This is a genomic window from Pectobacterium parvum (assembly GCF_020971565.1).
Taxonomy (GTDB): domain Bacteria; phylum Pseudomonadota; class Gammaproteobacteria; order Enterobacterales; family Enterobacteriaceae; genus Pectobacterium; species Pectobacterium polare.
Window position 1 is genome coordinate 1,499,460 of the sequence record NZ_CP087392.1, and the last position, 57,671, is coordinate 1,557,130.

Here is a 57,671-nt window from a genome sequence, read left to right on the forward strand (position 1 = left end):
AAATGAAACGTTTGCAGGAACTGGCGAAACGTATCAGTGAAGTGCCAGAAGGGATTGAAATCCATCCTCGTGTTGCCAAGGTCTATACCGACCGTGCCGAAATGGCGGCGGGCAACAAACCATTTGACTGGGGCGGGGCAGAAACGCTGGCCTACGCCACGCTGGTCGATGAAGGCATTCCGATTCGCTTGTCTGGTGAGGACAGCGGTCGCGGTACGTTCTTCCATCGCCATGCTGTGGTGCATAACCAGATAAATGGTTCCAGCTACACGCCGCTGAACCATGTGCATAACGGGCAGGGCGAGTTCAATGTTTGGGACTCCGTATTGTCTGAAGAGGCGATTCTGGCGTTTGAATACGGCTATGCGACCGCAGAACCGCGCACCCTGACCATCTGGGAAGCGCAGTTTGGTGACTTCGCCAACGGTGCGCAGGTTGTTATCGACCAGTTCATCAGCTCTGGTGAGCAGAAGTGGGGCCGTATGTGTGGTCTGGTCATGCTGCTGCCGCACGGTTACGAAGGTCAGGGCCCAGAGCACTCGTCTGCTAGACTGGAGCGTTATCTGCAATTGTGCGCTGAGCAAAATATGCAGGTTTGTATTCCGTCAACGCCAGCACAGGTTTATCACATGCTTCGCCGTCAGGCGCTGCGCGGTATGCGCCGTCCGCTGGTGGTCATGTCACCAAAATCTCTGCTGCGCCATCCGCTGGCGATATCTTCACTGGATGAACTGGCAAATGGTTCCTTCCAGCCGGCGATTGGTGAAGTAGAAGAATTAGATCCGGCAGCCGTGAAGCGTGTCGTGCTTTGTTCCGGTAAGGTCTACTATGATTTGCTGGAAAAGCGTCGCAAGAACGAGCAAAAAGATGTCGCGATCGTCCGTATCGAACAGCTTTATCCGTTCCCGCATCAGGCCGTTCACGCTGCGCTGGAATCGTTTGCCCATGTTCACGATTTCGTGTGGTGTCAGGAAGAGCCGCTGAATCAGGGAGCCTGGTATTGCAGTCAGCACCATTTCCGTGAAGTGATTCCGTTTGGGGCTTCTTTACGTTACGCAGGACGCCCGGCGTCTGCATCACCCGCCGTTGGCTATATGTCCGTACACCAGAAACAACAGCAAGATCTGGTCGATGACGCGCTGAACGTTAATTAAATAAAAGGATAGATAATGAGTAGCGTAGATATTCATGTACCCGACCTGCCTGAATCCGTCGCTGACGCCACTGTTGCTACCTGGCATAAAAAACCAGGCGATAGCGTTCAGCGCGATGAAGTACTGGTTGAAATTGAAACTGACAAAGTTGTGCTGGAAGTTCCTGCCACTGAAGCGGGCATCCTGGATGCCATACTGGAAGAGGAAGGTGCTACGGTAACGTCTCGCCAACTGTTGGGCCGCATTCGTCGTGGCGACAGCTCTGGTAAAGAAACCAGCGAGAAGTCACAGAGCAAAGAATCAACACCGTCACAGCGCCATACGGCTGGTCTGGAAGAAGAGAACAGCGATGCGCTCAGCCCGGCGATTCGCCGTCTGATTGCAGAGCACGATCTCGATGCCTCTGCTATCAAAGGCAGCGGCGTAGGCGGTCGAATTACTCGTGAAGACGTGGATAAACATTTGGCTGCCCAGAAGAAAGAGTCTGGTAAAGCGCCTAAGTCCGAAGCGCCTGCTGCTGCTCCGGCACCCGCTCTGGGCGCGCGCAGCGAAAAACGCGTACCGATGACGCGTCTGCGTAAGCGTGTTGCAGAACGTCTGCTGGAAGCGAAAAACAGTACGGCAATGCTGACGACGTTCAACGAAATCAATATGCAGCCAATCATGGATCTGCGTAAGCAGTACGGCGACGCATTTGAGAAGCGTCACGGTGTGCGTCTGGGTTTCATGTCCTTCTACATCAAAGCCGTGGTCGAAGCACTGAAGCGTTATCCAGAAGTGAATGCGTCTATTGATGGCGAAGATGTGGTTTACCACAACTACTTCGATGTCAGCATCGCGGTGTCTACCCCGCGTGGTCTGGTTACGCCAGTGCTGCGTGATGTGGATGCGCTGGGCATGGCCGACATCGAGAAGCGTATCAAAGACCTGGCTGTGAAAGGCCGTGACGGCAAACTGACGGTTGAAGAACTGCTGGGCGGTAACTTCACGATTACCAACGGCGGCGTTTTTGGTTCTCTGATGTCTACCCCGATCATCAACCCGCCGCAGAGTGCGATTCTGGGCATGCACGCCATTAAAGATCGCCCGATGGCGGTTGATGGCCAGGTCGTTATTCTGCCGATGATGTATCTGGCGCTGTCTTACGATCACCGTTTGGTCGACGGCCGTGAGTCCGTTGGCTTCCTGGTGACAGTGAAAGAGATGCTGGAAGATCCAGCGCGTCTGCTGTTAGACGTTTAGTCCGACAGATAGGCTCTCGGGCGGGTAACCCTGACGGTTTCCGCCCGAAATATACCCGTTATACTTCAAGCTGCATGTACGTTGGCTTTCCTCGCTCACCCCAGTCACTTACTTGTGTAAGCTTCTGGGGACTCACTGCGTCGCCGCCTTCCTGCAACTCGAATTATTTAGGGTATATATTAGGCATATGTGCTATGCAGGCCGTTTTTTCTCAACGGCGTTATCCAAATATATCAGAGAGTTAATGGCGCTTTTCTCTACCGAAAGATTCGGTGATGAAAAACCGTCTGCCGACTTATCTCCAAACCTAAATGGATAGAACATCATGAATTTACACGAGTATCAGGCAAAACAACTCTTTGCTCGATATGGTTTACCGGCACCGACCGGCTATGCCTGTACCACACCGCGTGAAGCGGAAGAAGCCGCGTCTAAAATTGGTGCGGGTCCGTGGGTCGTAAAATGTCAGGTTCACGCAGGCGGTCGCGGTAAAGCGGGCGGCGTTAAAGTCGTCAGCAATAAAGAAGATATCCGCGCTTTTGCTGAAAACTGGCTGGGTAAAAAACTCGTTACGTATCAAACTGACGCACAGGGTCAGCCGGTTCATCAGATCCTGGTTGAAGCTGCAACAGATATCGACAAAGAGCTTTATCTGGGCGCGGTGGTTGACCGTGGCACGCGTCGCGTGGTGTTCATGGCGTCCACCGAAGGTGGCGTAGAAATTGAAAAAGTGGCGGAAGAAACGCCGGAGCTGATTCATAAAGCGGCGATCGATCCACTGGTAGGCCCACAGCCTTATCAAGGTCGTGAATTGGCTTTCAAACTGGGCTTAAGCGGTAAGCAAGTTGCTCAGTTCACCAAAATCTTCATGGGTCTGGCGACGCTGTTCCTGGAGCGCGATCTGGCGCTGGTAGAAATCAACCCGCTGGTTATCACCAAGCAGGGCGATCTGATCTGTCTGGATGGCAAACTGGGTGCGGACGGCAATGCCCTGTTCCGTCAGCCTGAACTGCGTGAAATGCGCGACCCAAGCCAGGAAGATTCCCGTGAAGCGCATGCGGCGCAGTGGGAACTGAACTACGTCGCGCTGGACGGCAACATTGGCTGTATGGTCAACGGTGCTGGTCTGGCGATGGGCACGATGGACATCGTGAAGCTGCACGGCGGTGCTCCTGCTAACTTCCTCGATGTAGGCGGTGGCGCGACGAAAGAACGTGTGACTGAAGCGTTCAAAATCATCCTGTCTGACGACAAGGTAAAAGCTGTCTTTGTTAACATCTTTGGCGGCATCGTACGTTGCGATTTGATCGCTGACGGCATCATCGGCGCCGTAGCCGAAGTGGGCGTTAACGTACCGGTTGTTGTACGTCTTGAAGGGAACAATGCGGAACTGGGTGCCAAGAAACTGGCGGATAGCGGCCTGAATATTATTGCCGCGACCAGCCTGACGGGTGCAGCTCAGCAGGTTGTTGCAGCAGTGGGGGATAAATAATGTCCATTCTGATTAATAAAAATACCAAAGTTATCTGTCAGGGTTTTACCGGTAGTCAGGGGACATTCCACTCTGAGCAAGCACTTGCTTACGGTACGCAAATGGTTGGCGGTGTGACGCCGGGTAAAGGCGGCACGGAACATCTGGGTCTGCCCGTATTTAATACGGTACGTGAAGCGGTAGACGCGACGGGCGCAACGGCATCCGTTATCTACGTTCCCGCTCCGTTCTGTAAAGACTCCATTCTGGAAGCGATTGACGCAGGTATCGAGCTGATCATCTGTATCACCGAAGGTATCCCAACGCTGGATATGCTGACAGTGAAAGTGAAACTCGACCAGAGCGGCGCGCGGATGATCGGTCCGAACTGCCCAGGTGTGATCACGCCGGGCGAATGTAAGATCGGTATTATGCCGGGCCATATTCACCTGCCGGGTAAAGTGGGTATCGTTTCTCGTTCTGGTACCCTGACATATGAAGCCGTGAAGCAAACGACCGATGCTGGTCTGGGCCAGTCCAGCTGTGTAGGTATCGGCGGCGACCCGATCCCAGGTTCTAACTTCATCGATATCCTGAAGCTGTTTGAACAGGATCCGCAGACGGAAGCCATCGTGATGATCGGTGAAATCGGCGGTACGGCAGAAGAAGAAGCGGCGGCGTACATTAAAGAGCACGTGACGAAGCCAGTTGTTGGCTACATCGCGGGTGTGACGGCACCGAAAGGTAAACGCATGGGCCATGCTGGCGCCATTATCGCGGGTGGTAAAGGTACCGCTGACGATAAATTCGCAGCGTTAGAAGCGGCGGGTGTTAAAACCGTTCGCAGCCTGGCGGATATCGGCGATGCAGTAAAAGCGATCTTATCGCGTTAATCGATTATTCGATTAAATATTCTAGCCACCTTCGGGTGGCTTTTTTTATTCCAATTTGGCTTCCGAGGTTAATTGACGTAATTGAATTACGCATGACTTCTTCGAGGTTTTATTGGATAATTCGCGCGCCTGAAAAGGCATGATTAGCGATGAACAGAAATGATGATAATTTCATTGGTTCCGTATAAGCAGGGAATGGTTAATTAATTTTCCTTAAGGGGATGTTGTGTGAAAGGAAATATAAAAGCACTAATTTTGGCATTATCCGCATTTACCTGTGTGGCTAACGCACAGTCTATTAATATTGAAGTGCTAAGTGCGACGATTAAAGATAAAAAAATTGATGATGCAACGGTTATTCTACAGAAGAATGGTGCGCAGTCAGTGACCGCACGCTCTGATGCCGCAGGCCGTGCGGCGCTCAACGCGCCATTCGCCGTCGATCAAGACAGTCTACTGATCATTAAAAAAGCGGGCTATTCAGATTTGGTGGTTAAATGTCCGTGTGACGGTATGACCTATGCAGTGAGTCCGGTAATGAAAAGCCTGGATGGCATGCGAATTGTATTAACCTGGGGCGAAAAACCTGCCGATTTAGATTCCCACCTTATTTATCCGGGTAATCATATTTATTTCAGCCACAAAAAGGGACGCGATGCTAATCTTGATGTCGATGACACAGATAGTTTCGGCCCAGAAACGATCACGATTGATAAAAAGCGTTTGGGTGAAAGTTATATTTATGCCGTCCATGATTATTCAAACGGTGATAAGGCTAATTCATTAGCGCTTTCCGCAAGTCGTGCAAAAGTATTTGTCTATGTTGGAAGCTCACAGGTACGGTCATATTCTGTCCCACTGAATAAGACAGGGAACATCTGGACGGTTTTCCGTCTTAACCCTAACGGTGATTTTGAAGATATCAATGCCGTTGGTGAGGCAGATTTCTCAAAAGTGAAGGACAGCGATGTGCTGCCAATGGTGCTTAACCCTGCGCAGACGACAGTTTCCGTTACTGGAAATGCTGCGCTGGCCAAAAACCTCAATCGTGATGGTGAAGCCGCCTATGGACGCGGTGAGTTAGAGCAGGCCACGACACTGTTCCTGTCTGCGATCGATCAGGATAGTGCGTTTGGTCAGGCATATAGCAACCTGGGCCTGACTTATCAAAAGCGGGGCAACATTGCCGAAGCCATTTGGGCTAACCGTAAAGCGATTGCGTTGGCAAATGGTAGCAACGCGGCAACCACACGTGCCAGCTCGTACTACAATATTGCAAAAATCTACGAGAACGCCGGTCAGTTCAGCGATGCACTTCAGCATTATGAGCTGGCAAGAAGCGAGAAAAGTAACACGGTTTACGATAAAGCCATTGAACGGATGAAAGCGAATAAGTAAATCGCAGCATCTTGCTACGTATCACCTAACCTGTAACCACTGCGGAGGCCTTTTGGTCTCCGCTTTGGCATGGCGCGTTACAAACAGGCTGTACATGGGGGAAGGGCAAGGGAATTCACGGCGAAAATACAGCGCGGTTGTCAGCAAGAAAAAATAGAAATTTGACATAAAATAGAAGATAAAAATGCATGTGAATAATCGATAACGGAAAGTAAAAATTATATTGCTGAATTAATTTTAATTAAACCTAAAAGTCACATTGCATTAACAATGAGTGTAATGAGGAAATTAATGCAACGCGATAATCACGAGAAAAGCGTTAAATTGTTTTAGATCAAAAAACTCCTCTGGATATAATTTCTGAAATAGGCTTAAATTGCGCGAGGTCAATTATGGTCTTTCACGCCGTTTAGTGGAAAAGTTGATTTGAAGCCAAAAACCTAGTCTGGGTCACGTAAAAACCTATTTATTGTAGGGGATTACAGGCGTAATATACGGCTACCTCCCTATGGGGTACGCAATTTGTAATACTTGTGATTTATCTTGAACTTGCTGTCGGGGTATTGCGGTGTGACTGCCCTGATGAACGGTATTTCTAGCGTTCATTACAGCGTGTATTAAAGCAATTCTTGTTGTGTTCTTTTGGGTGTAATGGCCGGATTTTTGGCAGCTTGTCAGCGTTTGCAAGCTAATCCCTTCCTGCGAGGAGCAAGGAGTCAAAATGTTTGATGTAGTCGAACTGTCACGTTTACAGTTTGCCTTAACTGCAATGTACCATTTTCTATTCGTACCATTAACGCTGGGGATGGCGTTTTTGCTGGCGATTATGGAAACGGTATATGTGCTGTCTGGCAAACAAATCTATAAAGATATGACCAAGTTCTGGGGCAAGTTATTTGCAATTAACTTCGCTCTTGGGGTCGCTACCGGATTGACCATGGAGTTTCAATTCGGGACCAACTGGTCATACTTCTCTCACTACGTCGGGGATATTTTCGGCGCGCCGCTAGCGATTGAAGGCCTGATGGCATTCTTCCTGGAATCGACCTTTGTTGGCTTGTTCTTCTTCGGCTGGGACCGTTTAGGAAAAGTGCAACATATGGCCGTGACCTGGCTGGTCGCGCTAGGCTCTAACTTCTCCGCACTGTGGATTCTGGTTGCCAATGGCTGGATGCAGAACCCCATCGCATCGGATTTCAACTTCGAAACCATGCGTATGGAAATGGTGAGCTTCGCCGATCTGGTACTGAACCCGGTTGCTCAGGTGAAATTCGTTCACACGGTAGCGGCAGGTTACTGTACGGGCGCAATGTTCATTCTGGGTGTCAGTTCTTACTATCTACTGAAAGGCCGCGACATTGCGTTTGCCAAGCGTTCATTCGCTATCGCAGCAAGTTTCGGTATGGCTGCTGTCCTGTCCGTTATTGTACTGGGTGATGAATCCGGTTATGAAATGGGTGACGTACAGAAAACCAAACTGGCAGCGATTGAAGCCGAATGGGAAACACAGCCTGCTCCAGCATCCTTTACGCTGATCGGCATCCCGAACCAGGATACGATGGAAAATAACTATGCCATCAAGATTCCTTATGCCCTGGGGTTAATTGCCACGCGTTCTACAGACAAAGAAGTTACCGGTCTGAAAGAATTGCTGGTGATGCATGAAGTGCGTATTCGCAATGGTATGAAGGCTTACCAGTTGCTGGAAGAATTACGCGCGGGCAATACTGACCCGGCGGTAAAAGAAGCGTTCGAAAGGTCTAAGCAAGATCTGGGCTATGGCATGTTACTGAAACGCTATACGCCGAAAGTCTCTGATGCGACAGAAACGCAGATTCAACAGGCGGTTAAAGATTCTATCCCACGTGTTGCGCCGCTGTACTTCTCTTTCCGTATCATGGTGGGCTGCGGCATTCTGATGCTGTTGATCATTGGCCTGTCTTTCTGGACTGTTCTGCGCAACAAAATTGGTCAAAAACGTTGGCTGCTCCGTACGGCGTTGTACGGTATTCCGCTGCCGTGGATTGCTATCGAAGCCGGCTGGTTTGTGGCTGAATACGGCCGTCAGCCTTGGGCTATCGGTGAGATTCTGCCGACAGCCGTTGCGACGTCATCACTGACTGCAGGGGATATTCTGTTCTCCATGGGGCTGATCTGTGGTCTGTATACGCTCTTCCTGGTTGCAGAAATGTATCTGATGTTCAAATTCGCACGTCTGGGGCCAAGTAGCCTGAGAACAGGGCGCTACCATTTTGAACAACCTATAGCGGCTGCGCAGGAAGCACGGTAAACAGGAGTCCACTATGTTTGAATATGAAGTCTTACGTTTTATCTGGTGGCTGTTGATCGGTATTTTGCTGATTGGCTTCGCTATCACTGATGGTTTTGACATGGGCGTGGGCATTCTGGTGCGTCTGATGGGACGTGGCGATACCGAGCGTCGCGTCATGATTAACAGTATTGCGCCGCACTGGGACGGTAACCAGGTCTGGCTGATCACCGCCGGTGGTGCGCTGTTTGCTGCCTGGCCGATGGTTTATGCTGCCGCGTTCTCTGGTTTTTATATTGCTATGATTCTGGTGCTGGCCTCATTGTTCTTCCGTCCTGTCGGCTTCGATTACCGTTCAAAAATCGAAGATCCGCGCTGGCGTGGCATGTGGGACTGGGGCATCTTCATCGGTAGCTTTGTTCCACCGGTAGTGATTGGTGTGGCGTTTGGTAACCTGTTGCAGGGTGTACCGTTCCACGTCGATGAATATCTGCGTCTGTACTACACCGGAAACTTCTTCCAACTGCTGAACCCGTTTGGCTTGTTGGCTGGTGTGGTTAGTCTGACGATGATCCTGACTCAAGGTGCAACCTACCTGATGATGCGGACCACGGGCGACCTGCACGAGCGTTCCAAATCCGCTGCGCAGATTGCCGCGCTGGTGATGATGGTGATGTTTGCTCTGGCTGGCGTATGGGTCATTTACGGTATTGATGGCTACGTGGTGACGTCTGCGATTAACACCGCGGCTGAATCTAACCCGCTGCGTAAAGAGGTCGTTCAACAGGCAGGTGCCTGGCTGATCAACTTCAATAACCATCCGGTATTGTGGGCTATCCCTGCTCTGGGCGTAGTGCTGCCGGTGCTGACTACCCTTATGGCGCGCGCAGAGAAAGGAGCATGGGCATTCCTGTTCTCCTCTCTGACTATCGCTTGTGTGATTCTGACCGCAGGGATCGCGATGTTCCCGTTCATCATGCCGTCAGTGACTGTGCCTAACGTCAGCTTGACGGTATGGGATGCAACATCAAGCCTGCTGACACTGAAAGTCATGACAGTGGTTGCGATGATTTTCGTTCCTATCGTGCTGTCTTATACCGCATGGTGTTACTACAAGATGTTCGGTCGCATTACCAAAGAGCAGATTGAGCAAAACACTCACTCTATGTACTAAGTAAGGAGCTTAATTTATGTGGTATTTTGCCTGGATACTCGGAACGCTTCTTGCTTGCTCATTGGGGATCATTACGGCCCTGGCTATTGAGCAGAGTGAGGCAAGCAAAGCGGCTGAAGAAGATAAGCAATGAGTGATCTGGTCGATAAACTCTATCGCCTGATGGATAAGAGCCCGTTAAGGGCTCTTTCCCTTATCATGGCGTTGCTGCTGGCTGGCTGTGTATTCTGGGATCCGACGCGCTTTGCGGCGCGGACCAGTGAACTCGCGGTTTGGCAGGGGCTGCTGTTGATTTGGGCCGTTTGCGCTGGCGTTGTTCATGGCGTTGGTTTTCGTCCACATCGCCTGCTCTGGCGCGCGTTTTTCGCACCACTTCCCGCCTTTGTGATCCTGTGCGCAGGATTGTACTATTTCTTCGGCTAAAATAGCCTCCTATTCCATTTAGTTATGGGTTGCTTGCAGCCCATAATTATTTTCTTTCCGTTGTCACAATCCATTCCAAACCTCATTTCTCTTGCGTATAGTAGCGAGGTTTAATGCATTACTGGGATGTAGAGTGAGTAATTCGTTGTTTCGCTGGCCAGTTCGAGTCTACTTTGAAGACACTGATGCAGGTGGCGTTGTCTATCACGCTCGCTATATTGCCTTTTATGAAAGGGCAAGAACCGAGGCGTTACGTGAGCGCAACTTTCATCAGCAAGCCTTGCTAAGTGAGCATGTCGCGTTTGCTGTTCGTCGGATGACGGTGGAGTATCTTGCTCCTGCGCGCCTCGACGACATGCTGGAAGTGCAAAGTGAGGTTATCTCGCTGCGTGGTGCTTCTATGACTTTCGCCCAGCGTATTCTCAATGCTCATGGCACCCTGCTAAGCCATGCTGAAGTTTTGATCGCATGCATCGATCCACATCAAATGAAGCCAATTGCGCTTCCTAAGTCTATTGTCGCGGAGTTCAAGCAGTGACTGACATGAACGTTTTTGATTTGTTCCTGAAGGCAAGCCTTCTGGTCAAACTAATCATGCTGATTTTAATCTGTTTTTCTATCGCTTCCTGGGCGATCATTATTCAACGTACCCGAATTCTGAACTCGGCGACGCGTGAGGCTGAGGCGTTCGAGGACAAGTTTTGGTCGGGCATCGAACTGTCGCGCCTCTATCAGGAAAGTCAGACTCGTCGCGATAGCCTGACGGGCACTGAACAAATCTTCCATTCAGGTTTCAAAGAATTTGCACGGTTGCATCGTGTCAACAGCCATGCGCCGGAAGCCGTAGTGGAAGGGGCATCCCGTGCAATGCGTATTTCAATGAATCGTGAGTTGGAAACGCTGGAAACGCACATTCCCTTTTTGGGAACCGTGGGTTCTATCAGCCCGTATATCGGCCTGTTCGGTACCGTTTGGGGAATCATGCATGCCTTCATCGCGCTGGGCGCAGTGAAGCAGGCGACCTTACAAATGGTTGCCCCTGGTATTGCCGAAGCCTTGATTGCAACGGCAATCGGCCTGTTTGCGGCGATCCCTGCGGTCATGGCGTATAACCGTCTTAGCCAGCGGGTCGGTAAACTGGAGCAGAACTACGACAACTTTACGGAAGAGTTCATCGCTATCCTGCACCGTCAGGCGTTCTCCAGCGACAACAGCAAGTAATCAGGGGGCATCATGGCACGAGTACGCAGAGGCCGTCGTGAGCTGAAATCCGAGATCAACATTGTCCCGTTACTGGACGTGCTGTTGGTGCTGTTGCTGATTTTTATGGCGACAGCCCCGATTATTACGCAGAGCGTTGAGGTGGACTTGCCTGATGCGACCGACTCAAAAACGGTCTCCAGCAATGACAATCCGCCCGTGATCGTAGAGGTTTCAGGCATAGGGCAATATAGCCTGGTTGTTGAACAAAACCGTATGGAGCAACTTCCGGCAGAACAGGTGGTTGCTGAAGCGCAATCACGGCTGTCAACCAATCCCAAGACGGTCTTTTTGATTGGTGGCGCGAAGGATGTTCCTTATGATGAGATCATTAAAGCGTTGAATTTGTTGCATCAGGCTGGCGTAAAATCCGTTGGTTTGATGACACAACCGATTTAAATGAGCGCATCACGGTAATGATCGTTAAGCCTATTTCTGGCAACACTGTTTTTGGGAATCGCTTGTGCTAAAGGCAAACGAACAAAACGATAAGCTGAAACGCGCCGTTATTATCTCGGCTGTTTTGCACATCATACTGATTGCTTTGCTGCTTTGGAGTTCGTCGACGCAAACGATGGATGCCAGCGGGGGCGGCGGAGGCTCGTCAATTGATGCTGTAATGGTCGATCCGAGCGCGGTGGTGGAGCAGTATAACCGCCAACAGCAGCAGCAGACAGATGCGAAACGTTCTGAACAGCTGCGTCAAAAGCAGGCTGAACAGCAAGCCGAAGAGCTTCAGCAGAAGCAAGCGGCTGAACAGCAGCGGCTGAAAGAGCTGGAAAAAGAGCGTCTGCAAGCGCAGGAAGAGGCGAAAAAACAGGCTCAGGAACAGGCTGAACAGCGTAAGCAGTCTGAAGCGGCGGCTCAGCAGGCAAAAGAACAGCAGAAGCAAGCCGAAGCTGCAGCGGCAAAAGCGAAAGCTGAAGCTGAACAACAGGCGAAAGCGGCGGCAGACGCTAAGAAGAAAGCAGAAGACGAAGCGAAGAAACAAGCTGCTGCGGCCGCTGCTGCTAAGAAACAGGCGGAAGAAGAGGCTAAAGAAAAAGCCGCTGAGGCCGCTAAGCAGAAGGCAGCAGAAACGGCTAAAGCAGAAGCTGCAAAGGCAGCCGCAGACGCTGAGCAAGCTAAACAAAAAGCAGCAGCTGAGGCAGCGAAACAAAAGGCTGAAGCTGAAGCAACGAAGAAAGCAGAAGCAGCTGCAGCGGCTAAGAAAGCCGCTGATGATAAAAAGAAAGCAGCAGCAGAGGCCGCTAAGCAGGAAAACGCCGTCGATGACTTACTGGGCGGGTTGGCCTCATCGAAAAATGCGCCGAAGTCTGGCGGTGGCGCGCCTGCGGGCACAGGTAACAATAAAAAGAGCGGTGCATCAGGTGCGGCGCTTGATAGCTATGGTAGTCAGGTGCGCTCAGCCATTCAGAGCAAGTTTTATGACTGGCAGCTCTATAAAGGGCGTACCTGTACGTTACGAATTAAGCTGGCGCCAGATGGCCTGCTGATTGACGTCACTGCTGAAGGCGGCGATCCCGCGTTATGCCAGGCGGCCATTGCGGCTGCCAAACAGGCAAGAATGCCGAAGCCACCAAGTTCAGAGGTTTATGAGGCTTTCAAAAATGCGCCGATAGACTTTAAACCGCAGTAACCGGGCTGTTTACCCAATAGATTTAAGATTATTACGATGGTAAATAAACCAGGTTATGTTGTTTTGTTGACATTGGTTTGTTTTTGTTAAAATTCTGCTAATTTATCGCAGACTTCGCGTCTGGATAAGGGAGATGAGATGAAGCAAGTACTGAAAGTTGCATTAAGCTTTTTAATGCTGTGGACTGCGGTTGTTCACGCGGAAGTACGTATAGAGATTACCCAAGGGGTAGACTCTGCACGTCCTATCGGCGTGGTTCCGTTCAAATGGGCAGGCTCGGGCGCTGCGCCTGAAGACGTCGGCGGCATCGTCGGTGCTGACTTGCGTAACAGTGGCAAATTCAACCCGATCGACGCAAACCGTATGCCTCAGCAACCTGCAACGGCCTCTGAAGTGACGCCTGCTGCATGGACGGCGTTGGGCATCGATGCGGTTGTTGTTGGTCAGGTTCAGCCGAGTGCTGATGGCAGCTATCTGGTTTCTTACCAGCTCGTCGATACCTCCGGTAACCCAGGCAGCGTATTAGCGCAGAACCAGTTTAAAGTCACAAAACAGTGGTTGCGCTATGCTGCACACACTGCCAGTGACGAAGTGTTTGAAAAACTGAGTGGTATTAAAGGTGCGTTCCGTACCCGTATCGCTTACGTTGTTCAGACCAACGGTGGTCAGTTCCCTTATGAACTGCGCGTTGCGGACTATGACGGTTACAACCAATTTGTGGTTCACCGCTCACCACAGCCGCTGATGTCTCCGGCTTGGTCCGCAGACGGCAGCAAGCTCGCTTATGTTACGTTTGAAAGTGGCCGTTCTGCGTTGGTTATTCAGACGCTGGCAAATGGTGCAATCCGTCAGGTTGCTTCCTTCCCGCGTCACAACGGTGCGCCTGCTTTCTCTCCTGATGGCAGCAAGTTGGCGTTCGCACTGTCTAAGAGCGGTAGCCTGAATCTGTATGTGATGAATCTGGGATCTGGGCAAATCAGCCAAGTAACTGATGGTCGCAGCAATAACACGGAACCAACCTGGTTCCCAGACAGCCAGACCTTGGCCTATACTTCAGACCAGGCTGGTCGTCCGCAGGTTTATAAAGTGAATGCTAACGGCGGCGCGCCACAGCGTGTGACCTGGGAAGGTTCTCAGAATCAGGACTCCGATGTGAGTGCCGACGGGAAATTTTTGGTAACGGTGAGCTCGAATGGTGGAGCTCAGCATATTTCCAAACTGGATCTGGTAACGGGTGCCGTACAAGTATTGACGGACACGTTCCTGGACGAAACGCCAAGTATCGCACCGAATGGCACGATGGTGATCTACAGTTCCAAACAAGGGCTGGGTTCAGTGCTACAGTTGGTTTCGACAGATGGGCGTTTCAAAGCGCGTCTTCCGGCTACTGATGGACAGGTTAAATTCCCTGCCTGGTCGCCGTATCTATAAGTACAGATATGTACAATAAACTCGTCAAAGGACATAAGAAATGCAATTCAATAAAGTGCTGAAAGGCCTGATGTTGGCTCTGCCGGTACTGGCAGTGGCCGCTTGTAGCTCTAACAAGAACGCGGACAATGACCAATCTTCCATGGGTGCTGCTGGTAACAACGGCATGATGGACGGCGGCAACATGTCTTCTTCTGAGCAAGCGCGTTTGCAGATGCAAGAATTACAGCGCAACAACATCGTTTACTTCGGTCTGGACAAGTACGATGTGAGCTCTGAATTCGCTCAGATGCTGGACGCACACGCTGCATTCCTGCGTAGCAACCCGTCTTACAAAGTGACTATCGAAGGTCACGCGGACGAACGCGGTACGCCAGAATACAACATCGCTCTGGGTGAGCGTCGTGCCAACGCGGTACAAATGTACCTGCAAGGTAAAGGCGTTTCTTCCGATCAGATCTCTATCGTTTCTTACGGTAAAGAGAAACCAGCTGTTCTCGGTCATGACGAAGCGGCTTATGCCAAAAACCGTCGTGCCGTTCTGGTATATTAAGAGAATCGCATGAGCAGTAACTTCAGACGTCACCTGTTGGGTCTGTCGTTACTGGTTGGCGTAGCGGTCCCTTGGGCCGCTACTGCCCAAGCGCCAATCAGTAATGTCGGCTCAGGCTCGGTCGAAGACCGCGTCACTCAATTGGAGCGTATTTCTAACGCTCACAGTCAGCTTTTAACTCAACTTCAACAGCAGCTCTCTGATAATCAGCGCGATATTGACAGCCTCCGTGGGCAGATTCAGGAAAGTCAGTATCAGTTGAATCAGGTTGTTGAACGGCAGAAACAGATCTATCAGCAGATTGATGGATTAAGTTCGCAATCATCTTCAACACCGACGACAGAGGGCACACCTGCCGCTGCGGCGGGGACTGATACTGGTGCTGCCAATACGGCGGCACCAGCCAGTACGGGTGATGCGAATAGTGATTACAATGCCGCAGTCGCGCTCGTGCTGGAGAAAAAACAGTACGATCAGGCTATTACCGCATTTCAGGCATTCGTCAAGAAGTACCCCGATTCAACGTACCAACCTAATGCTAACTATTGGCTTGGTCAGTTGAATTACAACAAGGGGAAAAAGGACGATGCGGCGTACTATTTCGCCAACGTTGTTAAAAATTATCCCAAGTCGCCAAAAAGTTCTGAAGCCTTGCTGAAGGTTGGGGTGATCATGCAGGAAAAAGGTCAGGCTGATAAAGCCAAGGCCGTTTACCAGCAGGTTGTAAAAATGTACCCCAATACGGAAAGTGCAAAGCAGGCGCAAAAGCGCTTAGCCGGATCGTAATACCGTATTAATTGGCACAAAAATTGCGCATCATGAGCGGTTTTTGTGCCTAAACGTCTTAAGAGTAAGCAATCAAACAGTTTTTTAAGAAAATAGGTTGCGCCGAAAATTTAAATCAGTAATATGTGCCGCCGTTGCCAAGGCAAATAGCAAAACGCTAAAGCAGCATGAAATTGGGTCGTTAGCTCAGTCGGTAGAGCAGTTGACTTTTAATCAATTGGTCGCAGGTTCGAATCCTGCACGACCCACCAATTTCAAATGCAGTTGTAGTTTTAGTAAGTATCAAGCAGTTCCGCATTGCGGGTCGTTAGCTCAGTCGGTAGAGCAGTTGACTTTTAATCAATTGGTCGCAGGTTCGAATCCTGCACGACCCACCATTTCGGCAGTAAATTTCCTTCCTCGAATAAATTCATATTAAATTACATATCGCACGAGCCGAACAAAGCGAGACAGCAACGCGTTAGCGTTGACCCCAAAGGCCGATTCATCCTGCACGATCCACCACTTCAGCAGTAGCATTCCTTCCTTGCATAAATCGACGTTAAGACAACGATCGTGTACACCGTATCAATGAGATAAAACCCATCATCACTCCCTACTCGGTAAGGCTTTGCGGTATATTAGGTTTTTACCCCTCTCTATGGACTATATAACCCGTCAGGAACTGTTTCTAATCCTATCGAGCAGGGATGGAGTCATTGCCACAGGGAAGCGCGTGTAGCCCTGTTTAGGAAGATATATGATTGGTCCGTTGATTAATGGTGCCGCTATCTTGATTGGTAGTGGTCTGGGCATTGCTTTACGTCGTTTTATCCCTCAGCGTTTGCAAGATGGTCTTCCGCCGGCATTTGCGATGGTGTCGATTGCAATGGGGATCACGCTGATTGTTAAAGTCCAGCAGTTGCCTGCGGTGGCGCTGGCTATTGTGATTGGTGTGGCGTTAGGCGAGCTGCTACGCATGGAGTCCGGTGTGCAGTGGGCTGGCATGATGATTCAGAAAGGATTAAACCGCGTGCTGCCTGCACAGGAGCACCGCTTGCCGCAGGATGTTTACACTCAGAACTTTACCGCGTTAATCGTCCTGTTTTGTGCCAGCGGGACAGGCGTAGTTGGGGCGTTAACGGAAGGGCTAACGGGTGATTATCAACTGCTGATCATCAAATCTGCTTTGGATATTTTCACCGCGCTGATTTTCTCCATCACGCTTGGCCTTGCCGTGATGTCGATTGCGATACCGCAGGTTATTGTTCAGACACTGTTGTTCTTCTCCGCCAAATTGATTATGCCCTTTATGACAGACATCACGATGGGCGATTTTTCTGCCTGTGGCGGGATTATCATGATTGCAGTAGGGCTGAGGATCGCGCAGATCAAATCATTTGCGGTGGTTAACTTCCTACCTGCGTTGGTTCTGGTTATTCCTATTTCTCTTTACTGGCATCGCTTCTTCGCCTAAAGCGCAGCGTCTAATTAGCGGCTGACGATCGAAGGCATGTCGCCGCTAAAGATTTGTGTCACTTCCTGATCGGTAAGCGGCACGTTTTTGCTACAGACATAAATATGCTTTCCTTGCGGGCTGATGCTCTTGGCTAGCTCTATGTAGCTGGCAAACTCGACCTGGCTGTGCCCGCCTTCATTCATCTCCATGGCATGGATGATGACCTTGTGCGAGGCGAACAGATCGATTAATCGTTTGGACGCCACTTTACGTGTGAGTCGAGCCAATAACTTCATCGCCGGGATCATCTGCCCGAGTAGTAAACGCGTGGTGGTAAAAGGCGCGTCTGATTGCTCTGTCACCTCTTGTTTCGTGTCCACGTTTCTGACGATCAGGGTATTGCGATAGATTCTGATATAGAGGCTGGCCATGCCGTTTCTCTCCTTGTCTCTTTTCTACTTTCTACGAGTCATCCCACTTACGCGTTTCACTTCACCATTTTAAGCATATTAAACAAAGTGGCCGGTTTTATGGAAAATACACCGCGACTTTAGGGCGGTTTTTCGGTATTTTGTTTAGGATAAAAAACGTCGGTGCTAGTGATTAATTAGTATCAGGTGTTACAACCCGAGTTGTCATCGTGGAAATTTATAATGAGTATCCTTTTTGATAGCAATAAGACCATCTATCCCTTTCCGCCGAAGCCCAAACCCTTATCGGCTGATGCAAAACAGCACTATCGTAGCAGGATAAAAACGCTGCTGCGGGAAAGAAATGCTGTCATGGTCGCGCACTATTATACCGATCCTGAAATTCAGGCGCTGGCGGAGGAAACTGGCGGCTGCGTGGCAGACTCGCTGGAAATGGCGCGCTTCGGCAGCACCCATTCGGCATCAACGCTGCTGGTTGCGGGTGTCCGCTTTATGGGAGAGACCGCCAAGATACTCAACCCAGAAAAGACGATTCTGATGCCCACGCTGGAAGCAGAATGCTCGCTCGATCTCGGTTGTCCCGTCGATGAGTTCAGCCGTTTTTGCGATGCGCACCCAGACCGAACGGTGGTGGTGTATGCCAATACCTCTGCGGCAGTGAAAGCGCGTGCGGATTGGGTGGTGACATCCAGCATCGCGGTGGAATTGATCGAGCATCTGGATAGCCTAGGGGAAAAGATTATCTGGGCACCGGACCGTCATCTGGGCAGCTATGTGCAAAAGCAGACAGGGGCGGATGTACTGTGCTGGCAGGGCGCGTGCATTGTGCACGACGAATTTAAAACGCAGGCGCTGCAGCGCATGAAGATTCTGTACCCCGACGCGGCAATTTTGGTCCATCCAGAATCGCCGCAGAGTGTGGTAGAGATGGCTGACGCCGTTGGGTCAACCAGCCAACTGATTCAAGCGGCGAAAACGCTGCCACAGCGCGAATTGATTGTGGCAACCGATCGCGGCATTTTCTACAAGATGCAGCAGGCCTGCCCGGAGAAGACATTGCTGGAAGCGCCGACAGCGGGAGAAGGGGCAACCTGCCGTAGCTGCGCCCACTGTCCGTGGATGGCGATGAATGGGCTGGAGGCGATTGCTAACGGTCTGGAACAAGGCGGTGACGCTCATGAGATTCATGTTGATGCAGCCCTGCGAGAAGGCGCGTTAATCCCGCTGAATCGCATGCTGGATTTTGCAGCTTCGCTAAAATTGCGTGTGAAAGGGAATGCCTGACGGAGATCTTGGGCATCTTGATAGGTATTTTTTACAATAATTGAGACAGGGTGGTGAGATGGATTTTTTTAGTACCAGCAATATTTTAATTCATATTCCTTTGGGGGATGGGGGATACGATCTTTCCTGGATTGAAGCGATTGGCACGCTGTTTGGCCTGCTGTGTATCTGGTTCGCGAGTCAGGAAAAAACCATCAACTATCTGTTTGGGTTGATTAACGTCACGTTGTTTGCCGTGATCTTTTTCCAGATTCAGCTTTACGCCAGCCTGTTGCTGCAAATCTTCTTCTTTGCCGCCAATATTTATGGCTGGTATGCCTGGACGCGCAAGACGGATGCGCAGGAAGTGGAGTTACGCATCCGCTGGCTGCCAGTGCAGAAACTGATTGGCTGGTCGGTGGCGAGTATTGTCGCGATTGGCTTGATGACGTTCTACATTGACGCGGTGTTTGCTGTACTGACGCGCATTGCCGTTTCCGGTATGCAGGGGCTCGGGTTGTCAGTGCAGATGCCGAATCTCCAGCCAGATGCGTTCCCATTCTGGGATTCCACCATGATGGTGCTGTCGATCGTGGCGATGATTCTGATGACGCGTAAATATGTCGAGAACTGGCTGCTGTGGGTGGTGATTGATGTGATAAGCGTGGTGATTTTTGCTTATCAAGGCGTGTATGCGATGGCGGTAGAGTACGCCATCCTGACGCTGATTGCCCTGAACGGCTCTTGGCTGTGGATTAAGAGCGCGCAGGAAAATCGCGTCAGCACGGTTTCACACGGCGTGTAATCCAAACTTAATGCTTGTGGTGGTGGCCTTCTGCATCATGGCTTTCATGGTGATGACTTTCCTGATAGTGGAAAGTGCAGTGGTCATCATCACAGCGTTGATATTCCATCTGAACCGTCGCGTGTTCAATCTGGTAATGCTTCAGTAAATATTCCTGAATACGTCTTAACAACGCATCGTGATCGTGAGGTGGAATCACCTGCGCATGCAGCGTCATCATCGGTTTTTCGCCCACCTGCCATAAATGAACATGGTGAATGTTCCTGACTTCGGGAATATTCAGCGTCAGATCTTTCTGTAGAACCTCAACGCTAAGCTGTCCGGGCGTACCTTCCAGCAACTCGTGAAGACTCTCTTTCAATAGCGCCCACGCACTACGCAGCACCAGACACGACACCAAAATAGAGAGAATCGGGTCGATAGGCGTCCAGTTGGTATAAAGAATGATAATGGCAGCGGCAATCGCGCCAACGGATCCGAGCAGATCGCCCAGCACATGCAGAGCCGCCGCGCGGACGTTAATATTTTTCTCTTCGCTGCCATGATGTAACAGCCAAAATGCCACGATATTTGCCACCAAGCCGACAACGGCGACAAGCAGCATAGGCACGCCCGCAACAGGCTGGGGATCATAGAAGCGTTGGATGGCTTCCCAGAAGATGAAGGCGGTAATCAGCATTAGCGTCAGTGCGTTCACAAAGGCGGCGAGGGTCGTGAGCCGCAAATAGCCAAAGGTATGGCGCGTAGTGGGCTTGCGCTGTGCGAAACGTACGGCGACCAGCGCGACGAACAACGCAGCGGCGTCCGTCAACATATGGCCTGCATCCGCAAGCAGGGCGAGGGAGCCGGACAGCAGGCCACCAATCACTTCTGCCACCATAAATGTGGCGGTAATGATAAACGCGGCCAGCAGACGTTTACTGTTGCCGGATTCCGTGTGGCTGTGGTTATGTGCCATAGATCACCCTGAGTTGCGGTTTTATCCCACTTTACTGAAACCCACAGAGAAAACCTATTCTGTGATTCACCCGATCTGTCAGTTGAGCTATTTTCTGATGAAAATAGGACGGATGCGGGATCTAAGAGCATTTGATCGCGTAAATCCCGCTGATTTCAGCGCCCTGACAACACCAGCTTGACATATAATAATCAATCTTCAATATGAAACATCCCGTTTCTCAGGCGACCCGTATAGGCGGGATGGCGCGTATTGGATGGGGCTAACATACCGTTTCGGAACCGATGGATTTATTTATGAATTACCAAAATGATGATTTAAGAATTAAAGAGATTAATGAACTTTTGCCGCCGGTTGCTTTGCTAGAAAAGTTTCCAGCCACGGAGAAGGCAGCGGAAACGGTATCGTTCGCGCGTACTGCCATCCATAAAATTCTTAACGGCAATGACGACCGCCTGCTGGTGGTCATTGGTCCTTGCTCGATCCACGACACGAAAGCAGCAAAAGAGTATGCCGCGCGTCTGCTGACGCTGCGTAATGAGCTGAGCGACGATCTGGAAGTGGTGATGCGGGTTTATTTTGAAAAACCTCGTACCACGATTGGCTGGAAAGGGCTGATCAACGATCCGCACATGGACAACAGCTTCCAGATCAATGACGGCTTGCGCATTGCACGCCAGCTGCTGCTGGAAATTAACGACATCGGTTTACCGGCTGCGGGTGAGTTCCTGGACATGATCACGCCGCAATACATGGCGGACTTGATGAGCTGGGGCGCTATCGGCGCACGTACAACGGAATCTCAGGTACACCGTGAACTGGCATCCGGCCTGTCATGCCCTGTCGGCTTTAAAAATGGCACCGACGGCACCATCAAGGTCGCAATTGATGCGATCAATGCTGCCAGCGCGCCACACTGCTTCCTGTCTGTGACCAAATGGGGTCATTCTGCTATCGTGAATACCAGCGGTAACAACGATTGCCACATCATTCTGCGTGGCGGTAAAACGCCGAACTACAGCGCAGAGCATGTGAAAGACGTGAAGATCGGTCTGGAAAAAGCGGGTCTGACACCGCAGGTCATGATCGATTTCAGCCATGCGAACAGCAGCAAGCAGTTCAAAAAGCAGATGGATGTCTGTACCGACGTCTGTGGGCAGATCGTACAGGGCGAGAAAGCCATTATGGGCGTGATGGTGGAAAGCCATCTGGTTGAAGGCAACCAGAATCTGGAAAGCGGTGAGCCGCTGGTTTATGGCCGCAGTGTGACCGATGCCTGCATTGGCTGGGAAGACACAGAATCCCTGCTGCGCCAGTTAGCGTCTGCTGTACGCGAACGCCGTAACAAGTAATATCGAATAGCGTGCTATAAAAAAACCCGGCGCAGGCCGGGTTTTTCTCATTCAGGGGTAAATTACTTCGCTTTACCCTGATTCGCTACTGCGGCAGCTTTTGCAGCGATTTCGTCTGCGTTGCCTAGGTAGTAACGTTTGATCGGCTTGAAGTTCTCGTCGAACTCATAAACCAACGGCACGCCAGTTGGGATATTCAGTTCCAGAATTTCGTCTTCGCCCAGGTTGTCCAGATATTTCACCAGCGCACGCAGTGAGTTACCGTGAGCCGCAACGATCACACGCTCACCGCTTTTGACGCGTGGCAGGATAGTTTCGTTCCAGTAAGGCACAACACGGTCGATGGTCAGCGCCAGGCTTTCAGTCAGTGGCAGCTCTTTCTCGCTCAGAGAAGCGTAACGCGGATCTTTGCCCGGGAAACGTTCGTCATCTCGCGTCAACTCTGGAGGCGTAATTGCAAAACCACGACGCCATTGTTTAACTTGCTCGTCACCGTATTTCTCAGCGGTTTCGGCTTTGTTCAGGCCCTGCAACGCACCGTAGTGACGCTCATTCAGTTTCCAGCATTTCTCAACTGGCAACCAGGCTTGATCCAGCTCGTCCAGTATATTCCACAGTGTGTGAATGGCACGTTTCAGCACGGAGGTATAAGCGAAATCAAAGGCAAAACCTTCGTCTTTCAGCAGCTGACCTGCGGCTTTGGCTTCTGAACGGCCTTTGTCGGATAGATCGACATCGTACCAGCCTGTGAAGCGGTTTTCGTTGTTCCACTGGCTCTCACCGTGTCTTACCAGTACCAGCTTAGTTACAGCCATAGCTAAACTCCTTCCTATCCTAAGATTTCTGTGATAACTGATTTCATTATAGGGGTGGAGAACGGTTATCGGCAATCGATAGTCGATGGCAAGCGTGATTTATCCGCAGGTTATTTGCGTAAAATCACGCTCTGGCTTTACCGTTTCAGCAAACCGGAATCCCCCTTGTGCAATAACAGATAGACCGCAGGGATCACCAGCATCGACAGCAGAGGGGCACTGACCATCCCACCGATCATCGGCGCGGCAATCCGCTGCATGATTTCGGATCCGCTGCCGCCACCCCACATGATGGGAAGCAGCCCTGCCATAATCGTCGCGACGGTCATCATTTTTGGCCGTACACGCAGAACCGCCCCTTCGTGGATGGCATCCATCAACTGCTGGCGTGACAGTGCCTGACCTGCCACGCGGTGTTTCTCCACCGCATGATTGAGGTACAGCAGCATGATGACGCCGAATTCCGCCGACACGCCCGCCAGTGCAATAAAGCCCACCGCACCAGCTACAGAAAGATTATAGCCAAGGATATAAAGCAGCCAGACGCCGCCAATCAGCGCGAAAGGTAAGGTTGCCATGATCAGCAATGCATCTTTGATGCGGTTGAAGGTGATATACAGCAGCACAAAAATGATCAGCAGCGTAAAGGGCACGACGACTTTCATTTTCTCCGTGGCGCGTTCCAGATACTCAAACTGACCGGACCAGCTCAGTGAAACACCTTCCGGCAGCGTGACCTGTTGGGCAACGGCCTGCTGCATGTCTTCAACGGCAGACTTCAGATCGCGGCCGCGCAGATCGACATAAATCCAGTCCGACAGGCGGCTGTTTTCACTTTTCAGCATCGGTGGCCCTTCGCTGACGCGAATATCAGCCAGCTCTGCCAGCGTCACTCTGCTGCCATTGGCCGTCACGATAGGCAGGTCACGCAACTTTTGCAGCGAATCGCGTAATTCACGCGGGTAGCGGATATTGATGGGATAACGTTGGCGACCTTCAATGGTTTCGCCGATGTTTTGCCCGCCGATGAGTGTGGAAACCACCGACTGAAGTTCCTCGACGGACACGCCGTAGCGCGCAGCGCGTTGACGGTCGATATCAATATCGATATAGCGCCCACCCGCCAGTCGTTCCGCCAGTGCCGATGTCACGCCCGGAACTTGCTTCACCACCTGCTCGATTTGTGCGGCGGTACGTCCGATGTCAGCCAGATTATTGCCGTTAACCTTGATGCCCACTGGGCTTTTGATACCGGTGGCCAGCATGTCTAGCCGGTTGCGAATCGGCGGCACCCACACGTTGGCGATACCCGGCAGGTTGACGGTGCGATCCAACTCGGCCACCAGTTTGTCCATGGTCATACCCTCGCGCCACTGGTCGCGCGGTTTCAGCCTGATTGTGCTTTCCAGCATAGTGAGCGGAGCGGGGTCAGTCGCCGTTTCGGCACGGCCTGCTTTGCCGAAAACTGATTCGACTTCGGGCACGGTTTTAATCAGTCGGTCCGTTTGTTGCAGCAGACGACCCGCTTCACGTGCAGAGATGCCGGGCAGGGTGGAAGGCATATACAGCAGATCGCCTTCATCCAGCGGCGGCATGAATTCGCTTCCCAGACGGCTGAGCGGAAAGAGCGTCAACAGCAACAGCAGGCCGGAGACCAGCAGCGTGGTTTTCGGGTAGCTCAGCACCTTTTGCAGCACTGGGTGATAGGCTGCAATCAGCCAGCGGTTAATCGGGTTCGCCTGTTCGTCCGGTATCTTGCCGCGGACGAAATACCCCATTAATACCGGCACCAGCGTAATCCCTAATCCGGCGGCGACGGCCATGGCATAGGTTTTGGTGAAGGCCAACGGTGAAAACATGCGGCCTTCCTGTGCTTCCAGTGAGAACACGGGGACAAACGACAGCGTAATGATCAGCAGGCTGCAAAACAGCGCGGGCCCAACCTCCACCGCAGCCCGTTCCGCTAACTGCCACCACTCGTTGTTCTGCGGCTGTTTCCCTGGGTTTTCATGCCGCCACTGCTCAATGACTTTATGCATGTTTTCTATCATCACAATCGCGGCATCCACCATCGCGCCGATGGCAATCGCAATGCCGCCTAGCGACATGATATTGGCGTTTACCCCCTGATAACGCATGATGATAAACGCGCCCAGAATCCCCAGCGGCAGGCTAATGATCGCCACCAGCGCCGAGCGGAAGTGGAACAGAAACAAGGCGCAGATGATCGCGACGACGATAAACTCTTCCAGCAGCTTGAAGCTGAGCGTATCGATGGCGTGTTCAATCAACTGCGAACGATCGTAGGTTGGGACAATTTCTACACCCGCAGGCAGGCTTTTCTGTATTTCCTGTAACCGCGCTTTAACGGCATGCAGCGTATTCAGCGCATTCTTGCCATAGCGCAGGACGATGATGCCGCCCGCCACTTCGCCTTCGCCATTCAACTCGGCGATGCCGCGCCGCATTTCCGGCCCTTCTCTGAGCGTAGCCACATCCTGCAACAGCACGGGAATGCCGTTGCGGGTGGTAATCACCACGTGGTTGAAATCTTGCGTGCTTTTTAGGTAACCGGTGGTGCGCACCATGTACTCTGCTTCGCCCAGCTCCAGCACGGAACCGCCGTTTTCCTGATTGGCGGCCTGTACGGCACTGACGATCTGCTGGTGGGTGATGCCCTGCGTTCTCATACGTTCTGGATCGACGACGATCTGATACTGTTTGACCATGCCGCCCACGCTGGCGACTTCCGCCACATCAGGAACCGTTTTTAGCTCATATTTCAGCAACCAGTCCTGAAAGCCGCGTAGGTCGGCCAGACTGTATTTGCCGCTACGATCGACCAGCGCGTATTCGTAAATCCAGCCGACGCCGGTGGCATCCGGGCCAAGCGAGGTTTTGGCGTCGGCTGGCAGGCTGGATTGCACCTGACTGAGATATTCCAGCACGCGAGAACGAGCCCAGTAAGGATCGGTGCCATCTTCAAACAGCACATAAACGTAGGCATCGCCGAACATGGAAAAGCCCCGTACCGTCTTGGCACCCGGCACAGAAAGCATGGTGGTCGTCAGCGGGTAGGTCACCTGATTTTCCACCACCTGCGGCGCTTTCCCCGGATAGCTGACGCGAATGATGACCTGTACGTCCGATAAATCGGGCAGGGCATCCAGCGGCGTTTTTTGTAGCGACAGCAGGCCCCACGCCGCCATGAACAGCGCCGCCAATAAAACCAGCAGGCGATTTTTGAGCGACCAGCGAATCACGTAGGCAATCATGGATGGCCTCCGTGCCCGGCATGCGGATCGTCAGTGGTGGAAAAATTCAGGACGTGAATACCACTGTCGTCCATGTTGAACTGGAAACGCACGGTGCTGCCAATTCCCACACCCTGAGGTAGTCCTGATGGTGGTAGCGTGAAGTCCATCGTCATCGGCGACCAGTTGAGTGCCGGAACCGCTTCGTGTTCGATGGTGGCCTGATTACCGTTTATCGCTCTGATGACTCCCTGAGTGTGATAGCCAACGGTCGCAGCCGACGTTTCTGAGGTTGCCGATGTTTCCGCATCAAACTGCGGTAAGGCGCTGCGCAGGCTGGCTTCGGAATCGATCAGGAACTGACCGGAAGTGACCACGTTGTCACCTGCCTTCAGCCCATCGAGGATTTCGACCCAGTCACCCAGCGACGCGCCTGCCGTGACATTACGTGGGGTAAAATGACCGTTTCCATCACTCAGTAAGACCCGGTTTTGGCTACCGCTGACCAATAACGCTTCCTGAGGGATTGCCAGACGCGGCTGTGCTTGAGTGTGCGAAAGCTGCACAGTCAGATACATACCCGGTTTGAGCTGCTGTTGTGGGTTATCCAGTATCACGCGAGCTTTTAGCGTGCGCGTAGTGCTATCCAGCACGGGCAGCAGTTCGCTGACTTTGCCGTGGAAGGTTTTACCCGGCCAGGCGCTGCTGGTGGCGCTGATGTCGCTGCCAATCGTTAGCTGCGCCGCCTGCGCTTCGGGGTAATCGACATCTACCCAAACCGGATTCAGACTGGCAAGCTCGAATAACGGTTGAGCAGGGCTTAACTGCATACCTTGCCGTACCTCTAGCTTATTCACGTAGCCGTCTTCCGGTGCGGTAATCGCGATCCTGTCCTGAGGTTTGCCGCTACGCTCGACCTGCCGAATAATTGCTTCCGGCATGAAAAGCAGAGCAAGCCGCTGGCGAGCCGATTGCGTCAGCATGTCGTCGTCCAACTGTTGTACCGCCAGATATTCGCGCTGTGCCGCCGCCCAGGTCGGGTTCCACAATGTCGCCAGCATTTCGCCTTTCTTCACCTGCTCTTGTAGCGCACTGACTGTGAGTTTTTCGACAATGCCGCCGCTGGGGGCCACCAGCGTGTGTAATCCGCGTTCGTTGAGTGTGACGGTGCCATAACTCGTGCTGCGGTCGGAAAGTTCGCGCATTTCCGCGCGCGCCGTGCGAACACCGAGGTTTTGCTGTTGGCGGGCGCTGACCGTAATACCGCCGTCATCCTGCGCTTCATCGGCGTAGCGGGGCACCAGCTCCATATCCATAAAGGGGGATTTCCCCGGTTTATCGAAGCGTTTATCCGGCACCATCGGGTCATACCAATAGAGAACGGTACGTTCTGGCTCTGCGGCAGAGGGGGAAAGCGGCGTTTGCTGTTTACCCATCAAATAGCCCACACCACCCGCGCTCAGAATAGCCAGCGTCATCAGGCTAAGCATCAGGGATTTGTTTGTAACTGTTTTGCTCATCGCGTAGGGCTTCCTTGTGGCGTCAGATAGCGGATGGCGGCCCAATATTGAGCCATTTCCCGTGCGGTATCCTGAACGGCGATCCGGCTTTCGAGCAGCGTCCTTCGGGCATCCAGTACGGCGGAGAGGTTACTGCTGCCGGATTGGTACTGAGCCTGAATCAGTTTGATGCGCTGCTGTTGCAGCGGAAGAACCTCGTTGCTCTGACGCTGCCAGCGTGACTGTGCGGCTTGATATTGAGCAATCAGCGTATCGAGCTGCGCCTGATGTTCTCGCTCGGTGAGCAAGACTCTGTCGCGCGCTTCCATGCTGCGTGAGACGTCTGCGGCGTAGTCCTTATCCTGACGTTTGGATGTGAACAGCGGCAGATCGACCGTTACCATCATGCCCGCCATGTCGTCGTAGTCATCTCCGCGCTTCGCGTAATAGACTTCAACATCGACATTGGGAATGGCGGCAACGGCCGACTGTGCGGAGCGAGCCCGAGCCAGATCGGCTTCACGCTGCGCCTGTTGCATTTCTGGGTGCTGATGAATGGCGTTGCCCAGCACCTCCGGCGAGGCGGGAAGCCGTTCAAAGCGAGGTAGCTCGCCGTGCACGTTGATATCCGCCATGCCGGTAAGCTGCACCAGTCGGGCATGTGCGATGCGGGTATCCCGTTCGGCGTCGGCCAGTCTGTCCTGCATGGCCGCCAGCGTCAGACGGGCATCCAGAACGCTACTGGCTTCACTGCCTGCTGCCACACTCGCTTTTTGCGATGCAATCTGCCGCTGGCTTTCGTTGACCAGCGCGGTCACTTCGGCCAATGCTTTCTGCGAGAGTGCCAGATCCAGCCATGCCTGTGCCGTTTCCCGTTGCAGGCGAGCACGAATACTTTCGCTATTACTTTGTAACGCATCGGCTTCAACCCGAATGGCCTGCGCCTTACTATCGCGTTTACGGCTGCTGACGTAGGTCTGCATGACACCGATACGCTGCATCGTCATCCCTTCACGCGTGAGTCGACTACCGTTGTTGCCGCCCAATGGCAAATTTTCGACGCCAAATTTCAACTTTGGATCGGGAAGCTGCGTGGCAGAGTCGGCCATGTTCTGGAGCGCGTTAATCTGGTGTTGATTGGCTGACAGGTCAGCGGAGTAACGCTCCGCCGCCTGTAAAGCCTGTTCAAGACTCAGATCTGCCGCAAAGACGGCGGCAGGCAGCCACAGCAACATCGCCAGACACGCGCGCGCGGCGTCGTGTTTGGATAAGTTCATGTTGTGCTCCGGTTAAGGCTGCTGTGGTGTAATCGCGGTCAGGATGTAGCCGATATCGTTCTGGATAAAGCTGAACGTGACCGGGGTGTTGGCCGGCAATGGCGCTATTTCGCTGCTGGATGGTAGCGTGAAGGCCATCGTCATGGCAGGCCATTTGAGGTCGGCAATCGGCGCGTGAGAGAGCGTGACGCTGTCGGCGTTCCACTGCTTAACAATCCCGGTAGTCTGATAAACGGCTGTCGTAGCTGCTGGGGGAGTGGTCGGCGGCATCGCGTGATGCTGGTGGTCATTTGCCCACACGGGGAAGATGAAGGAAGAAACAGAAAAAATCAGGCCGCTGATCATAGCGATATAAGTGATACGCATAAAAATAATCCCAATAAAAATAATTGATAAACAAGACGTTGCGCCCACTGGCGCAGGGGTTATCAATCGCTTGGGTTATTCTCTGAATCGGCAGAAGAGGATTTCAGCCGGAGGGCCGACCGCAGGAGGCGAGAGCCAGATATCAGATGCCGGGCTAAGGGTGACAGGATTATCCGCTAAGACCAGCTCACCGCTGATCGGCAGCGCTAATAATGCCAGCGAGCCATTATCCTGCTTCACGCTATCCGGCACGCAGTGTTTTTCGCACAGCGGCGTTTGCTGATCGGCAACGTAAGACGCTTTAGCCGTATGCTGGGCATGAGACGATAACGGCTGAACGTCAGCCTGTTGTAGATGTGCCTGATGCTGGAGTGCGGGGGATGTCTGGCTGATCGTCATATCGCATTGATGACCTGCGATAGCCAGTTGTGCATTCAGGAAAAACCAGCACAGCGCCAATAGCCATCCCCACCTGCCTTTATGGCGCAGATGATGAATGAATAATGGAGACCGTGATGATGCGGACATGGCGTTTCCTTTTTGGACGTTTTGGCAGTGTATGCGTCTGAGCAGGAAGGGGGCAAGCGGGGAATAGCATAGTTTTGTAAATTGGCAGAAAGTTATCTGCCAATGTTATCAATGAGTTAATTATGTTTTACCGTTCGGTTACTGTACGAGAAACTGGTACGTGGTATCCGAGCGATAGACTTTTCCCGGTTTCAGCCAGCAGTCGGGTTGCGGCCAGTCGGGGTGATTCGGGCTGTCTGGCAGGAATTCACTTTCCAGTGCGACACCGGCATAGTTTTCATATTGACCACCGTCTCGCGAGGGTGTTCCGGCCAGAAAGTTGCCGCTATAGAGCTGTAAGGCGGGGGCGCTGGTGAAAACGCTCATCAGCACGCGGCCATCGGATGACCATAAATTGGCAGCCGGGCTTTCGCTGGAACCGCAGGTGCGATGCAATAAATATGCGTGATCGTAGCCGCCGACGGCCATTTGATCACTGTCGCGCAGGAAATCTTCTTCCAGCGTTTTTGGCTGGCGGAAATCCATTCCAGTCGCGTTTACCGGTGTCAGATCGGCGTTGGGAATGCCCGCGCTATTAACCGGCAAATAATAGTCGGCAAACAGCTGCAACTGGTGCTTACGGACGTCAGTCAGATCGCCATCAAGGTTGAAATACGCGTGGTTAGTCAGGCAAACGGGGCAGGCTTTCTCTACGGTCGCCTGATACGAGATTTCTAGCGAGTTATGTTCGGTCAGTGCGTAGGTCACCTGTACGTTGAGATGCCCTGGATATCCTTGGTCGCCATCCGGTGAGTGCAATTGGTACGTCACCTGCTTTGCATCCTGACTGACAATTCGCCAGCGGCGGGCATGAAAGCCTTCCGGGCCACCGTGCAACTGGTGCTCGTTCTGGTTTGGAACCAGATGGAACGTTTCGGTTTCTCGACTGAATGTGGCCTTGGCTATGCGGTTGGCATAGCGGCCAATCGACGCACCGAGATAAGCGCTTTGTCGTGGATATTGCTCGGGCGATGCACAGCCCAATAAGACTTCTCGCACTTCACCCTCTGGTAGCGGTAGCTCACAGGAAAGCCAGATTGCACCCCAGTCCATCAGGCTCACGCGCATGCCTGCCTGATTCTGCAAGGTTGTTAATTGAAACGGCTGACCATCTGGTGCCAGCGTGCTAAGACTTTCATTCAACATGACTTGCTCCTGTAGAGGCCTGAGAAGATAGAGAGGGTTGGCCGATGGTTACAAATAGGGGAAGGTTGCAGAAATCAGCTCTGCTTTCTTCCCTTAATTTGTCACTCGGCGTCAAAAAACGCCGTTATTCTTCGTCGAACCCATTGGGGTGGTTGGACTGCCAGCGCCAGGTGTCCTGTGCCATTTCTTCCAGTGAGCGTGTGACTCGCCAGTTAAGATCTTTCGCTGCACGCTCGGCATCTGCCCAATAAGCAGGCAGATCGCCCTGACGACGCGGGGCAAAATGGTAAGCCAGCGGTTTGCCACAGGCCTGACTAAAGGCTTCGACGACCTGCAATACACTGTAGCCTACGCCTGCGCCCAGATTATAGATATGCACGCCAGCACGATTTTGTAGGGTGTTCATGGCGGCGATATGACCGTCAGCTAGATCGACAACGTGGATATAATCTCGTACGCCAGTGCCGTCAGCGGTAGGGTAGTCATTACCGAAAATCGCCAGCGAATCTCGACGCCCGACAGCAACCTGAGCGATGTAAGGCATCAGGTTATTGGGCACACCTTGTGGGTCTTCACCCATCTCACCCGATGGATGAGCACCAACTGGGTTGAAGTACCGCAACAGCGTAATACTCCATTCCGGTTCTGCATGCTGTAAATCTTGCAGGATTTGCTCGACCATCAGCTTGCTACGGCCATAAGGGCTGGCAGGATGCCCTGTGGGGAAACTTTCCTGATAGGGCGTGCGCGGTTGATCGCCATAGACGGTGGCGGAGGAGCTAAAAATCAGGTTTTTCACGCCTGCTTTCTTCATCGCCTCTACCAGCACGAGCGTACCGTAGACGTTATTGTCATAGTAGCTCAGTGGTTCACGCACTGATTCGCCCACGGCTTTTAAGCCGGCAAAGTGGATGACGGAATCAATGGAATGATTAGCGAAAATATCGTCCAGCAGCGCGCTGTCGCGGATATCGCCCTGATAAAAAACAGGTGTCTTATCGGTTAAGTGTGTAATGGTTTTAACGACGCTAGCCTTGCTGTTGCACAAGTTGTCGAGAATGATGGGAGTGTGCCCGGCAGCCAGCAATTGTACGCAAGCATGACTTCCTATGTAACCGCTACCACCTGTAACAAGAACGTTCATAATGACCTCTATTATCGCAATACTGCAAAATAACATGGCTAGATGCTGAAAAAGATGATCTACAGCGAGAATCTGCCTCTGTTATCGATGGTTTCTTTACGAGTAAACTGAGTGAAGCATAGGCTACAGTGTAAATGAGCCTGGCTTTCTACCCTACATTTTATTTTGTGGTAGCGTTATCATCCCTGTTTTTAGGCGTTATCTACATAACGCGTCAATCTGGTAGCGGTAGATGTCGTCGTGCGGAACGAAAGTGAGTCGATGCGTGATGCACGTGGGCGCATCTTCTGCGTGATGCGAGACAAAGAGTAGCTGCGTTTCGCCCTCGCCAATCAGGATATCCAACCAGCGGCGCACTAACTGGCGATTGAGCGGATCAAGCCCCTGTAACGGTTCGTCGAGGATGAGCAGGGCGGGGTGTTTGACTAACGCGCGGGCAATCAGCGTTAGACGCTGCTGGCCCCAGGAGAGCGATTGAAACGGGGTATCGGCGATAGCGCCATTGAGCCCAAGCAGAGTGAGCCATTGTTCGGTCAGGTGACGCTGACGGTCGGAAACGGCCTGATAAATCCCGATAGAGTCAAAAAAGCCTGACAGGATAACGTTGCGCACGCTGGTGCTGACGCGGTAATCCAGATGGAAGCTGCTGCTGACATAGCCGATGTGGCGCTTGATGTCCCAGATGGTTTCACCGCTGCCGCGCTTACGGCCAAACAGCGTGAGGTCGTTACTGTAGCCTTGCGGATGATCGCCCGTAATCAGGCTGAGTAGCGTCGATTTCCCTGCGCCATTTGGCCCAACAATCTGCCAATGCTGACCGGGCAACACTTCCCACGTTAGCTCATGAAGAATAGGGAGGTCGTTATACTGCACCACGCCGTTACGCAGCCGAATGCGCGCCTCGTCAGCGGGAAGCGTTATATACCGCTGCGGATCTTCCGGTTCTGGCAGTGAACTTCCCGACAATTTTTCGCTAAATGCGAGCTGGGCCACCAGCGCTTCAGAGAGGATCGTTTCACGTTCGCCGACGCGGGTCAGTGTACAGTCTGCCAGCACACCGACATGGTTGATAAAGTCAGGGATATCATCAAAGCGATTCAGAATAAGTACCAGCGTATAACCGGTGCCTGCCAGTTTCCTCAGCTCATCGGCAAGCTGCTGGCGGGAGGCAACGTCCAACCCATCGAAAGGCTCATCGAGAATCAGCAGGTCGGGCTGAGGCATCAGCGCCTGACACAGCATCACCTTACGGGTTTCCCCTGTAGAGAGGTACTTGAAGCGACGCTCCAGCAAATGCGCAATACCAAACTGGTGTGCCAGCTGTTGGCAACGCGCAGGATCGTTGAGGCTATCCTGAATCACTTCTGCTGTGGTGCGGCCAGTGTCGTCTTCACCTTCACTTAGCAGGTCGGTGTTATTGCGCTGCCATTCGTCGGAAACCAGTTTTTGTAATTGTTCAAACGACAGTCGGACGGGGCGTTGGAATCCCGTTGTTCGTTCACCACTCAATATTGGCAGTTCGCCGGATAGCGCTCGCGCCAGTGCAGATTTACCACTTCCGTTGGCCCCGACAAAGGCCCAGCACTGGTTGTGTTCGAGCGTCAGTTCGTCCAGACGCAGCATGCGGGTGTCGCTGAGACGAAACAACCCCTGAGTGATTTTTAACAATGACATTTTCTATCCTTCGTCAAACGGCGATAGCGCTAAATCAACATTAACAAAGCGTGGCGATGATAACCCGGTCGGCATTGAAGCAGGCCTTTACATCCGACCCCTGTTGCAGCTTTTGCTGCTCAAGCAAGGCATTTGGCACCATGGCACACAGGGTTTCTCCCCCGGTCAGCGTAATCAGAATTTCGCTGTTTTCTACACCGTGCTGAATAGCCTGAATTTGCCCAGGCAAGACGTTATCGACCACGGGTGCGTCGGACGTGGCAGCGTACACATCGATCCACGGTGCTTTAATCAGTGCCAACACCTCTTTCCCTTTCTGTAATTGCAGGCGCTCGGCGCTTTGTTGCGTAATCAGGGCGCTGATCGTTGTTTTACCATCGGCGAGTAAAATATCCAGATGTTGTTGCACCTGCTCTTCACCGCGTGCGAGCACGGTTCCAAAAAACTGATTACGGGCGCTGGTTTGCAGTGAGAAACGCGCGATGGCTGCCAGCAAGCTATCTAACGGCAGACCGTCTTCCTGCAAGACATCAAAAGCTTTTTGCTGAATCTGTGCGAGCAAATCGTACAGCTGGAGAAGGCGTTCGCCGTAGCGGGTGAGCTGAGCCCCGCCGCCGCCTTTGCCGCCGGTCATACGTTCGACGATGGTCTGTTCGGCCAGTTGGTTCATCTCATTGATGGCATCCCATGCGCTTTTATAGCTAATCCCCGCCAGCTTGGCTCCCTGACTGATTGAACCGGTATGACGAATTTGCTTGAGCAATTCAATGCGCCGCGGATCGGCGAATAAACGCTGTTGGAGTTTCAGGGTGAGAAGAATTTCAGCCTGCATAATGAGGGCACCGTCGGTGAGTTTAATTCTCTGTATTGTCGCTATTTTCTTCATCAGGGGCAAATCGCACAAATAGACGCACTAATTTCTATTACTGCGGTAGACTACGTGGCAATTATGACGATCTCGGCTTACAGTGAAATAGCGCAGTGACGGGCTAAAGTAGCGGTAACCGTTGCAATAAGTGAGGTAAGCATGTTGGAGTTGTTGAAGAGCCTGCTGTTTGCAGTTGCCATGGTTCCTGTGATGATGGTGGTTATCATGGGTTCGATTTATTGCCTTGGCGAAGTGTTTAACGTGTTGTCCCGCATCGGTCATTCCGACGGCCAGCGCGCAAAGAATCAGCACTGATTCACGATCCTTTCCTATTTTGATGTCCGGCTTCTGGCCGGACATTTCTTTTCTACCCCCCGATATATACCCTAAATAATTCGAGTTTCAGGAAGGCGGCAAGAGAAGGAGTCCCGATGAGCTTACTCAGGTAAGTGATTCGGGTGAGTGAACGCGGCCAACGCACATGTAACTTGAAGTATGACGGGTAATCTACCTCTTTAAAGCGCATGACACGGCTTCATAATTCGTTATATCATTATTTACACAACGATAATTGTCAGGAGACAAGAATGAAGCAGCAATGGTTGAAATGGTTTGCCGCACTGACCCTCAGTGCAGGAATGGCGTTGCCAGCAGTGGCAGAAGATAAAGTTACCGTGTTCGCCGCGGCATCACTGACGAATGCGTTGCAGGAAATCGCTACGCAATATCAGAAAGAGAAAAATGTCGCTGTCGTGGCGTCTTACGCATCATCCTCAACGCTGGCGCGCCAGATTGAGCAAGGTGCGCCTGCCGATTTGTTCATTTCCGCTGACCAACAGTGGATGGACTACGCGCAGGATAAAAACCTGGTGGATACCGCTACGCGTCACACGCTGCTGGGCAATGAGCTGGTGGTGATTGCGCCGAAGGCGAGTGCGCAGAAAGAGATTAAGATTGACGATAAAACCGACTGGAAAAGCCTGCTGAAAGGCGGACGTCTGGCCGTTGGCGACCCAGATCACGTGCCTGCTGGGATCTATGCCAAAGAAGCATTACAGAATCTGAAAGCCTGGGATGAACTCTCTCCACTGATGGCACGCGCCAACAACGTACGTGCAGCCATGGCGCTGGTGGAACGTGAAGAAGCCCCGCTGGGTATCGTTTACGGTTCTGACGCGGTTGCCAGCGACAAAGTTAAGGTCATCGGTACATTCCCAGCGACGAGCCACAAGCCTGTTGAATATCCGATGGCGATAGTTAAAGAGCATAAAAACGCGGCGGTTACCGGTTTTTATGACTACCTGAAAACGCCAGAAGCAGCAGCCGTATTTAAACGCTATGGCTTCGCGCCGCGTTAATGATGCTGAGTGATTACGAATGGCAGGCGGTTGAGCTGAGCCTCAAAGTTTCCGTTGTGGCTGTGGCGTGCAGCTTGCCGTTTGGGATACTGATGGCGTGGATTTTAGTGCGCTGTCGGTTCCCCGGCAAATCACTGCTGGATAGCATTATCCATTTACCACTGGTGTTGCCGCCAGTGGTTATTGGCTATCTGCTGCTGGTGGCGATGGGAAGACGCGGCGTAATCGGTTCCTGGCTCTATGACTGGTTCGGTTTCAGCTTTAGTTTTAGCTGGCGCGGTGCCGCATTAGCGTCGGCGATTGTCGCATTTCCGCTGATGGTTCGGGCGATCCGGCTGTCGCTTGATGCTGTCGATACGCATCTGGAACAGGCTGCTCGAACACTGGGTGCCTCGCCGTGGCGCGTGTTTTTCACCATCACATTACCTCTCTCTTTTCCTGGGATTGTTGTTGGAACCGTATTGGCGTTTGCCCGTTCGCTTGGCGAGTTTGGCGCGACCATTACGTTTGTTTCCAATATCCCTGGCGAAACCCGAACCATTCCACTGGCGATGTATACCCTGATTGAAACGCCCGGCGCGGAGGCTGATGCAGCAAGGCTGTGTATTATTGCCATCGTCTTGTCGCTGGCTGCGCTGTTAGCATCGGAATGGCTAACAAACTGGAGCCGCAAGCGGTTGGGGGGATAATGCTGCAACTCGATTTTCATCAACAGCTGGGTAGCCTCGAACTTCGCGTTCAGTCTGAACTGCCGGCGAACGGCATTACCGCGATTTTCGGCGTATCCGGGGCAGGGAAAACCTCGCTGATCAACGCCGTTGTTGGCCTGACGCGCCCAGATGGCGGGCGGATTGTGCTCAATGATCATGTACTGGTGGATACGCAGCAGCATGTTTTCCTTCCACCGGAAAAGCGGCGAATCGGCTATGTATTTCAGGATGCTCGCCTGTTTCCGCACTATCGCGTGCGCGGTAATCTGCGTTACGGCATGGCGGAGACAATGGAATCGCAGTTCGATGATATCGTCAATTTACTGGGTATTGAGCCGCTGCTGAATCGCTATCCACGGACATTGTCCGGTGGCGAAAAACAGCGTGTTGCGATTGGTCGGGCATTGCTGACCGCACCGGAACTGCTGCTCATGGATGAACCGCTAGCGTCGCTGGATTTACCCAGAAAGCGCGAGCTGTTGCCGTATTTGGAGCGTCTGGCGAAAGAGGTCAATATTCCGATCCTGTATGTCAGCCACAGTCTGGAAGAGATTGTCCGGTTAGCCGATCATGTTGTGGTGCTCGATAAAGGCAAAGTGAAAGCGCAGGGTCTGCTGGAAGAAGTGTGGGCTAGCAGTGCGCTACGCCCGTGGTTACCGAAAGACGAACAGAGCACTATTCTGAGTACGCGTGTGTTGGCTCAGCATGCGCATTACGCGATGACGGCGCTGGCATTAGGCGACCAGCAGGTGTGGGTTGGAAAAGTCGAACTCCCTCAGGACGCCGCATTGCGCATTCGCGTGAATGCCGCCGATGTTTCTCTGGTGCTACAGCCACCGGAAAAAAGCAGCATCCGTAATGTGTTGTGTGCCAGCGTGGTAGAGTGCATTGATGTCGATGGACAGGTTGAAGTGAAGCTTGCGGTCGGCCAGCAGACGCTGTGGTCCCGTATCACACCGTGGGCACGGGACGATCTCGTGCTTCACCCTGGGCAAACGATCTACGCGCAGATTAAGAGCGTATCGATTACGGCGTAAGCACAGACCGAGTGATAGAACAGTCGTTCACATCGCTCGGTCTATTTCGTGAATCAGTCGATATTCTGTGACCAAGATAACAAAATGAGTATTGAGAGTGATTTTCAATTCGTTTTTTCTACCGCGTGAACAAGGTAGTCAGATAAATTATCCCCGCGTTATTATTTTTTCATCATAAAAAGTAATCGATTACTTTTTGTTTTCACCTGTGCAACGGGATAAAAATAGGAGAAGGACATGCCTTGTATGACGTTATTGCGCCGTGCGTTCGCTATACCGCTATTGTTGATAGTTTCATCGGGTTTGGCGTTTGCCGAACGTCCAGCAGAAAACCAGAAAATAGCCTTGCAGATGTATACGCTGCGCAGCTTGAATACGCTTGATGAGCAATTTTCCATGGCGCGAGACGCTGGATTTAAGGCGGTTGAGCTGGTGGGGACACATGGCATTAGTGCGTCAGAAATGAAGGGGTTGTTAGGAAAGTATCAGTTGAAAGCCATTGCTGCGCATGTCCAGTTTGGCGAACTGAAGAGTAATATGGCTGAGGTCGTGGCCTTTAACAAAGCTATCGGTAACAGCATGATTATCGTGCCGTGGCTCAATATTGAAGACCGACCGGATAGCGCAGAGGGCTGGAAGCGCTTTGGTTTGGAAATGAACGACCTGGGCCGTGAATTGAATAAGCAGGGCATGAAGCTGGCTTATCACAACCATAATTTCGAGATGAAGAAGTATCGCGGTAAAACGGCGCTGGAAATCATGATGGATGCTGCAGAGCCAGAGAACCTGATGCTGGAAATGGATGTAGCCTGGGTATCTCGCGGAGGGCAGGATCCTGTGCGTCTCCTGCGTCAGTACAAAGGGCGTATTTATTCAATTCATGCGAAAGACAATACGTCCATCGGCATCCGCGATGATGAAATGAACTTTGCCCCACCGGGTGAGGGCATTTTGGCGTGGGAAGAGATTCTTCCTGCTGCGTCTAAGGCTGGTGCGCAGTGGTTTGTTGCTGAACATGACTTGCCGAAAGATCCACAGGCCATTGTTTCTGCGGCTTACCAATCGCTGTATGAAAAGCTGAGTAAGATAAAAAGTAAGTAATAGCTATCAACCTGCGGTCAGCGGACCGCAGGTTGTCAGAGATGAAAAAGGATTGGTTTTATTCTATCTAGGTTAGCTGGATGCCCGTTCGACAAACGTCCATTCCAGTAAACGCTTTTCTGTTTCGCTGGCAGGCTGGTCGATCTGCTGTAATAACAACTTCACGGCCTCTCTGCCGATATGTGCGGACGGCTGCTGAATCGTGCTGAGTTGAGGCGAAGTGATGTAACCCAGTTCTGAACCGTCGAAACCGATCACCGCAATATCCTGCGGCGCGCTCAATCCCGCCTCACAGATTGCAGACAGTGCGCCTGCGGCCAACGTATCGGACACCACAAAGACGGCATCTGGCCGCTCTGGATCGTTAAGCAGCGCGTTCATGGCGGCCTTTCCACCTGCGTAGCTCAGCGTGCTGGCGTATTCGACTTTGCCGTAATCGAACCCATTCTCTGCGATAACGTCGCGATAGCCTTTCTCTCGCTGCTGGGCGTAAAGGTAATTCATGTCGTGGTTAATCATGGCGATACGGCGACGGCCTTTGCCAATAAAGTGATTAATCACGAAACGGGACGCTTCGGCGTTATCAATACCCACGGATGAAATGGCAGATGTATTGTCATGCTCGGCGCACTGCACCCAAGGTGCAGTGCCAATCATGTCCTGAAGTGCAGACAGCGTTGAAATGGCATCCATGGTGATCACGCCATCGACCATTTTACCGGACAGTAGTTGCAGGCTGGAATGGGCGCGAACAATATCGGCGCCTGAATTGCATAGCAGAATACGGTAGCCATTTTCTTCCGCTTCTGCCTCAATGCCTTTTACTACATCGGCACAGAAGGGGTTGGCAATGTTGGAAACCATGATTAATAACATCTGGCTGCGTGCAGTACGTAGCTGTCGTGCCAGCAAATTTGGCTGATAATTACTGCTTTTTATCGCATTGAGAACTCGTTCCCGGTTTTGCGGCTTCACGGTATCAATGTTGTTCAACACTCGTGAAACGGTGGCGACCGAGACTCCAGCTATCCGTGCTATTTTTTGAATCGACATAATTCAGAAGGCACTCACGCTACTTATTGCTTGGCTGAGCAGATTACCATAAATATCTCTGGCTGCATCCCGCAGACGTCGCACCTGCGGGATGAATACCGTGAGAGAATGAACGGTCTGATGCCTTAATTGGCGACCTTCACCCACGTTTGCTGCTGATGGCTTTGCACGATGGCGTCAATAATGAACATGATGTTCGCACCGTCGTAGAAGGTAGCGAAGGTGAAGGGATCGACGCTTGGCTGTTTGCCGTCACGCAGATAGGTATAAAAGTTCGCCATCATGTTCTTGAACGCATCTGGCCAGCCTTCGATATGTCCACCGGGGAAGTGGACCGCGGCGGCGGCTTCTGGGTTCAGCAGTCCAGGATCGTCCGACAACACCTGATTCGGTTTATCGCGATGGCCGATCCACAGCTGCTGCGGGGTTTCCTGATCCCACGCCAGCGACTGTTCACTGCCATTCACTTCAAACGTCAGGCGATTTTTCCGGCCGGCGCTGACCTGAGAAACGGTAAAGGATCCGCGGCTGCCATCCTCAAAGCGCAGTAAAACGGTCGCGTAGTCTTCGGTTTTGACCGGTTTGTCGTCGTACTCTGGCGGCGCGTCGGATGATGAGAATGTGGCCGTACCGTTCCGATTGGATTTTCGGATCGGGTGGACGATGGCTAAATCGGCGAAGACTTCGACAATTTTCCGACCGGAAATAAACTGCACCGTGTCGCACCAGTGCGAACCTATGTCGGCCACCGCGCGGGAAACGCCGCCGTACTCCGGTTCAACACGCCAGTTATAGTCGGTGTCGCGCAGCATCCAGTCTTGCAGATAGCCACCGTGTACGGCAAAGACGCGGCCGATCTCCTGACGCTTAATCATGCTGGCAGCCTGCTGCACCATGCCAAATTGGCGATAGACAAAGCTGACCCCGTGGACAACGCCTTTTTCTTCTGCCAGCGCCACCAGTTCACGCGCTTCTTCGCTGGTCATACACAGCGGTTTTTCCGAAAAAACGTGTTTACCTGCCTGAATAATCTGCTTATTGATCGCCGCATGGAGATGGTTCGGCGTGCAGTTATGGATCGCATCAATACCGGGATGAGTTAACAAATCAGCGACGCTGCCGTAGGCATGGGGAATGTTGAGCTGACGCGCTTTTTGCTGCGCCAGATCGAGCGAATTTTCCGCCAGTGCCACCACCTCGACGAAACCAAGGCGACGAATCGCTTCAATATGTGCTGGGCCAATAAAACCGGAACCAATAATGCCAACGCGAATCATTCTGCGCTCTCCTCTTTTAATCCCAACATTTTTCTCACTAACGGACGATCGTCGCTGGTCGCGGCGAAATCGTCAAAAGCGCGTCCTGCGACAGGAATAATGTGGCGGTTGATGAACGCCGCCCCTTCTTTCGCCCCGCAGTTACTGTCTTTCAGGCAGCATTCCCACTCCAGCACCGCCCAGCCGTCGTAATCGTATTGGGCAAGTTTGCTGAAGATGCCGCCAAAATCGATCTGGCCATCTCCCGGCGAGCGGAAGCGTCCGGCGCGTTCGGCCCATGACTGATAGCCGCCGTAGACGCCGCTTTTGCTCGACGTGATAAATTCTGCATCTTTCACATGGAACGCTTTGATTCGTGCATGGTAGCGATCGATAAAGCCGAGGTAGTCCATCTGCTGCAAATGCATATGGCTAGGATCGTAAAGAATGTTGGCGCGCGGGTGATGATTGACGACATTAAGGAAGCGTTCAAAGGTTACGCCGTCGTGTAAATCTTCTCCCGGATGCAGCTCATAGCATACATCCACGCCGTGCTCGTCAAAACAGTCGAGGATCGGCGTCCACAGGCGACTGAGTTCTTTAAAGGCTTCCTGAATCAGGACTTCTTTACGCGGTGGCCAGGGGTAAAAATAGGGCCAGGCCAGCGCACCGGAAAACGTCGCGTGGGCGTTTAGTCCTAAGCGTGCAGAGGCCTTTGCTGCCTGCTTGATTGCCGCAATCGCCCACTCTTGGCGAGCCTGTGGATTGCGGCGGTAAGCCGGTGGCGCGAAATCGTCAAAGGCATCGTCATAGGCAGGGTGGACGGCAACCAGCTGTCCTTCCAGATGAGTCGACAGTTCGCTGATGGTCAGCCCATGCTGCGCTAACAGACCTTTCACATCATCACAGTAAGTTTGGCTGTCGGCGGCCGTGGCCAGATCGAAAATGTGCGGGTGATTGCAGGGGATTTGTAGCGCTTTAAAGCCTAATCCGGCAGCCCATTGCGCCAGATTTTCCAGCGTGTTAAAGGGAGCCTGATCGCCAATATACTGGGCGAGAAAAATACCCGGTCCTTTTAACGTCTTCATTATTACCTCCTTTGGCAACGGGTGTGGTCATGAATACCGTTGCACGATTGCGATAGCGGAGAATGCAGTGGGATGAGGTGCCATAGGCGACCTCATCCCATTTTCTCGTTAACTAATCCGTCTCAAATGATTAAGCCCGCTCTTCTTTATATTTGAAGGAGAAGAGGAAAATGACGGCGATGATGGCTGCGGAAACCGCAGGGATCCACCAGAAGGTCGCCCAGATTTCAGGCGCGTTTAACGTGCCGTTGTTGAAGAGACGGTTATAGAGTGCACCGGAAACCTGCGAGCCCAGCAGCATACCGATACCGTAGGTGAACAGGACTACCAGACTTTGTGCCTGACCTTTGATTTTCTCTCCCGCGATGCGGTCGGTATAGATGAAGCCGATGACGAAGAAGAAGTCATAGCAAATGCCGTGCAGCAGGATACCGATATAGAGCAGCCAGCGCGTTTCTTCATTCACGCCCATCGCGAAGAGGGCATAGCGCACGAACCACGCCAGCATGCCGATGAACAGCATGTATTTCACGCCCAGCTTTCTAAACAGCAGCGGAATGATCAGCATGAAGACAATTTCGGACATCTGACCAAACGACATCGCGGTGCTGACGTCGCTGATACCCGCATTGCTCAGGAAGGAGGCGGTGTAAGCGTAGTAGGTGCCCAGCGGAATAGAGATCAGCATGGCGCAGATGGCAAAGACCAGAAAGTGACCTTTCTTCAGCAGCGCGAACGCATCAGCACAGAACAGATCGCGCACTGCCAGCGGCAAACCTTTGGCCGGCGCTGGAGTATGCGGTAGCGTCAGGCTGTAAGCTGCCAGAATGGCAGAGCAGGCGGCAGCAACGTAGAAAATATTGACGCTTGCGGAGATGCCCGCTGTCCCGATGCAGACACCGGCAACGATCCAACCAATGGTGCCGAAGACTCGCACAACCGGGAAACTCTTCTCGCTGTTAGTCAGATTATGGAACGCGATGTTGTTGGTTAACGCCAGCGTTGGCATAAAGCACAACGTGTAGGCGAACAGCAGGATCAGCAGCTGTGAACCATCTTCGTTGATTAACGCGGTGGGCACAAACCACAGGATGACCGCGCCGATCAGGTGCAGCAGCGCCATGACTTTTTGCGATGGGAAGAAGCGGTCAACCACCATGCCCAATACGAACGGCGACAGGATCGAGGCGATTGGCCCGGCAGAGAAGGCATCGCCAATCATGGCGGCCAAATTATACTGTGTCATAACCAGACCCAGGGTGACTGACCATGAACCCCAGATGAAAAACTCTAAGAACATCATGAGGGACAGTCTGGGAACCACGAAGGCCGGTTGTAACGATTTGGTAGCTGTGTTTTCAGATGAAGAAACCATGTGGTACCCCTCTTAAAAGTAATCGATTACAATTTGTGTTTTCTAAATGTAATCGATTACTTTTAACTTAACCGCAGCTTTTAGCCATAAATGAGATCCTTATCACTAGAAAGTTATATAGCCATAGCGTAGCTGGCTGTTTTCGCGCAATGATCGGGTATCTGCTTTGCTTGAGGGGAAAAGAAGAATGACGCACTTTGTTTTAGTGGGCGATGTCGGTGGCACCAATACGCGTTTGGCGCTATGTGATGCTACAACGGGCGAATTGTCGCAAATCGAAACCTATTCCGGGCTGGATTTCCCTTCTCTGGAAGCGGCCATTCGTGATTATCTCGATTCGCGACAGGTCACAGTGCAGGATGCTTGTATCGCGATTGCCTGCCCGATTACCGGTGACTGGGTGGCAATGACGAACCATACCTGGACGTTTTCCATCGCAGAAATGAAAACGAGTCTGGGTCTACGCCATTTTGAGGTCATCAACGATTTTACCGCCGTTTCCATGGCTGTGCCGGTGATGGCTCACACGGATTTACTCCAATTTGGCGGCGGGGAGCCTGTGCCAGATAAACCGATAGCGGTGTATGGTGCAGGCACGGGGTTAGGTGTCGCTCATCTGGTGCATGTTGCCAATCAATGGATTAGCCTGCCGGGTGAGGGCGGTCATGTTGATTTCGCGCCGAATAGCGATGAAGAAGACAAAATTCTCTCTGTTTTGCGCCAGTCGCTCGGGCATGTTTCCGCTGAACGCATACTCTCTGGGCAGGGGCTGGTAAATATCTACCGTGCCGTAGTGCTGTCTGATGACCGCACGCCGGAGGCGCTGGAGCCGAAAGATATTACCGAACGTGCTGTCAACAATACGGATGTGGACTGTCGTCGCGCGCTGTCACTCTTCTGCGTCATCATGGGACGCTTCGGCGGCAATCTGGCGTTAAATTTAGGTACATTTGGTGGCGTGTATATTGCTGGCGGTATCGTTCCGCGCTTTCTTGAGTTCTTTAAAGCTTCCGGTTTTCGGGCGGCTTTTGAAGACAAAGGGCGGTTCAAAGGCTATATGCAGGATATCCCCGTGTACCTGATTACCCATGAGCAGCCCGGATTAATGGGGGCGGGGGCGTACCTGCGGCAGGTACTGGGTAGCGCGCTGTAAGTCTGTTTGCTCGTCAAACGCAATCAGGAAAAGCGAGGCCATTGCTAAATATGGTTCGCTTACCTGATTGCGTGATGATTGGTTATGCCAGAATGCGGGTGCGGATGACATCGGCGATGCTAGGTTCTTCATTGCTGCCAATCACCAGATCGGCTCTCGCCTTGATCTCATCGGCGCTGTTGCCCATCGCGACGCCCAGTCCTACGCCTTCCAGCATACTGATATCGTTAAAGTTATCGCCGAATGCCACGACGTCTTTCATGCTGATACCCTGTTCGCCAAGCCATTGCTGGAGCAGCTTGCCTTTGCTGTTGCCAGTTTGGGCGATATCAACCTGATCCTGCCATGACCACTCGCAGGCGAGTCCGAGCTGCTTTTCCACTTCTGCGGCGAAATGGTTCAGCGTGGGAACATCGGCGTGCGTGGTCGCGAATTTCCAGATAGCGTGGGACGCTTCGGTCTGACGCACCAGATTTTCCACCTGAGCGAAACGAGGACGCTGCTGTTCCGGCAGGTTAGCAGCCCATGCCAGCGTGCGGACTACGTGCCCAGTAGGATACTGGTAATACATGTCGTCATCGGCATACATCAGCCCATGAATATCAAATTCCTCTAGCAGCGTGATGACGTTTTTTGCCTGTTCGACAGAGAGCGGATTGGTGTGCGACGCTTGGCCCTGCTGATAATCATAAACGTAGGTGCCGTTACAGCAGATGGCAGGCGTATCCAACTGCAACCCCTGATAAAAAGGGTGGATTGCTGAGTGGTGGCGTCCGGTGACGATCATCACTTTGATGCCTTGCTGGCGGGCCAGCGCGAGTGCGCTAAGGGATTCTGGCAGGATTTTTTTCTGTTGGTTCAGTAGCGTACCATCAAGATCAAGTGCAATTACTCGGTAGGTCATCGTTATCTCGCAAATAAAAATGTGGGTATTCAATGTGTCTTACGATAAAGGACGCGGCGAAAAATAGACAGACAACAGCGAGATAAAATTGTCTGGGGTTCATTTGATGACGAAGGATTCAGCGCGGCGGTGGGAAATAAGGCTAAACGGGTGATTTTACAGCGTCATTGTTGATTTTCTATGCTTTCAACGGCTTATCATCTATTTTTTAAGCAGTTGATCACAACGTGGCTTTACAATGTGCGGCGTACTGTTTATAGTGCGCGTCATTGCGGAGGAGTGGCCGAGTGGTTGAAGGCACCGGTCTTGAAAACCGGCGACGCGAAAGTGTTCTAGAGTTCGAATCTCTACTCCTCCGCCAAAAAAATTCAACGGGTTAGCTTAGGCTAGCCCGTTTTCGTTTTTACTCTCTTATCTTCCCCTGATGCTCTGAACTCTCATTTTTCATTACCTATTCGTTATTGCCCACATCCGCACCGTTAGCTAAATCAATCATTACTTAAATCAATAGTAGCCTTGCGATGTCTCTGTAGAATAGAGTAATTGGTCATTTATGGTATACCGTGCGTCAGGTTGAGCAAGTTCGTTATCCTTCTGATGAACCAACCTCTTTTGAGCCTTCCTGAGCCGCCACATTCGCGTGAAATAAGGAGAATACGATGCAGCAAGTGGTTTATGTCGCCAGCCCGGAAAGCCAGCAGATTCATGTTTGGCAACTCGGTGCTCAGGGAAATCTGACATTATTGCAAACCGTTGACGTTCCAGGACAGGTTCAGCCGATGGTGATCGCGCCGAACAAGCGCCACCTGTATGTTGGCGTTCGTCCTGATTTCCGGGTTCTGAGCTATCGTATTGATGAACAGGGTAAATTGACGCAAGCGGGTGTCGCATCGTTACCGGGCAGCCCGACGCATCTGTCGACCGATAATGACGGGCGTTTCCTGTTCAGCGCGTCTTACAGCGGCGCCTGCGTCAGCGTTAGCCCAATTAGCGCTGACGGCATTGTCGGTGAGCCGATTCAGCAGTTGGACGGATTGGAAGGGTGCCACTCTACCAATATCGATCCAACGAATACTGTCGTGTGGGCACCGTGCCTGAAAGAAGACCGTATCCGTCTGTACGATCTGGGTGCGGCTGGCGAATTGAGCGTACACCGTCAGGCCGAAATGACAACGGTAGCGGGTGCCGGTCCACGCCATATGGCTTTCCACCCGAATCAACGTTTTGCCTATTGTGTGAATGAACTGGACAGTTCAGTGGATGTGTATCAGTTGGATGCAGCCAGCGGGGAATTGCAGAAAGTGCAAACGTTGGACGCCATGCCCGCTGGTTTCAGCGATACGCGCTGGGCGGCAGATATTCACATTACGCCGAATGGCCGCTTCCTGTACATCAGCGATCGTACTGCCAGCCTGCTGAGTATTTTCCAGGTGTCTGAAGACGGCAGCACGTTAACGCTGACCGGACATCAGCCGACTGAAACGCAGCCGCGCGGTTTCAATATTGATCACACCGGTGAGTTCCTGATTTCAGCAGGGCAGAAATCGCAGCACATTGAGGTGTATCACATCGACCAGAACACGGGCGCTCTGCAACCGCTGGCGCGTTACGCCGTCGGTCAGGGGCCAATGTGGGTGTCGGTGCTGGCGCTGGACTAAACAAGCCAAGCACAACATTACGCCCTGCATTGATCCGCAGGGCTTTTTTTTCGATTAACCCCGATATTCGATAATCGATAAACCCGCGTTGTAATCCGTGCTGTAGATGATGCCGTCGGCATCAACAAACACATCGCAAGACTGAATAATCTGCGGTCTGCCGGGGCGTTTGTCGACCATTCGGTCTGGCGCAGCAGGCACCAGCGCACCGGTTTCCTTCGGCTGATACGGGTTACTGATGTCGTAAGCTCGTACCCCTGCGTTTTGATACGTGGCGAAAATCAGTGACGAACTGATGAAGCTTCCGGGCCGGTTTTCATGCAGGTTATGTGGTCCAAAGTGTGCGCCTTTCTTCACATAATCCGCCTCTTTCGGCTGCGGAAACGTGGCGATGCTCACCGGATTACTCGGCTCACGAATATCGAACACCCAAATCAATTTCTCGCCATCTTCCTGATTATCCAATACTGCTTCATCCAGAACGATCAGCAGATCGCGATCCGGCAGCGGCAGCGCCGTATGTGTGCCACCGCCAAACGGTGGGCTCCAGTTACGGTGGCTGATGAGTTGTGGATTGGTGCGATCGCTCACGTCCAGCAGCGTCAATCCGCCATCGCGCCAGCTACCATAGGCGGTGTCACCGCTGATGATGGCATGATGCAGGGCGTAACGCTTGCCTTCCGGCCAGCTTGCGCTTTCCCCACCAGCGGTGTGCATGCCGGGTAGCCAGTAGCGGCCAGTAACTTCTGGGCGCAGCGGATCGGCCAGATCGATAGTCAGAAAGATATAGTCGCTGTAGCCATCGAGCAGCGCGGAGACATAAGCCCAACGCCCGCCCACGTACCAGATGCGGTGAATACCAATGCCGTCCAGCGGCAGGAAGCTGATTTCGCGCGGTTTATCCGGCGTTGAGATATCGAAAATCCGTAATCCAGCGCTCCAGCTTTTACCCTGCTGCTTGGTACTGACCGTGTCGGCGACGGAACGGGTGTAATAGACCTTTTCCTCGGCGAAGCTGGCGTCGGCAAACAGATCGCGCGCGTTGACGACAAGCAGCAGGTCATCGTGCGTTTGCAGGTGGATATTCCAGGTGCCGGGCGGGGCAGCAATAAACCCCGCCGGTTTTGGATTCTTGGCATCGCGCACATCCACAATCGACACGCCTTGTGAAACCATATGCCCGATATAAGCGTAGCCGCGATGAACCATCACCTGCACGCCGTCGGGTCTGCCACCCTGATCGCTGTGCCCAATCAGCCGCATGTTACGGCTGTAATCGGGGGTGGGCAGAGGAGTCGATGCCATGAGTTATCTCCGTGTTATTTCGCCTGTTTGGCTTCCAGTGTAGCAAACCACGGTGCGATAAAATCATCCGTGTGGCCCCAGCCTGGGATGATTTTCGCCAATCCGGCGACGTTGACTGCACCCGGCTGGCTGGCTAACAGTGCCTGTGGAATCGCCGCAGCACGGAGCTCGTAGGTCGCAGGTGTCGCTTCACCGGCAATCTTGTTGGCAACCAGACGCAGGTTAACTTTACCGATCAGTTTAGGATCGACAGCCACGCTGACTTTCCACGGGCTGCTCGCTTCGCGCATCAGTTGTAAATCCTGATTGGAAATGTCGATGCTGTACAGTTTGATTTCGGTCCGGCCGTTTTCTTTCAACGCCTTATAAGCGCCCTGACTGAAGGCATCCCACGATCCCCAGATTGCATCGATTTTGCCTTTCGGGTATTTCGCCAGCACAGCGCCGACTTTGTTAGCGGTATCGCCCTGAACGTCAGAGGACACGGCACCAATCGATTCGAGTTCCTTGATGCCGGGGTTGGCTTTCAGGATCTGTTGATAAGCGAGCTGGCGGCGTTCCATCGGCGGGAAGCCAGCAACCCACAGTTTGATGATATTGGCTTTACCGTTGAAATCCTTCACCAGTTGGCCGAGTGATTCGTTAGTCAGCGAGGCGTCATCCTGCTGGGTGACGGTCACGCCCGGAATTTCGCCGTTCACGGCGGTGTCAAACACGGAAACGGCAATGCCGCTGTCGACAATGCGTTTAATTAAATCGGTCGAGTAGGGATCGCGGCCCTGCGACAGGATGATGCCATCATATTTCTGGCTAATCGCCTGATTCACAAAGTCCTGAAAACGGGCATCATCGCCGTTGCTCAGAAAGGTGCTGACCTTAAAGCCCAGCTTTTTACCTTCTTCAAGCACGCCGGAAACAAACTGCGTGGTGTTGTCATCCGAACCCAAGTTGCGGATAACCGCGATGCGAACCGGACCGTCATGGTTGGCGATAGCGGCCGGAACGGGAGCAATGGTGGCATTCTGATTAGCCAGTGCCGATAATGCAGTCAGTAAGCTCAGTGCAAGCAGGGCGGGCGTAAATTTCTTCATTATCAGCTCCATGGCGTTTTATAAAGGGATCTTGTGTTGATGAAGTGTGTCGTATCGATGGCAGTATTGTTATGTTTTCTGCGTCACTACTTTATAGCTGTCTTTATGTCTGGATGTCTATTTAAAAATGATATTGCATCATAGCCGTTGAGTGATAGACGAGGAAGAGGGGAACATTATGACTTTTGGGTTTAAGTTATAACGATTCGTGCTGACTGCGGATAAAAAGAAATGCCCGCGAGGCGGGCATTCGAGGTTGCTGACAAAGTCCGTATGGCGGTAGTAACGGATAGATCGTAAAGACGCTGTAAATACATCCCTGTACGCTCGGATTGCGCAGATATGAATCTCATCCCTGAGATTCACCCTTTCAGGGCCGTCGCAAGCGACGTTCAAAAACGTTCCTGACGTTTTTGTCCCTGGCGCAAACGCTTTACTCTTCTATTCCGTTACTCCCGTTCTCGTTCGATAAATAGGTTTGTCAACAGCCTGAAATGCCCGCGAGGAGCGGCATTTCAGGTGAGTGGCAGGATGAAGAAAGAGTGAGTTATTTCTTCGTTTCTTTCTCTTCCATTTCACGCGCCCAGCGTGGGTGGTGTTTACGCGCCCAGCGTTTGGAGACTTTGCCTTCAATCATGCCCTTGATCGAGCCTTTAACCCAGAACGCCATGTACATATGGATCAGAATGGCATGGATGAGGACGATAGCCGCAACGGCATGAATCAGAATGGCGTAGCGCACGACATCAATCGGGAACAGGTGGGCAAAATAAGGACGCCACATGATTATCCCGGTGATCAGCAGTACCAGCGTCAGCCCCATGATGCTCCAGAACATCATTTTCTGGCCTGGGTTGTATTTACCCACTTCAGCGACTTCATGCTCATTGCCTTTCAATACTTCAATAATGTTGAGGAACCACGGCAGATCGCGCTTCTTCGGAATGTTATGGCCAACAAAGCGGAAGAACATCGGGATCAGGCAAATGACAATCAGCACGCCAAAAAACGGGTGCAGAATACGCCCCATTTGCGGCGTACCAAACGTCTGCGTCAGCCATTGCAGGGTCGGGAAGAACAAAGCAATACCTGAGAGCGCAACCAAGAAAAAGCTAATCACCACAATCCAGTGACAGATGCGATCGATAAACTTGGTGCGCAAAATCATTTTTGGTTTACTCATGTTTGTCTCCCCCTTCTTTGTCTTCTCCCTCGTGTTCATGCTCCATTTCTTCTGTGTTCGGACCCACACCGATGTAGTGGAACATTAACCCAGCGAACGTGGCGACAAACCCTAACGCAGATAGTGGCTTCAGAATGCCCTTCCACAGGTTGACCGGCGTAGAAATCTGCGGGTCATCCGGCAGATTGTTATAGAGCGATGGTCTGTCTGCGTGGTGCAGAACATACATCACGTGCGTACCGCCTACACCCTGCGGATCGTAGAGGCCTGCGTTCTCATAACCACGGCTTTTCAGATCGGCGATACGTTCTTCTGCCAGATGCTTCATCTCTTCTTTCGTACCGAAACGAATGGCACCCGTCGGACAGGTTTTCACGCAGGCAGGTTCTTGCCCAACGCTGACTCTGTCGACGCACAGCGTACATTTATAGACGCGGTTATCTTCTTTATTCAGTCGTGGAATATTGAACGGGCAGCCGGCGATGCAATAGCCGCAACCGATACAATGCTCAGACTGAAAATCGACGATACCGTTGGCATACTGAATAACCGCACCAGCGGAAGGACAAGCTTTCAGACAGCCCGGATCGCTACAGTGCATACAGCCATCTTTACGGATCAGCCATTCCAGACGATCGTTCTCTTCCACTTCGGAAAAGCGCATCAGCGTCCAGGATTTGGCGCTCAGATCCGCCGGGTTATCATAAACCCCGAGGTTATGGCCGACGTCGTCACGAATGTCGTTCCACTCTGAACAGGCCACCTGACAGCCTTTACAGCCGATACAGGTGGTGACATCGATCAGTTTTGCCACTTCGCTTTTGTCATTACGCACATGCGGAGGCGGTGTAAAGCCGTTGGTGGCCGAACGTTTAATAATATCTTGTGATTGCATTGACATAGTTGGCTACCCTTACACCTTCTCTACATTAACCAAAAACGCTTTGTACTCAGGCGTTTGTGAATTAGCGTCGCCGACGCTCGGGGTGAGTGTATTAGCCAGGAACCCTTTACGAGTGGTTCCCTCAAAGCCCCAGTGGCAGGGGATACCAATGGTTTCCACGCTGCGTCCGGCAATTTCCAGCGTTTTGATACGCTTGGTGACCACCGCTTTGGCTTTGATGTAGCCACGCTGGCAGGAGACTTTGACTTCATCGCCTGCCTTAATGCCTTTGCTCTTCGCCAGATTTTCACCGATCTCAACAAACTGTTCTGGTTGCACAATCGCGTTCAGACGCGCGTGTTTTGTCCAGTGACGGAACAATTCGGTAATTGAGTATGTCGTTGCCACGTAAGGGAAATCTTTCGCGGTACCCATGGTTTTCGCATCACGTGCAAACAAACGCACGACCGGGCTGGAAATCACCGACGGGTGCAGTGGATTAGTGCCGATAGGCGATTCGATCGGTTCGTAGTGTTCAGGGAATGGCCCGTCTACCAGTTTGTCTACGGAGAACAGACGTGCCAGACCTTCCGGCAGCATGATGAACGGCCCGGTGTCTTTGCCTGGTGGTACGGTTGCGGCGAAGTCTGGCACATCAATGCCTTGCCACTTCTGGCCGGTCCATTCCAGCAATTTACGCTTGCTGTCCCACGGCTTCCCTTGCAGGTCGGCGGAGGCGCGGTTGTAGAGAATGCGGCGGTTTTGCGGCCAGCACCATGACCAGTTCGGCGTACAGCCCAGACCAGCATCTGCGTTGTCGCGTTTATCCATCTGGTTACCGGCTTCTGTCCAGCTCCCGGCGTAAATCCAGCAGAAACTGGACGTGGTACCGTCATCACGCAGCTGTGAGAAATCGGCGAGCTGCTGGCCTTTCTTCAGAATCAGCTTGCCGCTGTCATCGTAGATATCAGCTAGTGCCATACCGTTGGCTTCGCGCGCGATCTCTTCCGGCGTCGGATCTTCCGGGTCTTTATAGTTCCAGTTGATATTCATCACTGGATCAGGATAAGTACCGCCTTCTTCGTTATACAACTCACGCAGGCGCATCAGCAGCTTACCGAGGATTTTACCGTCGTGACGGGCTTCTCCTGGTGGCTCGGCCGCCGCCCAGTGCCATTGCAACCAGCGACCAGAGTTGGCGATAGAGCCATTCTCTTCGGCAAAGCAGGAAGACGGCAGACGGAAGACTTCAGTCTGAATGGACTTCGTATCTACGTCGTTGAATTCACCGTAGTTCTGCCAGAACGTGGAGGTTTCCGTGACCAGAGGATCGATGATGACCATGTACTTGAGTTTGGAGAGCGCTTCGGTCGCTTTATTCTTGTTGGAGAATGCCGCAACGGGGTTAAAGCCCTGAACGATGTAGCCGTTCATTTTGCCTTCCACCATCAGCTCGGTTTGCACCATAACGTCGTAGCTACGATCCCACTTCGGCAACCAGTCATAACCCCAGTTATTCGCGGCCTGTGCGTGATCGCCGTAGAAGCTCTTCATCATGCTGATAAAGAATTTTGGCGTATTTTTCCAATAGTTAACCTGATCGGGCAACACGGCGGTTGGTGTGATTTGGCCCAGATAGGTATTCAGATCCGGCTGTTTTTCTGACGGCAGTGGCATATAGCCCGGCAGATTTAACGATAGCAGACCCAGGTCGGTATACCCCTGAATGTTGGAGTGGCCGCGCAGGGCGTTGATGCCGCCGCCTGCCATACCAATATTCCCCAGCAGAAGCTGGATCATGCCAGCGGAGCGGATAATTTGTGCGCCGTTGGTGTGGTGCGTCCAACCCAGTGCATACATGAAGGTTGCGGTTTTATTCGGTACACAGGTTTCAGCCAGCGTACGGCAAATCTCTTCATAATCTTTGGCTGAGGTACCGCACAGGGATGTCACCATTTCCAGCGTATAGCGGGAGACGTGTTTTTTCAGCAGGTTCCAGACACAGCGCGGGTGAGACAGCGTGTTATCGCGTTTGGCGAAACCGGACTCATCTAACTCATACTGCCAGCTGGATTTGTCATATTGACGTTTTTGTTCGTCGTAGCCGCTGAATAAGCCTTCGTCGAAGCTAAAGTCATCACGTACGATCAGGCTGGCATTGGTGTAAGACACCACGTACTCGCGATGAATTTTATCGTTCGTAATAAGGTAGTTAACGATACCTAACAGGAAGGCGGCATCTGAGCCCGCGCGGATTGGCGCGTAGAGATCGGCAACGGCTGCGGAGCGGTTAAAACGCGGATCGACAACAATCAGCTTCGCCTTGTTGTGCGTTTTCGCTTCAACGGCCCATTTGAAACCGACCGGGTGCGCTTCTGCTGGGTTTCCGCCCATGACGATGATGACGTTGGCGTTTTTGATATCAACCCAGTTGTTAGTCATCGCGCCACGGCCGAATGTCGGTGCCAGTGCGGCAACGGTTGGCCCGTGACACAAACGCGCCTGACAGTCGATAGCAACCATGCCGAGTGCGCGGGCAAATTTCTGATCGAGAATACCGGTTTCGTTGCTGGCGGCAGAAGAGCACAGCATACCAGTAGTCAGCCAGCGGTTGACGGTTTCGCCTTTGGCGTTGGTGCGTTCGAAGTTGGCATCACGGTCAGCTTTCATCAGGCGCGCGATGCGTTCAATCGCGTCGTCCCAGCTGATTCGTTGCCATTTGTCTGAACCCGGTGCGCGGTATTCAGGGTAGAGCAGGCGGTTTTCGCTGTGGATGTAGTCAACTAAGCCCGCACCTTTCGGGCAAAGGGAGCCGCGGCTGACTGGGTGATCCGCATCACCTTCGATATGAAAAACAGAAGGCTTCGCATTTTTGGCGCCATCGCCCAGGCTATACATGAGCACACCACAACCAACTGAACAGTAGGTGCAGTTGTTACGCGTCTCTTTTGCCCGTAACAGCTTATATTGACGTACTGATGCCATTGCTTCCGTGGGTGTAAAGCCCAATACCGCGAGAGTGGTTCCAGCCATCCCTCCCGCGCAAACTTTAAAGAAACCTCTTCTATTCAGTTGCATTAGTTTCCCTGTGTAATTATGTGTCATTTTTGTTGCGAGCAATTTAACAACACACAAATTGTGGGCTTTGCGCAAAATCAAAATTTAAGTATTTAAACCCCCATAACACCTATAAAGAGGTATATTTTTTATTCGTTATATATTGTAATACATAACGATTTTGTTATTTCATGGTTACAAATAATGTGACGTGACGAGTCAGTCAAAGTGGAATAAGCGGGAGTTTGTGGCGAAATTGTTGCAAAAAAAAAGCCGGATAAAAATCCGGCTTGATGGGGTGGTTATTTGACTTGCATACCCGGCTGAGCGCCGCTGTCTGGGCTCAGCAGGAAGATATCTTTCCCGCCGGGACCGGCTGCCATCACCATACCTTCTGATATGCCGAAGCGCATTTTACGCGGTGCCAGATTAGCGACCATCACGGTTAAACGGCCTTCCAGCTTAGCCGGATCGGGATAGGCTTCACGAATGCCGGAGAAGACCTGACGGGTTTCGCCGCCCAAATCCAACGTCAGACGTAAGAGCTTGTCAGAACCGTCAACCAGTTCAGCCTGCTTAATCAGTGCGATACGCATATCGACTTTGGCAAAATCGTCAAAGTTAATCGTGTCCTGCACCGGGGTGTCTGCCAACGGGCCGGAGACGACTTTCTGCGCGGCGACCATATCTTCTTTAGACGCGTCAACCATCGCATTAACTTTATCCAGATCGATGCGGTTGAACAGCGCTTTGAATGGACTAACCTGATGGCTCAGCAGCGGGGTAGCGATAGCATCCCAGCTCAGTTCCGTGTTCAAAAATGCCTCTGTCCGCTGGGACAGCGAAGGCAGAACTGGCTTCAGGTATGTCATCAGTACGCGGAACAGGTTGATGCCCATTGAGCAAATGGCTTGCAGGTCTTCATCCCGACCTTCTGCTTTCGCCACAACCCACGGTGCTTGTTCGTCAACATAGCGGTTGGCGATATCCGCCAACGCCATGATCTCACGAATGGCACGCCCGGATTCACGGCTGCTATAGGCTTCGGCAATGCTGGTAGCGGCATCGGTGAAGGTTTTGTACAGCTCTGCGTCGGCCAGCTTGTCCGCCAACTTGCCGTCAAAGCGCTTGTTGATGAAACCGGCATTACGTGATGCCAGATTCACGACTTTGTTGACGATGTCAGCATTCACGCGCTGAACGAAATCTTCCAGATTGAGGTCGATGTCATCAATGCGAGAAGACAGTTTTGCCGCATAGTAATAACGCAGGCAATCGGCATCCAGATGTTGCAGATACGTACCTGCTTTGATGAAGGTGCCACGTGATTTAGACATCTTGGCGCCGTTGACCGTGACATAGCCGTGCACGAACAGGTTTGTCGGTTTACGGAAACCGCTGCCTTCCAGCATGGCTGGCCAGAACAGGCTGTGGAAATAAACGATGTCTTTACCGATGAAGTGGTACAAATCCGCGTCGGAGTCTTTCTTCCAGAAATCGTCAAAATTCAGATCGCCACGCTTGTCGCACAGATTCTTGAACGAACCCATGTAGCCGATTGGTGCATCCAGCCAGACATAAAAATATTTGCCCGGCGCATCGGGGATTTCAAAGCCGAAATACGGCGCGTCGCGGGTAATGTCCCACTGTTGCAGGCCAGAGTCGAACCACTCCTGCATCTTGTTAGCGACTTGCTCCTGCAATGCGCCGGAACGCGTCCAGGCTTGCAACATCTCGCTGAACGCAGGCAGATCGAAGAAGAAGTGTTCTGTTTCACGCATCTCTGGCGTGGCACCTGACACTACTGATTTGGGTTCGATCAGCTCTGTTGGGCTGTAGGTCGCGCCACAGACTTCGCAGTTATCGCCGTATTGGTCGGCAGCCTTACATTTCGGGCAAGTGCCTTTGACGAAACGATCCGGCAGGAACATGCCTTTCTCTGGGTCGTACAGCTGAGAAATGGTGCGATTTTTAATAAAACCGTTCTCTTTCAGACGACCATAAATCAGGCCTGACAGCTCGCGGTTCTCTTCGCTATGCGTGGAGTGGTAGTTGTCATAGCTGATATTGAAACCGGCAAAGTCCTGCTGATGTTCCTGACTCATTGCCGCAATCATCTGTTCTGGCGCAATCCCCATCTGCTGTGCTTTCAGCATGATTGGCGTGCCGTGGGCGTCGTCCGCACAGATAAAGTGAACCTGGTTGCCGCGCATTCGCTGGTAACGAACCCAAATATCGGCCTGAACGTGTTCAAGCATATGACCGAGGTGGATTGAACCATTAGCGTAAGGCAGCGCGCACGTTACCAGGATTTTCTTTGCGACTTGAGTCATGAGGAACTTGCTTTCTTTTGTGAATAGAGGGAGATCGATGTTAACCGATAGCGCCTTGCTGCGTAAACCGCTGGCGTGAGTAAAAACGGCAGGAAACCACATGGCAGATTTTAATTTGCGTGGCGTTTCCACGTTTTTGACGCCGAAGAGCGTCAGACGGTTATGGCTCTGGTATGCTGTACACGGTCTCAACGGTCAAATATGAGAATTTCAAGGAGCCGGAATGAACGCGACAGTCCCCGAACAACGTCCTGAAGCACTGCGTGCGATGGTCACCGGGGTTTTATCTACTTTTCAGCACCCGACACTGAAAAATAACCTGACGACATTGAATGCGCTGCGCCACTGTGCGCTGCTGGACAACGTGTTGCATATCGACCTGACGATGCCGTTTGTCTGGCTGAGCGGTTTGGCTGTATTAAAGGAAACGGTTAGCGATGAGTTATTACGTTTATCCGGCGCAAAGGCGGTCGAGTGGCGTTTAACGCACGATATCGCGACGCTGCGTCGGGTTAACGATCAGGCCGGCGTGAAGGGCGTGAAAAACATCATTGCCGTCAGTTCCGGCAAAGGCGG

At 52.2% G+C, this 57,671-nt stretch carries 51 protein-coding genes and 3 tRNA genes (2 of these 54 cut by a window edge); 31 read left to right on the top strand and 23 right to left on the bottom strand.

The window, feature by feature from the left end; genetic code table 11:
- The 19 genes from sucA to LOZ86_RS06815 all read left to right on the top strand — a co-directional run.
- On the top strand, window positions 1-1,154 hold the final stretch of the coding sequence (sucA, locus tag LOZ86_RS06725) for a 2-oxoglutarate dehydrogenase E1 component (protein WP_039482747.1). Its footprint begins 1,654 nt before the window's first position; 1,154 of the gene's 2,808 nt are visible here — the last part of the coding sequence; the start codon falls outside the window, past its left edge; it ends in the stop codon at window positions 1,152-1,154.
- 15 nt (window positions 1,155-1,169) lie between these two features.
- On the top strand, window positions 1,170-2,396 hold the full coding sequence (gene odhB, locus LOZ86_RS06730) for a 2-oxoglutarate dehydrogenase complex dihydrolipoyllysine-residue succinyltransferase (RefSeq protein ID WP_039482744.1): 1,227 nt from the start codon (window positions 1,170-1,172) through the stop codon (window positions 2,394-2,396).
- Between the two features lie 325 nt (window positions 2,397-2,721).
- Window positions 2,722-3,888, top strand: coding sequence for an ADP-forming succinate--CoA ligase subunit beta (gene sucC / locus LOZ86_RS06735; protein WP_039512418.1), 1,167 nt, complete (start codon window positions 2,722-2,724; stop codon window positions 3,886-3,888).
- Complete coding sequence (gene sucD / locus LOZ86_RS06740) at window positions 3,888-4,760, top strand: succinate--CoA ligase subunit alpha (RefSeq protein WP_039482739.1); 873 nt, start codon at window positions 3,888-3,890, stop codon at window positions 4,758-4,760. The genes sucC and sucD overlap by 1 nt, the downstream gene beginning before the upstream one ends.
- Before the next feature lie 228 nt (window positions 4,761-4,988).
- Complete coding sequence (locus LOZ86_RS06745; protein ID WP_039482737.1) at window positions 4,989-6,158, top strand: YfaP family protein; 1,170 nt, start codon at window positions 4,989-4,991, stop codon at window positions 6,156-6,158.
- 721 nt (window positions 6,159-6,879) lie between these two features.
- Window positions 6,880-8,448 carry a cytochrome ubiquinol oxidase subunit I gene (cydA, locus tag LOZ86_RS06750; RefSeq protein ID WP_039482736.1) on the top strand — a complete coding sequence of 523 codons (1,569 nt, stop codon included), beginning with the start codon at window positions 6,880-6,882 and terminating at the stop codon, window positions 8,446-8,448.
- A 13-nt stretch (window positions 8,449-8,461) separates the two neighbouring features.
- On the top strand, window positions 8,462-9,601 hold the full coding sequence (gene cydB / locus LOZ86_RS06755; protein ID WP_039482734.1) for a cytochrome d ubiquinol oxidase subunit II: 1,140 nt from the start codon (window positions 8,462-8,464) through the stop codon (window positions 9,599-9,601).
- A 16-nt stretch (window positions 9,602-9,617) separates the two neighbouring features.
- The gene (gene cydX / locus LOZ86_RS06760; protein ID WP_011092952.1) at window positions 9,618-9,734 is read left to right on the top strand and encodes a cytochrome bd-I oxidase subunit CydX; all 117 of its coding nucleotides are present in this window, start codon (window positions 9,618-9,620) and stop codon (window positions 9,732-9,734) included.
- Window positions 9,731-10,024 carry a cyd operon protein YbgE gene (gene ybgE, locus LOZ86_RS06765; protein ID WP_010285015.1) on the top strand — a complete coding sequence of 98 codons (294 nt, stop codon included), beginning with the start codon at window positions 9,731-9,733 and terminating at the stop codon, window positions 10,022-10,024. The genes cydX and ybgE overlap by 4 nt, the downstream gene beginning before the upstream one ends.
- 133 nt (window positions 10,025-10,157) lie before the next feature.
- Window positions 10,158-10,562: a tol-pal system-associated acyl-CoA thioesterase gene (ybgC, locus tag LOZ86_RS06770; protein WP_039482732.1), complete on the top strand. Its 405-nt coding sequence runs from the start codon at window positions 10,158-10,160 to the stop codon at window positions 10,560-10,562.
- Entirely contained in the window at window positions 10,559-11,245 is a 687-nt protein-coding gene (gene tolQ, locus LOZ86_RS06775; protein ID WP_039482731.1) for a Tol-Pal system protein TolQ, read from the top strand. Before ybgC ends, tolQ begins: the two co-directional genes overlap by 4 nt.
- Before the next feature lie 12 nt (window positions 11,246-11,257).
- Window positions 11,258-11,683: a colicin uptake protein TolR gene (gene tolR / locus LOZ86_RS06780; RefSeq protein ID WP_010285025.1), complete on the top strand. Its 426-nt coding sequence runs from the start codon at window positions 11,258-11,260 to the stop codon at window positions 11,681-11,683.
- Window positions 11,684-11,747: 64 nt separating this feature from the next.
- Window positions 11,748-12,923: a cell envelope integrity protein TolA gene (gene tolA, locus LOZ86_RS06785; RefSeq protein WP_039482729.1), complete on the top strand. Its 1,176-nt coding sequence runs from the start codon at window positions 11,748-11,750 to the stop codon at window positions 12,921-12,923.
- Window positions 12,924-13,061: 138 nt separating this feature from the next.
- Window positions 13,062-14,354, top strand: coding sequence for a Tol-Pal system beta propeller repeat protein TolB (gene tolB / locus LOZ86_RS06790; protein ID WP_039482727.1), 1,293 nt, complete (start codon window positions 13,062-13,064; stop codon window positions 14,352-14,354).
- Window positions 14,355-14,394: 40 nt separating this feature from the next.
- On the top strand, window positions 14,395-14,907 hold the full coding sequence (gene pal, locus LOZ86_RS06795) for a peptidoglycan-associated lipoprotein Pal (protein ID WP_039482724.1): 513 nt from the start codon (window positions 14,395-14,397) through the stop codon (window positions 14,905-14,907).
- Between the two features lie 9 nt (window positions 14,908-14,916).
- Window positions 14,917-15,693 (top strand): cell division protein CpoB, encoded by a 777-nt coding sequence (gene cpoB, locus LOZ86_RS06800; protein ID WP_039482722.1) that lies wholly within the window; start codon window positions 14,917-14,919, stop codon window positions 15,691-15,693.
- Window positions 15,694-15,868: 175 nt separating this feature from the next.
- Window positions 15,869-15,944: transfer RNA gene (locus tag LOZ86_RS06805), tRNA-Lys, on the top strand.
- A gap of 50 nt (window positions 15,945-15,994) precedes the next feature.
- A tRNA-Lys gene (locus LOZ86_RS06810) sits at window positions 15,995-16,070 on the top strand.
- Between the two features lie 362 nt (window positions 16,071-16,432).
- On the top strand, window positions 16,433-17,149 hold the full coding sequence (locus tag LOZ86_RS06815; protein WP_039482720.1) for a DUF554 domain-containing protein: 717 nt from the start codon (window positions 16,433-16,435) through the stop codon (window positions 17,147-17,149).
- 14 nt (window positions 17,150-17,163) lie between these two features.
- Here LOZ86_RS06815 and LOZ86_RS06820 read toward each other — a convergent pair whose 3' ends face one another.
- Window positions 17,164-17,562, bottom strand: coding sequence for a YjaA family stress response protein (locus LOZ86_RS06820; protein WP_039482718.1), 399 nt, complete (start codon window positions 17,560-17,562; stop codon window positions 17,164-17,166).
- A 222-nt stretch (window positions 17,563-17,784) separates the two neighbouring features.
- Between LOZ86_RS06820 and nadA the strand changes: the two genes are divergently transcribed.
- Complete coding sequence (nadA, locus tag LOZ86_RS06825; protein WP_039482717.1) at window positions 17,785-18,846, top strand: quinolinate synthase NadA; 1,062 nt, start codon at window positions 17,785-17,787, stop codon at window positions 18,844-18,846.
- Window positions 18,847-18,904: 58 nt separating this feature from the next.
- Complete coding sequence (gene pnuC, locus LOZ86_RS06830; RefSeq protein ID WP_039482716.1) at window positions 18,905-19,630, top strand: nicotinamide riboside transporter PnuC; 726 nt, start codon at window positions 18,905-18,907, stop codon at window positions 19,628-19,630.
- Between the two features lie 7 nt (window positions 19,631-19,637).
- Here pnuC and zitB read toward each other — a convergent pair whose 3' ends face one another.
- Window positions 19,638-20,588, bottom strand: a complete 951-nt coding sequence (zitB, locus tag LOZ86_RS06835) for a CDF family zinc transporter ZitB (protein WP_039482715.1) — start codon at window positions 20,586-20,588, stop codon at window positions 19,638-19,640.
- A gap of 296 nt (window positions 20,589-20,884) precedes the next feature.
- On the opposite strand from zitB, the gene aroG reads away from it, so the two are divergent.
- Complete coding sequence (aroG, locus tag LOZ86_RS06840) at window positions 20,885-21,940, top strand: 3-deoxy-7-phosphoheptulonate synthase AroG (protein WP_039482714.1); 1,056 nt, start codon at window positions 20,885-20,887, stop codon at window positions 21,938-21,940.
- Between the two features lie 62 nt (window positions 21,941-22,002).
- Here aroG and gpmA read toward each other — a convergent pair whose 3' ends face one another.
- From gpmA to modE, 10 genes are all read right to left on the bottom strand, one after another.
- Window positions 22,003-22,755: a 2,3-diphosphoglycerate-dependent phosphoglycerate mutase gene (gene gpmA / locus LOZ86_RS06845; protein ID WP_039482713.1), complete on the bottom strand. Its 753-nt coding sequence runs from the start codon at window positions 22,753-22,755 to the stop codon at window positions 22,003-22,005.
- Window positions 22,756-22,892: 137 nt separating this feature from the next.
- A complete protein-coding gene (locus LOZ86_RS06850; RefSeq protein ID WP_039482711.1) occupies window positions 22,893-26,030 on the bottom strand; it encodes an efflux RND transporter permease subunit in 3,138 nt (1,045 codons plus the stop codon).
- The gene (locus tag LOZ86_RS06855; protein WP_230242981.1) at window positions 26,027-27,529 is read right to left on the bottom strand and encodes an efflux RND transporter periplasmic adaptor subunit; all 1,503 of its coding nucleotides are present in this window, start codon (window positions 27,527-27,529) and stop codon (window positions 26,027-26,029) included. Before LOZ86_RS06855 ends, LOZ86_RS06850 begins: the two co-directional genes overlap by 4 nt.
- Complete coding sequence (locus LOZ86_RS06860; protein WP_039482707.1) at window positions 27,526-28,785, bottom strand: TolC family protein; 1,260 nt, start codon at window positions 28,783-28,785, stop codon at window positions 27,526-27,528. Before LOZ86_RS06860 ends, LOZ86_RS06855 begins: the two co-directional genes overlap by 4 nt.
- A gap of 12 nt (window positions 28,786-28,797) precedes the next feature.
- Window positions 28,798-29,151: a copper-binding protein gene (locus LOZ86_RS06865; RefSeq protein WP_039482705.1), complete on the bottom strand. Its 354-nt coding sequence runs from the start codon at window positions 29,149-29,151 to the stop codon at window positions 28,798-28,800.
- Window positions 29,152-29,226: 75 nt separating this feature from the next.
- The gene (locus tag LOZ86_RS06870; RefSeq protein WP_039482703.1) at window positions 29,227-29,679 is read right to left on the bottom strand and encodes a hypothetical protein; all 453 of its coding nucleotides are present in this window, start codon (window positions 29,677-29,679) and stop codon (window positions 29,227-29,229) included.
- Between the two features lie 138 nt (window positions 29,680-29,817).
- Window positions 29,818-30,864, bottom strand: coding sequence for a galactose-1-epimerase (gene galM, locus LOZ86_RS06875; protein WP_230242986.1), 1,047 nt, complete (start codon window positions 30,862-30,864; stop codon window positions 29,818-29,820).
- Window positions 30,865-30,988: 124 nt separating this feature from the next.
- On the bottom strand, window positions 30,989-32,008 hold the full coding sequence (gene galE, locus LOZ86_RS06880) for a UDP-glucose 4-epimerase GalE (RefSeq protein WP_039482699.1): 1,020 nt from the start codon (window positions 32,006-32,008) through the stop codon (window positions 30,989-30,991).
- Window positions 32,009-32,206: 198 nt separating this feature from the next.
- Window positions 32,207-33,682: a molybdate ABC transporter ATP-binding protein ModF gene (gene modF / locus LOZ86_RS06885; protein ID WP_039482697.1), complete on the bottom strand. Its 1,476-nt coding sequence runs from the start codon at window positions 33,680-33,682 to the stop codon at window positions 32,207-32,209.
- 40 nt (window positions 33,683-33,722) lie between these two features.
- The gene (gene modE / locus LOZ86_RS06890; RefSeq protein ID WP_039482695.1) at window positions 33,723-34,514 is read right to left on the bottom strand and encodes a molybdenum-dependent transcriptional regulator; all 792 of its coding nucleotides are present in this window, start codon (window positions 34,512-34,514) and stop codon (window positions 33,723-33,725) included.
- A 195-nt stretch (window positions 34,515-34,709) separates the two neighbouring features.
- On the opposite strand from modE, the gene LOZ86_RS06895 reads away from it, so the two are divergent.
- From LOZ86_RS06895 to LOZ86_RS06915, 5 genes are all read left to right on the top strand, one after another.
- Window positions 34,710-34,865 (top strand): AcrZ family multidrug efflux pump-associated protein, encoded by a 156-nt coding sequence (locus LOZ86_RS06895; protein WP_039482693.1) that lies wholly within the window; start codon window positions 34,710-34,712, stop codon window positions 34,863-34,865.
- A 272-nt stretch (window positions 34,866-35,137) separates the two neighbouring features.
- Window positions 35,138-35,908 carry a molybdate ABC transporter substrate-binding protein gene (gene modA, locus LOZ86_RS06900; RefSeq protein WP_039482691.1) on the top strand — a complete coding sequence of 257 codons (771 nt, stop codon included), beginning with the start codon at window positions 35,138-35,140 and terminating at the stop codon, window positions 35,906-35,908.
- Window positions 35,908-36,597 carry a molybdate ABC transporter permease subunit gene (modB, locus tag LOZ86_RS06905; protein ID WP_014914697.1) on the top strand — a complete coding sequence of 230 codons (690 nt, stop codon included), beginning with the start codon at window positions 35,908-35,910 and terminating at the stop codon, window positions 36,595-36,597. The genes modA and modB overlap by 1 nt, the downstream gene beginning before the upstream one ends.
- Entirely contained in the window at window positions 36,597-37,655 is a 1,059-nt protein-coding gene (gene modC, locus LOZ86_RS06910; RefSeq protein WP_039482688.1) for a molybdenum ABC transporter ATP-binding protein ModC, read from the top strand. Before modB ends, modC begins: the two co-directional genes overlap by 1 nt.
- 246 nt (window positions 37,656-37,901) lie before the next feature.
- On the top strand, window positions 37,902-38,756 hold the full coding sequence (locus LOZ86_RS06915) for a sugar phosphate isomerase/epimerase family protein (RefSeq protein WP_039482683.1): 855 nt from the start codon (window positions 37,902-37,904) through the stop codon (window positions 38,754-38,756).
- 72 nt (window positions 38,757-38,828) lie between these two features.
- Here the strand turns inward: LOZ86_RS06915 and LOZ86_RS06920 are convergent, their stop codons facing one another.
- From LOZ86_RS06920 to LOZ86_RS06935, 4 genes are all read right to left on the bottom strand, one after another.
- Complete coding sequence (locus LOZ86_RS06920; RefSeq protein ID WP_039482681.1) at window positions 38,829-39,809, bottom strand: LacI family DNA-binding transcriptional regulator; 981 nt, start codon at window positions 39,807-39,809, stop codon at window positions 38,829-38,831.
- Window positions 39,810-39,934: 125 nt separating this feature from the next.
- Window positions 39,935-41,086, bottom strand: a complete 1,152-nt coding sequence (locus LOZ86_RS06925) for a Gfo/Idh/MocA family protein (RefSeq protein ID WP_039482679.1) — start codon at window positions 41,084-41,086, stop codon at window positions 39,935-39,937.
- Window positions 41,083-42,153, bottom strand: coding sequence for a sugar phosphate isomerase/epimerase family protein (locus LOZ86_RS06930; RefSeq protein WP_039482676.1), 1,071 nt, complete (start codon window positions 42,151-42,153; stop codon window positions 41,083-41,085). Before LOZ86_RS06930 ends, LOZ86_RS06925 begins: the two co-directional genes overlap by 4 nt.
- Before the next feature lie 130 nt (window positions 42,154-42,283).
- Window positions 42,284-43,528 (bottom strand): MFS transporter, encoded by a 1,245-nt coding sequence (locus tag LOZ86_RS06935; RefSeq protein WP_230242987.1) that lies wholly within the window; start codon window positions 43,526-43,528, stop codon window positions 42,284-42,286.
- Between the two features lie 187 nt (window positions 43,529-43,715).
- On the opposite strand from LOZ86_RS06935, the gene glk reads away from it, so the two are divergent.
- The gene (gene glk, locus LOZ86_RS06940) at window positions 43,716-44,681 is read left to right on the top strand and encodes a glucokinase (RefSeq protein ID WP_039512424.1); all 966 of its coding nucleotides are present in this window, start codon (window positions 43,716-43,718) and stop codon (window positions 44,679-44,681) included.
- An 82-nt stretch (window positions 44,682-44,763) separates the two neighbouring features.
- On the opposite strand, the gene LOZ86_RS06945 is transcribed toward glk, so the two are convergent.
- Window positions 44,764-45,585, bottom strand: coding sequence for a pyridoxal phosphatase (locus LOZ86_RS06945; RefSeq protein ID WP_039504427.1), 822 nt, complete (start codon window positions 45,583-45,585; stop codon window positions 44,764-44,766).
- 273 nt (window positions 45,586-45,858) lie between these two features.
- Here LOZ86_RS06945 and LOZ86_RS06950 point away from each other — a divergent pair.
- Window positions 45,859-45,946 (top strand) — tRNA-Ser (locus LOZ86_RS06950).
- 298 nt (window positions 45,947-46,244) lie between these two features.
- Complete coding sequence (gene pgl / locus LOZ86_RS06955; protein ID WP_230242988.1) at window positions 46,245-47,243, top strand: 6-phosphogluconolactonase; 999 nt, start codon at window positions 46,245-46,247, stop codon at window positions 47,241-47,243.
- Between the two features lie 54 nt (window positions 47,244-47,297).
- On the opposite strand, the gene LOZ86_RS06960 is transcribed toward pgl, so the two are convergent.
- The 6 genes from LOZ86_RS06960 to metG all read right to left on the bottom strand — a co-directional run bounded on the left by LOZ86_RS06960 (window position 47,298) and on the right by metG (window position 57,095).
- The gene (locus LOZ86_RS06960) at window positions 47,298-48,548 is read right to left on the bottom strand and encodes an LVIVD repeat-containing protein (RefSeq protein ID WP_039482661.1); all 1,251 of its coding nucleotides are present in this window, start codon (window positions 48,546-48,548) and stop codon (window positions 47,298-47,300) included.
- A 14-nt stretch (window positions 48,549-48,562) separates the two neighbouring features.
- Window positions 48,563-49,639, bottom strand: a complete 1,077-nt coding sequence (locus tag LOZ86_RS06965) for a sugar ABC transporter substrate-binding protein (RefSeq protein WP_230242989.1) — start codon at window positions 49,637-49,639, stop codon at window positions 48,563-48,565.
- A gap of 547 nt (window positions 49,640-50,186) precedes the next feature.
- Window positions 50,187-50,822 (bottom strand): formate dehydrogenase-N subunit gamma, encoded by a 636-nt coding sequence (gene fdnI / locus LOZ86_RS06970; protein WP_039482656.1) that lies wholly within the window; start codon window positions 50,820-50,822, stop codon window positions 50,187-50,189.
- Window positions 50,815-51,723: a formate dehydrogenase subunit beta gene (gene fdxH, locus LOZ86_RS06975; RefSeq protein ID WP_039512425.1), complete on the bottom strand. Its 909-nt coding sequence runs from the start codon at window positions 51,721-51,723 to the stop codon at window positions 50,815-50,817. The genes fdnI and fdxH overlap by 8 nt, the downstream gene beginning before the upstream one ends.
- A 12-nt stretch (window positions 51,724-51,735) precedes the next feature.
- Window positions 51,736-54,783, bottom strand: a complete 3,048-nt coding sequence (gene fdnG / locus LOZ86_RS06980; RefSeq protein ID WP_230242990.1) for a formate dehydrogenase-N subunit alpha — start codon at window positions 54,781-54,783, stop codon at window positions 51,736-51,738.
- A gap of 281 nt (window positions 54,784-55,064) precedes the next feature.
- Entirely contained in the window at window positions 55,065-57,095 is a 2,031-nt protein-coding gene (gene metG / locus LOZ86_RS06985) for a methionine--tRNA ligase (protein ID WP_039482919.1), read from the bottom strand.
- Window positions 57,096-57,318: 223 nt separating this feature from the next.
- Between metG and apbC the strand changes: the two genes are divergently transcribed.
- A protein-coding gene (gene apbC, locus LOZ86_RS06990; protein WP_039482652.1) for an iron-sulfur cluster carrier protein ApbC crosses the window boundary here: on the top strand, window positions 57,319-57,671 show its beginning. It continues 757 nt past the right edge of the window; only the first 353 of its 1,110 coding nucleotides appear in the window; its start codon is at window positions 57,319-57,321; its stop codon lies off the right edge, out of view.

Excerpts from the sequence above, each read along its gene's own strand:
- LOZ86_RS06850 (WP_039482711.1), bottom strand. The coding sequence starts at position 26,030 with ATGATTGCCTACGTGATTCGCTGGTCGCTCAAAAATCGCCTGCTGGTT.
- odhB (WP_039482744.1), top strand. The coding sequence starts at position 1,170 with ATGAGTAGCGTAGATATTCATGTACCCGACCTGCCTGAATCCGTCGCT.
- tolR (WP_010285025.1), top strand. The coding sequence starts at position 11,258 with ATGGCACGAGTACGCAGAGGCCGTCGTGAGCTGAAATCCGAGATCAAC.
- LOZ86_RS06820 (WP_039482718.1), bottom strand. The coding sequence starts at position 17,562 with ATGGCCAGCCTCTATATCAGAATCTATCGCAATACCCTGATCGTCAGA.
- LOZ86_RS06935 (WP_230242987.1), bottom strand. The coding sequence starts at position 43,528 with ATGGTTTCTTCATCTGAAAACACAGCTACCAAATCGTTACAACCGGCC.
- LOZ86_RS06915 (WP_039482683.1), top strand. The coding sequence starts at position 37,902 with ATGACGTTATTGCGCCGTGCGTTCGCTATACCGCTATTGTTGATAGTT.
- cydA (WP_039482736.1), top strand. The coding sequence starts at position 6,880 with ATGTTTGATGTAGTCGAACTGTCACGTTTACAGTTTGCCTTAACTGCA.
- pgl (WP_230242988.1), top strand. The coding sequence starts at position 46,245 with ATGCAGCAAGTGGTTTATGTCGCCAGCCCGGAAAGCCAGCAGATTCAT.
- nadA (WP_039482717.1), top strand. The coding sequence starts at position 17,785 with ATGAGTATCCTTTTTGATAGCAATAAGACCATCTATCCCTTTCCGCCG.
- galM (WP_230242986.1), bottom strand. The coding sequence starts at position 30,864 with ATGTTGAATGAAAGTCTTAGCACGCTGGCACCAGATGGTCAGCCGTTT.
- metG (WP_039482919.1), bottom strand. The coding sequence starts at position 57,095 with ATGACTCAAGTCGCAAAGAAAATCCTGGTAACGTGCGCGCTGCCTTAC.
- gpmA (WP_039482713.1), bottom strand. The coding sequence starts at position 22,755 with ATGGCTGTAACTAAGCTGGTACTGGTAAGACACGGTGAGAGCCAGTGG.
- modF (WP_039482697.1), bottom strand. The coding sequence starts at position 33,682 with ATGTCATTGTTAAAAATCACTCAGGGGTTGTTTCGTCTCAGCGACACC.
- LOZ86_RS06855 (WP_230242981.1), bottom strand. The coding sequence starts at position 27,529 with ATGAGCAAAACAGTTACAAACAAATCCCTGATGCTTAGCCTGATGACG.
- zitB (WP_039482715.1), bottom strand. The coding sequence starts at position 20,588 with ATGGCACATAACCACAGCCACACGGAATCCGGCAACAGTAAACGTCTG.
- aroG (WP_039482714.1), top strand. The coding sequence starts at position 20,885 with ATGAATTACCAAAATGATGATTTAAGAATTAAAGAGATTAATGAACTT.
- LOZ86_RS06945 (WP_039504427.1), bottom strand. The coding sequence starts at position 45,585 with ATGACCTACCGAGTAATTGCACTTGATCTTGATGGTACGCTACTGAAC.
- LOZ86_RS06920 (WP_039482681.1), bottom strand. The coding sequence starts at position 39,809 with ATGTCGATTCAAAAAATAGCACGGATAGCTGGAGTCTCGGTCGCCACC.
- galE (WP_039482699.1), bottom strand. The coding sequence starts at position 32,008 with ATGAACGTTCTTGTTACAGGTGGTAGCGGTTACATAGGAAGTCATGCT.
- fdnI (WP_039482656.1), bottom strand. The coding sequence starts at position 50,822 with ATGAGTAAACCAAAAATGATTTTGCGCACCAAGTTTATCGATCGCATC.
- LOZ86_RS06860 (WP_039482707.1), bottom strand. The coding sequence starts at position 28,785 with ATGAACTTATCCAAACACGACGCCGCGCGCGCGTGTCTGGCGATGTTG.
- fdxH (WP_039512425.1), bottom strand. The coding sequence starts at position 51,723 with ATGTCAATGCAATCACAAGATATTATTAAACGTTCGGCCACCAACGGC.
- LOZ86_RS06895 (WP_039482693.1), top strand. The coding sequence starts at position 34,710 with ATGTTGGAGTTGTTGAAGAGCCTGCTGTTTGCAGTTGCCATGGTTCCT.
- pnuC (WP_039482716.1), top strand. The coding sequence starts at position 18,905 with ATGGATTTTTTTAGTACCAGCAATATTTTAATTCATATTCCTTTGGGG.
- glk (WP_039512424.1), top strand. The coding sequence starts at position 43,716 with ATGACGCACTTTGTTTTAGTGGGCGATGTCGGTGGCACCAATACGCGT.
- modE (WP_039482695.1), bottom strand. The coding sequence starts at position 34,514 with ATGCAGGCTGAAATTCTTCTCACCCTGAAACTCCAACAGCGTTTATTC.
- modC (WP_039482688.1), top strand. The coding sequence starts at position 36,597 with ATGCTGCAACTCGATTTTCATCAACAGCTGGGTAGCCTCGAACTTCGC.
- ybgE (WP_010285015.1), top strand. The coding sequence starts at position 9,731 with ATGAGTGATCTGGTCGATAAACTCTATCGCCTGATGGATAAGAGCCCG.
- cydX (WP_011092952.1), top strand. The coding sequence starts at position 9,618 with ATGTGGTATTTTGCCTGGATACTCGGAACGCTTCTTGCTTGCTCATTG.
- LOZ86_RS06865 (WP_039482705.1), bottom strand. The coding sequence starts at position 29,151 with ATGCGTATCACTTATATCGCTATGATCAGCGGCCTGATTTTTTCTGTT.
- sucC (WP_039512418.1), top strand. The coding sequence starts at position 2,722 with ATGAATTTACACGAGTATCAGGCAAAACAACTCTTTGCTCGATATGGT.
- LOZ86_RS06815 (WP_039482720.1), top strand. The coding sequence starts at position 16,433 with ATGATTGGTCCGTTGATTAATGGTGCCGCTATCTTGATTGGTAGTGGT.
- LOZ86_RS06965 (WP_230242989.1), bottom strand. The coding sequence starts at position 49,639 with ATGAAGAAATTTACGCCCGCCCTGCTTGCACTGAGCTTACTGACTGCA.
- LOZ86_RS06960 (WP_039482661.1), bottom strand. The coding sequence starts at position 48,548 with ATGGCATCGACTCCTCTGCCCACCCCCGATTACAGCCGTAACATGCGG.
- LOZ86_RS06925 (WP_039482679.1), bottom strand. The coding sequence starts at position 41,086 with ATGATTCGCGTTGGCATTATTGGTTCCGGTTTTATTGGCCCAGCACAT.
- modB (WP_014914697.1), top strand. The coding sequence starts at position 35,908 with ATGATGCTGAGTGATTACGAATGGCAGGCGGTTGAGCTGAGCCTCAAA.
- LOZ86_RS06870 (WP_039482703.1), bottom strand. The coding sequence starts at position 29,679 with ATGTCCGCATCATCACGGTCTCCATTATTCATTCATCATCTGCGCCAT.
- tolB (WP_039482727.1), top strand. The coding sequence starts at position 13,062 with ATGAAGCAAGTACTGAAAGTTGCATTAAGCTTTTTAATGCTGTGGACT.
- LOZ86_RS06930 (WP_039482676.1), bottom strand. The coding sequence starts at position 42,153 with ATGAAGACGTTAAAAGGACCGGGTATTTTTCTCGCCCAGTATATTGGC.
- fdnG (WP_230242990.1), bottom strand. The coding sequence starts at position 54,783 with ATGCAACTGAATAGAAGAGGTTTCTTTAAAGTTTGCGCGGGAGGGATG.
- pal (WP_039482724.1), top strand. The coding sequence starts at position 14,395 with ATGCAATTCAATAAAGTGCTGAAAGGCCTGATGTTGGCTCTGCCGGTA.
- sucD (WP_039482739.1), top strand. The coding sequence starts at position 3,888 with ATGTCCATTCTGATTAATAAAAATACCAAAGTTATCTGTCAGGGTTTT.
- cydB (WP_039482734.1), top strand. The coding sequence starts at position 8,462 with ATGTTTGAATATGAAGTCTTACGTTTTATCTGGTGGCTGTTGATCGGT.
- modA (WP_039482691.1), top strand. The coding sequence starts at position 35,138 with ATGAAGCAGCAATGGTTGAAATGGTTTGCCGCACTGACCCTCAGTGCA.
- cpoB (WP_039482722.1), top strand. The coding sequence starts at position 14,917 with ATGAGCAGTAACTTCAGACGTCACCTGTTGGGTCTGTCGTTACTGGTT.